Here is a 57,671-nt window from a genome sequence, read left to right as displayed (position 1 = left end):
TGTCAAGTGTATAGACGCCAATTAAAATCGGTATGATTAAACGGATGGATGTTGAAATGATCACAGCCATAAACGAAAGGGGCAGTAAATTTCTCGTATAGGGCTTTAAGTATTGCAGCAAGCGCCACATCTGATTCCAGTTAAACGATTTATCAATCACTTCATCCTGAGAGTAATGAAACCGCTCGAGGATTAGTTGTTTCTTTCGTTTTTCCTCCATGTTTTCACTTACCCTCCCGTCTTTTGCATAATGGCTGCCTGATCTTGATATTGAATGTTGTAGATGCGCCGGTACGATCCATCATGGGCAAGCAGCTGTTCGTGTGTACCACGTTCGATGATTCTTCCCTGATCCAGCACCAATATTTCATCGGCATGCTTTAGTGATGAAATACGATGGGCAATAATAAGCGTCGTTCTTCCCTTCATGACCTCGCGGAGGGCCTTTTGAATTTGAAATTCGGTTTCCATATCGACCGCACTTGTTGAATCATCTAAAATGAGAATCGCAGGATTCATACAGATGGCTCGTGCAATCGCAATCCGTTGTTTTTGCCCCCCGGAGAGCCCCATCCCCCGTTCTCCCAGCTTCGTGTCATATCCTTCAGGCAGCTCCATAATAAAATCATGGGCCTGCGCCCGTTTGGCCGCATCGATAATTTCCTCCATCTCCGCATCCGGCCTTCCGTAAGCGATATTTGCCTTGATGGTGGATGAAAACAGAAAGGTTTCCTGTAATACAACGCCAATTTGCGAACGCAGCATTTTCAACCCATATTCCTGAATAGGACGATCATCAATCCGAATTTCACCTGCAGTCGGTTCATAAAAGCGGGACAGAAGCTGAATGATGCTTGTTTTCCCGGAACCTGTTGCGCCAATAAGCCCAATTGTTGTCCCTGGAAGCGCGGAAAAAGTAATCTCCTTGAGCGCTTCTGACTCCTCCGTTCGATAGTGGAACGTGACCTGATTGAAGGCCACCTTGCCTTCCATTCTGCCGGTACTCCTGATGTCATCGCCGTCAAAAATCGTTTCATCCGCTTCTAATACTTCCAGAAGTCTCTCGCCGGAAGCTTTTGCCTGGGAGAACATATTGATGGTGAATCCCAGGTTCATAATCGGCCAAATAATATACCAAACAAGACTGTAAAAAGCGACAAGCTCCCCAGGCTTTAAGGCTCCATTGATCACCTGAAATCCGCCATATGCCAGTAGGGAGACAACGGAAATATTGCCGATCAGCTCCATCAGTGGGAAATATTTCGACCATACCCCCGACGTATATAGCTGTTTGGTCCTGTACTCTTGATTGGAGGAGTTAAAGCGCTTCATTTCCTCCTTTTCTTTGGACAGGGCTTTAACCGTATGGATCCCGTTAATATTCTCCTGCACCATTGTATTTAAGCGGCCGAACGATTCGCGAATCCCGCGGAATGCCGGATGGACGGCTCTGTCGAACTTATAAACCACCACACTTAAAAAAGGCAGCGACATCATCGTGACCAGAGTCAGGGAGACGGAATAATAGAACATCACACAAAGACTGGTGCCCACGACAATGACAAAGCGAAGGACCTCGCTAAAGCCGAAGGATACAAAAAAACGAAAACCTTCCACATCAGCGGTCAAACGGGACATTAGATCCCCCGTCTTTGCGTTATCGTAATAACTGAAGGATAGCCGTTGCAGCTTTTCATATAGGGCATTTCGGAGCAAATACACGGATTTAATGCCGAACATATCTGCCAAATAATGCTGGATGAAAGTAGAGAAGGCTTTTACCCCCATGATCACGATAAATCCCAAGGCAATCCACGGCACCCAGTCATATTTCCGCCCAAGCACGACATCATCAATGGTTACCTGCAAAATGACCGGATAGATGACGGTAATCGCAGCGACAAGCAGCATAAAGAGCAGCGACCAGATAAAATCCTTTTTAAAAGGAAGATAAAACGACTTTAACTTTTTAAAAACGAACATTTTTTCTTCCTTATGTAACCTGAAAATTTACATACCTTACATTTATATAGATTTAAGTTAGAAATATTTCGAAAATCGTTAAATTAGGTTGTTTAAATTTTTGATAAACTCCACCTCCTTTAGTGCCATAAACCGGCACCCATGTAAGCCTTTCCATTATTTTAGCAGTACGATCCCCTCCGTCCTATTGGCAAAAACATAGATTCATTGGTTAAAATAAAGTCTTTTGCCCACAAAAAAAAACGTACCACCCTTCGAGGTGGCACGTTTCTTCTATTAATATTATTTATTGCTTTCAGTCAATGCCTGATGGGCCAGCAAAAGCGCCCCTGTAATCCCTGCATCATTGCCTAAACCAGGGCTTACAATATATTCTGACAGCTCCGGCAATGAAACATAATTACGCAGAAATTCCTTCAAATGCTGATAGATAGAAGGGAATACCTGTTTCTGGTTCATGACGCCGCCGCCCAGGATAATCTTTTTCGGAGAAAGAATCAAAATATATTGCATCAGTGCCTGGGCGATATAGTAGCCTTCTAATTCCCATACTTCATTTCTGTCCACTAACTCAATTCCTTTTTGTCCCCAGCGCTCTTCAATGGCAGGGCCGGCCGCCAATCCTTCCAGACAATCACCATGGTACGGGCACCGCCCCTGATATGGATCCTCCGGATGACGCCTAACCAAAATATGCCCCATTTCCGGATGAGAATGCCCTTGAAGCATCTGCCCCTGAACGAGCGCTCCTGCTCCAATTCCTGTTCCAACCGTTATATACAAGCAGCTTTCCAGCCCTTTGGCTGCACCAAAAGTCGCCTCGCCTAACGCGGCGGCATTCACATCCGTATTAAATCCGATGGGAACCCCAAATTCATCCTCAAACCCTTGCACAAACGGATAATCCTTCCATCCTGGTTTTGGGGTAGACGTGATGTGCCCGTATATGGGACTTTCCCGGTTAACATCAATTGGACCGAACGATCCAATTCCAATCGCTTCGATCGGGTATTTTTTAAAAAATTCAATGACCTTCGGAATCGTTTCATCCGGGGTAGTGGTAGGGATTTGAATTCGGTCCACGATCGTTCCCTTTTCGTCTCCTACCGCGCAAACAATTTTTGTGCCGCCAGCTTCAATTCCACCAAGCATTCGCAACTCCTCCTAATCTATTATTCATTAAACCGGCCTGCACCCTTCAGGAAATGAAACAACGCCCCGATTAAGTTGGCATCATTACCAAATTGACACGCTTCCACTTTAATATCTAACGTGGAAATATCATCCCTTAACCTCTTCAATTCACGATTGATCCCGTCAATCACTTCCTGCCGCTTGCTGATGCCGCCGCCAATGAGGATTTTTTGCGGGTCCAAGGCATATTTTAAATTATAAATTCCGTTGGCGAGCCGTTTATATAATTCTGCAATACACTCTTTGGCAATCGTGTCACCTTCATCGGCAAGAAGAAATACTTGTTCACCGGTCAACGTTCCTTTTGCCAGTGATTTTCTCCTGGCAACCTCCTCCACTAACGCATGGGTCGAAGCAGTCTTGCTCCAGGTTTGATCAAGCGGATTTTTTGACTGTGGCCCCATGATCATGTAGCCGAACTCCCCGCCGTGAAGCGAAGCCCCGCGTAAGATCGATTGGTTAATGACGATACTGCCGCCAATTCCGGTACCTATGACAATACAAATATAGTATTCCGTTCCTTTTGCTGCGCCTAACCATCCTTCCGCCAAAGCGGCGCAATTGGCATCATTTTCTATTGATACCGGGAAACCCGTTCGCTCCCTTATGAGGTCAGTCATACAAACTCCATGTATATACGGAATCGCACTGGCACCGCCAATAAACCCCGTATTAACATCTACAGCACCGGGTGAACTTAAAGCAATGCCTTGCAATTCAAATGAATTCAAATATTCTTTTGTTACTTGGCTAAGTTTTTGCAAGAAACTTTCTAATCCTTCACAAGGAGTTGGAAACTTCCCACTTTCTAATTTCTTTCCTTCTTCATCCATAACAGCATATTTTATATAGGTGCCGCCCATATCGAATACCATGTACACTTTCATCCGACTCACCTTTATTAATCATTTTCGTCCTCTATCCATTGGATGGTTAAAACCCATTGTTTTCGGACAACTGTTTGTACCATTTCCCTGATTTTTTAACCGTTCGAGTTAAATGGTTCTTTAAATCTACTTCCACTAATCCATATCGATTTTTATATGCGTTCGTCCATGACCAGTTATCCATGAAAGTCCATAGGTGATATCCCAAGCAATTCGCTCCCTCTTCAAGCGCTTTATGCACCCATTTCAAGTGTTCCTGGATAAACTCAATCCGATAATCATCCTCAATAAACCCTCCCACATGACGGAACTTTTCTTCCCCTTCAACACCCATTCCATTTTCCGAAATAAAGAATGGCAGATTACTATAGTTGTCACGGAGGTCAATCATAATATCATAGATAACTTCCTCGCAGATTTCCCAACCGCGGTGCGGATTGATTTTCCGTCCTGGCATGATATACGGATCAAAGAGGTGTTCCGGCATAAACGGAGCATTCTCCGGCTCAGGCTCCTCTTTCGCTTTAACGCGGCGTGGCTGGTAGTAGTTCACGCCTAATAGATCAATCGGATTATTTCCAATCACTTCCAAATCACCGGCTTCCACGGTTGGAAGCAGGTCTCTTTCTTTTAAAATATCAACCAAGTCACTAGGATATTCCCCCTTTGTGACCGGATCAAGGAAGCTGCGGTTAAAGAATAAATCAGAAATATGGGCAGCCTTTACATCTTCGGCATCCTGACTTCGTGGATAAGATGGTGTGAGATTTAGGATAATGCCAATTTTCCCGTCAACCTTTAATTTTTTAAAGGCATCTACTGCCTTCGCATGGGCTACAATGGTATGGTGGGCAACCGTTGCCCCCCGTTTGAAGTCTGTCACATTAGGATAATGCCAATTATATAAATACCCGGCCTCAACCGGGACAATCGGTTCGTTAAAGGTAAACCAATATTTCACACGTCCGCCAAATAAGCGAAAGCAGGTCTCTGCATAATTCACATAGGCATCGATGACTTCCCGGCTTTCCCATCCGCCTTTTTCCTGCATGCACATCGGCATATCAAAATGGTATAAATTCATAAATGGTTCGATGTCATGAGCAATCAATTCATCGATGACCTGATTGTAAAAGTAAACGGCCCTCTCATTTACTTTACCGGTTCCATCCGGAATCAAACGTGACCATTGAATCGAGGTCCGAAAGGAGTTATGGCCCGTTTCTTTCATCAGCTGGATATCTTCTTTAAACCGATGATAGAAATCCGATGTATGTTCCGGGCCAACTTCATGATGAAAACAAGCAGGCTCTATGCTGTACCAATAATCCCAGATACTTTGCTTTCTTCCATCCATCAGCGCTGCGCCTTCCGTTTGCGGGCCTGATGCGGCACTTCCCCACCAAAAGTTTTTTGGGAAACGATAGGTAAGGTTATGTTCATGCAAACTAATATCCATTGTTCATCTCCATCTTTTTATTTAATTTTTCTCCATTCGCTTGGTGTGGTTCCGACACTTTTTTTGAACTGTTTATAGAAATAAGCCGTATCCGAATACCCGACCTTTTTGCCAATTTCACCTGCACGGTAATGGGTGGTTTTGAGGAGTTCCTTTGCCTTTTCCAATCGGTATCGGTTTAGGTATTCCGAAAAAACCGCCCCTACTTCTTTTTGAAATAATTGTCCCAAATATATGGCATTTACATGAAACTGCTGGCCCAAAGTTTTTAATGAAATCCCTTCATCATAGTGGGCATGGATATAATCAAGGACATTTTGGACAATCGGACTTCGATTATTGACTTGTTTGTGGATCGAAAAAATTAATTCCTGGCAATATTCCTTCAAAATGGCTTTCATCTCGTCAATATCAGAACTATACACTATTCTTTCGATTGCAGCTGTATGATAGGAGAGATCGTTCGGCTGCAACGAATAATGGATATACGAAAGTAAATCAAAGATATATTTTCTGGCAGCTGGTGGGGAGATAAAGCTGGAATTCTTGGTGAGATCCTGAAAAAATGAATCAATCCGTTGTAAAACTTCTCCCTCCGCTTTCAATAGCTGCTTTACAATCGTTTCTTTAAATTCTTGCTGTTTTTTTAATTCTTCATGCTTATCAATCGTCAAATGTTCGGAAAGAAGCACGTTTGGGCATGAATAAAGCTGTAATAAGCTATATTCCCTTGCTTTCATAAAACTCTCTTCTAATTCATCTACTGTTTTTACCGGCCTTCCCATCGCTAAATAGAACAAACCGGCCCCGCTTTTTTCATCTTTTAAATGCTCAACCAGGCCTTGGTTAAATCGATATAATTCCTCTTCCTTTTCGCTCCCCAAAATAATGACTAAGTCTTGATTTGGACTATATAAACAAACAGCTGAGCAATGGTCCTCAATAAAGCCTCTAATTCTCTTTAAAACCTCAACCCTGTAATAGTTTTCAAAGCTTAAAATAGAAACAGCATAATACGGCTGAGTAAACTGGATATCGTATAATGACAATCTTTCCAGACAGTCATTCTTCTCAATCTCCCCATTTAAAAACCGCCATAAGGTATTATCCAATAGGGTTGACGGTTCCTGTGCCTGATTACCTCCTGACACTACATTCATTTTCCGGCCTACATTTTGAATGGTCGTTAATAATTCTTCCTCATCCACAGGTTTGACTAAATAGTTTTCAATCCCTAATAACAGACCTTGCTTAATATACTCGAACTCTTGGTAACCAGTTAAAATAATACATTTCACCTTCGGCTGGATTTTTTTCGCTTCCTCAATTAAGTCTAAACCGGACATTTCTCCCATTAATATATCTGTAATAAGGAGGTCGACTGGATGTTCTTTAAGATAAGCAAGAGCCTCTTCCCCGCTCTCGGCACGCGACACAATTTCAAACCCATAGTCCTCCCAATCCAGGAGAGCTTGAAGACCTATCGTTATTAACGGTTCGTCATCGACAAGAAGCACCTTATACATAGCTGTTCCCTCTTACTGGAATAGAAAGTGTCACAATCGTTCCTTTATCTTTGATACTTTTCACAGAAATGCCGAATGTGTCATCATATTTCAGTTTTAAACGTTGATGGATATTTCTTAATCCAATTGAATCCATTTCATCTCCCTCTTCACAATTAAGATGCCGGACAATCATCGCAAGATCCTCCTCCGTTATCCCCTTACCATTATCCTCCACTGTGATTTCCAACGTTTCCTCAAGCTGAGTAGCACGAATGTGTAACTCATTGTCAGAACGGTCCTTTCTAAAACCATGAACAAAATAATTTTCAATGATTGGCTGCAAAATGAGCTTTTGCACGGGTGTTTGATCCACATCACTAGGTATATCAATATCGACCTGTAATTTGTTTGGGAATTTAAATTGCATTAATTTTAAATACTGATTTACATATTCAATTTCTGTATATAAAGGCACCGTGTCTTTTGACTCTAACGAGTAGCGGAATAGCTTTGATAAATGGAAAATCATCTTACTTGAAGTTTTTGAACCCTCTACGACCGCTACCATCCGTATTGCCTCTAACGTATTAAATAAAAAATGAGGATCGATTTGTGCCTGAAGCGCTTTCAATTCCGCTTGCTGCTGCTTTAAATTTAGTAGGTAAAATTGTTCAATATAATTATTCAATTCATCTAACATCGAATTGATATTGACGGCAATCCTTGATAATTCATCTTCATGTTTAGATTCTGGTATCCTGGCATCCAGATTTCCATTCTCAACCTGCCGAATAATCGAAACAATTTTATTAATACGCCTTGAATAATTTCGAGTAAAGGAATAGGAAATTAAAATTGAAATAATGATGAAGAATATAATAACTCCCCACATGGTTCCCCTGACAATCGTCAGCTTTTGCCACCCTCTATCTGGAATAACACTGACATACGTATAATCACCCTGGTTCGCAATGGTACTTATATAAAAATGGTCATTCTGCCACTTTATTTTTTTCTCATTTGTTTCAGGCTTTATCTGTTTGATCATATCTAAGGGAACATCACCCTTATTTACGGAATAGATGATTTTGCCCTCAGCATCCATGATAAAAAAGGAAGCAGGCACTCCATCGCGCTTTTTGACCATTTTGTCTAGACGATTAGTAGAATAAAATATAGTAATCTCACCTATTTTTTTCAATGTCACTGGATTGTTTACGACGATCTTTTTGGTAAAGGTATCTGTTAGTTGCCTGACTCTTGGAATACCATCCCCGCCAAACCTGGGAATCCCTTCTAAAAGAAGGGGGCCGCCCACATCCATGGAATGATCGATGATGCTTTTATTCCATCGTAAATATTGATAAATGAGCAGGTATTCTACAGAAGGGGTTTCCAACGAACGTAAACTGATCGCATTAATATCGCTATCTTGACCGAAATAGGCATTGAAATACGTATCAATATTATTCGGTACAAATGACTTTGCCTCCGAAAATTTATCGAGACGGTATTCCAAATATTTCGCATACCCGTTTTGAAGGGCAAAAGAAATATCGTCAATGACATCCCCTTTTACATAAAAATCCCTTTTAGATCGATTAATATCTGCATCTTTAGCGGAAAAGTAATCCTCTACCCGTTCCATCGTTCTGGTATTGACGTTCACTTCTTTTTGAATAATAACTTCGGAGTAATAGTTCGTAATCGTAACGATTAAAATAATGATGGTTACAATAATAGTGATAGATGATGCCAAGAATAGTTTATTAAATATTTTTTGAGTAAAACGTCCTTTTTTTCTTAATCCCATTTTGATGTCCTCAAATTACTTATTGTTTTTTCTAGTCTACCACTGGATACGAATCCGCAACAGCCTGCACAGTTTAAATAAAATCAAGCTGAGATTTTCCACCCAGCTTGACTTTTTTGTTATTATTTTTGCTTGCTCTTCCATTCGTCAAATTGCTTTTGAATTTCTTTTAAGACTTTGTCAATGCCAGCTTCTTTTAACTTCTTATTATATTTTGGCAAGTACTCTTCTGGGTCAACAGAACCTGTTGCCAATGCCGGATAGAATTCTTTTGAAATATTCGTAATCGATGCAAGCTCAGATCTTACTGGGTCGCTGTTAAAATGGAAACCAAGTGTTGGCGCTGTTTTTGCTGATTTGTTAAACTCTTCGAATTTATCCCACTTATCTTTAGGATCATTTTCATACAAATCCAAAATAAAGAAGTTTCCAAGTGAATAGGCTGGAACATTATAACGATCTACACGTGCTGGAAGGTCTTTAATCGATCCATCGTCATTTTTTTCGTAATGAACGCCTTCTATACCTTTGTCAACAAGGTTACGGAGGTATGGGTCAGTGTTAAGCAGTGTCAGGAATTCCATTGCTTTCTCAGGATTCTTGGAAGTTGCTGAGATGGCCTGAATGGAACCGGATACAGAATCATTAATCGTAATCGGATCTTCAGCCGGAACGGAAACAACATCATACTTAGCCGAGCGAGACCATAATAAATCAGCATATGGCTGAGAATCACCCATACGGACAAACCAGTTTTCTACATCCATTGGCCAGCTGTCTTTACTTGTCGCAGCATCTTCTTTAAGGAATCCAGCCTTATAATATTCATGCATGGTTTTATAGGTTTTCATGGTTAAATCAGTTTCAAATTGGTTAATCACATGGTCTCTATCGCCTTCCATAGCAAAGGCAAATGGCATTTCATTATTAAAGATATAATCGTATGGCAGATAGGCTTTAAATGTAGCCATTGGAGTTACGCCAGGTTCATTCTCTTTAATAGTTTTTAGCATCGGTTCAAGGTCTTCCAAGGTTTTTACTTTTGAAAGATCAAAGTGGTATTTGTCTACAAGGCGTTTATTAAAGGTATAAACCGATTGTCTTGCTGCCTCTTTATTAGTAGGGACGCCATAAATTTTTCCATTGACTTTAATTCCTTCTAACAGGGCAGGATTAAGAGTATCCTTAAGTTTTTTGCCCTCTTTTCCTAACATATCGTCAATGTCCTTAAATGCACCTTTTTGGGCATTTTGAACGTAAGAGGTACCATTCGTAAAGATGATATCAAAGGGTTCCCCTGAATTGATCATCACCTGTGATTTTTGATCCCAATCACCCCAGTCAATTTGCGTCATTTTTACTGTGGCATTGATTTTTTTCTTTGTGTACTTGTTGACTTCTGCAAAGACTTTTTCAGTATCTTTTTGCGGGGTTCCAATGGTGTACCATTTAATTTCATAAGGTTCGCCATTTTTTCCGCTTTTTTCGGATGTGGCACTGTCTTTGCTTGTGCATGCAGATAGAAGGGTTCCAGCTGCCAGTACGGATGCGAGAATAATGCCTAACTTCTTTTTCTTCATTCCTCTTCTCCTCTTTCTGTTGATTATTCTTTAACGCCGCCAATCGTCAGTCCGCTAATAAAGTACTTTTGAAAGAACGGATAGGAGACAGCAATTGGTAAGGTAGCGATTACAACCATAGCCATTTTGGCCGATTCTTGCGGAATCGTATCAAATAAACCTTTCTGCATGATCGCAACATCCATATTTTTTCTCATAAATTCAAGATTTGCCTCTATTTTCATGAGTAAAGCTTGAAGCGGCACCAGATTGGGGTTATCAATATAAAGCAAGGCTGTAAACCAGTCATTCCAATAACCCAGTGTACTAAACAAGGCAATCGTGGCAATCCCCGGTAAGGAAAGCGGGAAGATGATTTGGAAGAAGATCCTCCATTCACTTGCCCCATCGATTCTTGCCGATTCTAAAATAGATTCAGAAACGGACTTTATGAAGAAAGTTCTCATGATGATAATGTAAAACGCATTCATCGCAAGTGGCAGGATCAATGCCCAAATGGAATTTTTCAAATGCAAAAATTGGGTGACAACGATGTAAGTCGGCACTAGCCCGCCGCTGAAAAGCATGGTAAAGAATGCCAGGAACGTGAAAAATTTTCGATACTTAAATTGCGGTCTTGAAATCGCGTAGGCATAAAAGGTAATCATGAACACACTGATCATTGTACCGAAAATCGTAATAAAAATCGTGACACCATAAGAGCGGAAAAAGGACTCCTTCATACTCCATAGATAATGATAAGCATCCATGCTCCAATCCTTCGGGATCAGTTGAAAACCGTTCCTGACAATACTTTCCTCACTTGTAAACGAAATGATAATGACATAGATAAAAGGAAAGATACACGTAAACGCGAGAATTCCAAGCAGCACACTAATAATGGCATTTGCGGCCGGATGCATATGTTGAGGACCTCGATACTTTTTCCTGCTGATCTTAGCCTCAGCCTTTTTACTTTCTTCTACTGGTTTTGAAATAGCAAGCGATGAATGGGTTTGTTCTAGTTTTGGCATATCATTAGCCGCCGGGCGACTTTTCCTCCCTTCGTAAAGAAATGAACATTAAAACAAGGCACTTTCCTCATCCACTTTTCGGACAATGTAGTTGGTAATCATAACGAGGGTAAATCCAACAGCCGACTGATATAGACCTGCTGCCGTACTCATACCAATATCCCCCAGATTCATAAGACCGCGGTATACGAATGTATCAATAACATTTGTCACTCCATATAGAGCCCCCGAATCTCTTGGCACTTGATAAAACAATCCGAAATCCGAGTTGAATATCCGGCCAATATTCATAATGGTTAAGATAATCATTAATGGCTTAAGCATTGGCAAGGTAACATGTTTAATCTGCTTCCATTTTGAAGCGCCATCAATCATCGCTGCCTCATAATACGTCCGATCAATCCCAACGATGGATGCTAAATAAACGATACTGCCGTAACCTACACCTTTCCACATGCTCATAAACACGAGAATAAACGGCCAATATTTCGACTCGCTATACCACGAAACAGGGTCAACATGGAACCAGCCAAGAATATGATTTAACAAACCGTGTTCCGTACTTAAGAAAGTGAAGACAAAGTAACTGCCGATAACCCAAGAAATAAAATGCGGGAACAAGATAGAAGTTTGGTAAACCTTTGATAGCCTTTTATTGATTAACTCACTAAGCAAGACAGCTGTTGCAACCGCAGTTACAAGCCCTAATACAATAAAGACAAGATTGTAGAGTATGGTATTTCTGGTAATAATCCACGCATCATTCGTACTGAATAAATATTTGAAATTGTCCAAGCCAACCCATTCACTATTCATAACGCTGGCAAAAAACCCATCGGGATCAATCCGGAACTTTTTAAAGGCCAATACTTGTCCAAACATCGGCAAATATGAAAATAACAACAGCCAAATTGTTCCTGGTAACACCATAAGCAGCCAAACTCGATTTTTATAGAGATCGTTTAATATCCTTTTCATCTTTCTCCTCCCCCCGCTTGTTATGTAAGCACTTCCATATACTTATTCTATAGTGAAATGAGACCCATTTATAGTTGACTAATTTTGGATTAAGTGCAAAAATCTTAGAATTTTACAACATTTAGGCTAAAAAAGTCAACAACCGACTGGGGCAGCCCCAGTGGGTTCATTTTCGTCCTATAAAACTCGAAAAGTCTTAATCTCATACGGTTTGATTTCAACCTCAATCGGTGATGCAGACTCTTCTCCGATTGGTTCTTCCATCAAATTGGTCTCCACCCATGAGGTGATGCCTCTGGCAACATCCAGAGAAATCTTGCCTCTTCGTCCTTCATATTCGTGCAAGCGGATAATGATACCGTTACCATCATAAGCTGGCTTAATGGCATCAATCCAAACATGGTCCGAATCCATTTCCAGGAATGACTCTTCCTTTGCCCATTTCCCTTCGACAGCGGCAACAGGGTCGTTCAAATCCCACGCTTTCTCCACCGTCTTCGCTTTGCGCCATTCCCCCTTATGCGGATAAAGCGAATAAACAAACGAATGGGTTCCTTGATCTGCTTGTGGATCAGGATGAATCGCTGATTTTAATAAGGTGATCCGCATTGTATTTTCTTTAATGTCGTAGCCATATTTGGAATCGTTCAGTAAACTTACCCCATAGTCCGGTTCTGACAGGTCGGCCCACTGATGGCCGACCGTTTCAAATTTGGCCAAATCCCAACTTGTATTCCAATGGGTTGGGCGCTTCACATTTCCATATTGAATATCATAGACGGCCTCGGTTGCGCGGATATCCACAGGGAAGGCTGCCTTCAGTAATTTTCTCTTTTCATGCCAATCCACCGTTGTTTCAAAATCAATGCGGCGGTCATTGTGATAGAATACGACCCGCTGAGAAATTGCAGAATGGTGATACGTCCACTTGGCAAGAAGCGTAAACGTCAATTGACCATTTTCCACTACTTCAAATGTTACTAAATCACGGATTTCTTCCATTTTTTCTTGATAAAAGATATCTATATCCCAAGCATCATGGGCAAGCGGCTTATCTTCAAAAATTTGCAGGATATTCCCCTTTTGATTTTCAGCGAGAACTTGGCGATTGGCTTCCATATCAAACAGGGACGTCATTTGACCGAATTCATTCCATTCAACATGGTAATACGGTGTCTCTAATTTTCGATCCTGATAGATAAAATTCGATTTCGTTTCCTGAACGGTTACCACCGGCTCAAAATATAAAGTCTTAGCACCAAAGGATGGAAGGGTGTCGACCTCAATGAGCCAGCCGTTATCCCGTTTTTGATGGGTTAAGGTTTCCCCTTTACTGTTTTTCCAAACACCTCCGGCAAAGTCAGCAAATTGAGGTACCGCCACATTTTTCTTCCCCTGATGGTGGGTCGCGTTCACTAACACGACAGAGTGGTCATCCTGTTCGATTCCATGCTGGATGATACGGGTTTCAAGGTTTTCAACTAGGCGGTGCGCCTCCTGATATTCTTCCTTGGCATCTTCATACACTTCACGAATGGAGGAACCAGGAATAATATCATGGAATTGATTGCGCAAAATAATCTTCCAGCCATTTTTCAGCTCGTCATTTCCCACCCATTGGCCATTTTCAGAAAGCCACGAAGTCAGGAATTCGGCCCGTCTGTATAAAAGCTCCAATTTTCGATTCATCTGCTTCATAAATGCCTGGCTGGTATAGGTGCCTCTATGGTACTCCAGGTACAGCTCGCCATCCCATTTATGGATATAGCCATCCGCTTCCGAAACATTCCGGTGAAGCTTGTCAAAAAATTCCCCAGCCGTCGACGTTTTAACATTCGGCACCCCTGGCAGTGAATCAAATCTGCGGCGCATTTCAAGCATATGCCGGTTGACGCCGCCGCCGCCATCGCCATATCCATAGGAAAGAAGCAAATCTTTGGATAACTCCTTATCACGATAGCCTTTCCAAGCGCCATTCACCGTTTTCGCGGTAACAAAGCCATTATACGTATAGAACCAAGAGTCGGGGGAATTCCATGGCTCTGGCGTCGTAATAAAATGCGTTAAAATCTCCGATCCATCGATTCCTTTCCAGTAAAAGGTATCGTGCGGCATCCGGTTATACTGGTTCCAGCTGATTTTGGTCGTCATCATCGTTTTGATGCCTGATTTTGTTAAGATCTGCGGCAGCGCCCAGCTGTAGCCAAACACATCCGGAAGCCATAGATACTTACAATCGACGCCAAACTCTTCTTTAAAATAGTTTTTCCCGTGAAGGATTTGGCGGACAAGCGATTCGCCGCTGGGAATATTACAGTCAGCCTCAAGCCACATCGCGCCGCCGGCCTCCCACTTGCCTTCTGCCACTCTTTCCTTTATTTGAGCGTAAATCTCAGGATAATCCGTTTTGATATAGTCATAGAGCTGCGGTTGTGTTTGCAAGAATAAATATTCAGGGAATTGCTTCATTAAATGCAAGACCGTTGAAAAGGAACGAGCGGATTTCTCCCTTGTATTTTTTAACCGCCAAAGCCAAGCCACATCAATATGGGTATGGCCCACTGTGTGGATCGTGATGTCTGATGATTTGGTGAAGGACTGAATCGCTGCTGTAAGACTCTCCTCCGCCTCATAACAGGACTGATAAAATTCAGGACTGCCGGGCTCGGTCCAATTTATGAATTGTAGGGCATCAGAAATCAACTTTTTCAAAATAGTATAAGCGGAGTCCGACTCACTTGTTTCTTTTAACACCTCATTAGCGGCTAACAGCGTATAATAAAGGTTATCTACGCGGCGATCAAGCCAGCCGATCACGGCCATTTGCAGTTTAAATTCATTTTCTGTCGGGTTCCCTCCACCCTCAAGTCCCGACCAGAGCCTGAAATCCAAGCGCATCGGCCCCTTTGCCGTCTGATCATCGAAGAGAACTTCTTCATGGTTGGAATCGACACCTTGATAGGGTTTGCCATTGACAAAGAGGAGAGATTCAAAGCCTGAATTATTACCCCCGCCCGTTTTTCCAAACGAGAATAGACCGACAATCTGCCGATCGGCATATGGCAAATGAGTATCAATCTCTGCATGAAGCCATAAATAGCGATCGCGGCCTTTCCAGTAGTCGCCGATTTTCATCACATTTTGTTCATCATAGGCAGCCGGTGGATAGGCGCCGATTGCACCATCATCTTCTTGTACGTAAAATGGATTCATACCTACAAGGTCCCGGTACCGGTAACCCTCTAATTCCCTGATGCGCTCTTCAAATTTTCTTTCCGTTAAGAACATGTTTTCACCTCGTCATGATTAGTTATTACAATGAAAAGTTTCCTGCAGTGACGATCCGATGATAGACATTGCCGCCTACCAGCCCATTAGCCATTTCCCATGGCCCATCATGAGGCAATCGTTTTTCTTCCAATTCCTCAATCCGGGGAATCCTTCCCTCGAGCCACCCCTGAATCCGGTATTTGACGGAATCAATTCGGGTAATGACACCGCCATAACGAATATCGATCACTTCCCAGCCAAATGGCTTGTACGCTGCAAACCAGACGTCTCGGTGCTTTTGCCTTAAACGATCAACATTCGCCTGGATTCTATCTAAAGTAATAAGAATGGATTTCATTTGCTCATAATTAGTGTTCTGATACGCCTCTATAATCTTTATGCCGATTTCCGCTTTGTCAGCCAGCACCCGCGCCAGCTGTTCATATACATCAAACACGGCTTCCCATGCTGGATTCTCTTGTTTGGCTTTTTCAAGCACCGGGACCAGCTGCTGATAATGCTCCCCTAGAGAAAGACCGCGGACATTCTCGTCATATAAACCTATTAAACTATCTTGGTAGAGCAGCACTTTCGACGTCATCGAGGTATTCATGTTATCCTCCATGACACCCGGTGTTTCATCTAATAATTTCAAATTCATAAAATCAGCAAAATGCCCATCACCGCAAAATCCAAAGCGCTCTGATACCTTTTCAATTGACACTTCCTTCTGGTAGGTGTGCTCGGCAAATAATTGCAAAATCGGGTAAGCTGCCGCAAACGGCGTTTCGGCCCCGTTATCCCCCCACAATGTGACAAAGATTTCCCCGATCCCTTCCTTTTTGCAGGCAGCCAGTGCGGCTTCTGTTGTCGCAATCGCCTTGCCATAGTTCGGCGCTAGTCCATTCCAGGTCCAAGCCCCGCCGGCAAAAATCGGCGTGGTGCCGAGAAGCTTATGGTTTTGAAAATCTCGTTCATACACTTCTTGTTCTTTCCGGTAATAGTTCCAATAAACAAGCTCCACATCCGGAATTCCGTCAAGAATATTTTGACGGATGCTGCCGCTTTCATCCTTATAGGGGCTGTTTTCGGCAAACAATGGGAAATACATATCGCTCCAAATCATCGGTTTTAGACCCAGCTTATCGGTAATGGAGACCACCTTTTGCAGATGTCGATTCATGAGATCAATATGGTGTTCAAAACCATGCTTCTCTAAATATTTTCCTAAGCCAAGCTGAAACGTCTCATCCATGCCGATATGAATCCGTTTGGTCCGAAATGGCTCGGAGGCTGCTTTTAGACAGCTCTCTAAAAACTCATACGTTGTGGGCTCATCCACGAGTAAGATATCATCTGTGTCTTTGAATCCGGAGGCATAATTCCATTTAAGGGCTTCCCGTAAGTGGCCCAATGTTTGAATGCAAGGGATCATTTCAATTCCGAGCTTCCCTGCATATTCATCGCAGGCTTTTAACTCCTCAAACGTATATCTCCCCCGCATATATCCAAAATAAGGATATTCCTTCACCTCATACGTATCCTCCGTATAGAGCATCAGGGTGTCTAATCCCATCACCGCCATGTGCTGGAGAAGCTTCTCCACTTCAGCAACGGTGGGAACCGCATTTCTCGACGCATCCAGCATCACACCACTCATGTTAAACTGTGGATTCTCTGTTAAATCGAATTCGTTACTTTTTTGAAAATTCTCCAGCCACAATCCGAGCGCCCGGAAAAAATGAACCGGCTTTTCAAACGAAATTTCCCCTTGTCCGCCTTTATTCAAAACCCTTAACGGCCCTTTCTGATGTTTCACTTGAATCGGATAACCATCAGTAGAAAGTTGGACATTTAATCGTTTTGAAACAAACTCAAGACCAACTGCTACTGAAGATGTGTCTCCCTTTAAGAACAGTTCCACTTGTTTTCCCCCTGTATTTTCCATAATATTAATACTGCTGTGCTCTTTTCTCTAAAAAGACAAATCGGCTGAGACAAACCCTCATTATCCAAAAGGCAGGAGCCACCGCAGAAATAAACGGGATGAGGCCAGGAGCCTGATTGATCAGGTAGCCAATCACAAAAAAACCGGCGCCAATCCATATGGTTGAAGGTAGACCCGTTACGGTAATGAGAAAGGACTGTTTGATATATTCCTTACTGGAAAGCTCGTAATGGGCATAGATGGCAAAGAAATAGCCAACAGCTACTATTAAAACAATCACTAGGATGTAAAGGATAATCGAAATAAAACTAGCAAAAACACCTGACATAAAGCTCTCTATAATCCTGATATCGATAAACAGAAAAAGGCCAATGATGTAAAAAACAAGGCCTATTCCATTGCTTCGCTTCCATTCTTTGAAATACACATGCTTAAACGTCTTCCAAACAGGGACATCTGTATCTTTTCTCAGCCATTTACGGACTATAGTAAACAGGGCAACAGTTGCAGGGAAAAAGCCAAATACTCCCAGTCCCAAGGCGGTAAAGGCAATCCAGCATAAATTTGCTGAGATTGCCCTCCATATCCATTCACAAACGACAATGATCCATGGAACTTTTTTCATACGGCACCACCCTTTCCAATAACCTGCTCAAAAATAAACTTAAGCTTGATTGCTGTAATTTTTCATGAATTGATGATAAAGCGGACTTCCTTTTACGGCTCTACCGGTTAAACTCAGCACGAATTCACTGAACATCGTGTTGGCCCACGCGAACCAATCTCTTGTAAATTCCTCCGGACAGTCAGCGTTAAAGCCTTCGTGCATAAAATTCGTCCCGCCATCGGTGTTTTTAAAATAAGCCAAAATTTGCTGTTTTTCCGCTTCACTTACCGCGGTCATCCCCTGGATGGCAAGCGCAATATGCCAAATATAGTGATCTGGCGTATGTGGGCTGCCGATGCCATTGGCATATTTACCCTCGTAATAATAAGGATTATCCCTGCTCAAAAGGAACTTTCTTGTATTGAGATACGTCGCATCATCAAATGGCTGGTACCCTAAATACGGGGCTGCAAGCAAACTTGGAACATTGGCATCATCCATTAGATGGACGCGGCCTTCCCCATCGGTTTCATAGACATACATCTCTCCGTAGATCGGGTGGTCCAATTTCGCATATTGTTCAATCCCCTGCCTGATTTCCTCACGAAGCTTTAAGCACTCTTCTTTTAAGGAAGAATCCTTTAGCACCTCATCACACATTTCCGCCGCATACCCTAACACGACAACGGCAAACATATTCGCCGGGACCAAATATCCGTATGTGCAGGCATCATCACTTGGGCGGAAGGCACTCCAGGTCATTCCGGTCGGAACCACACGCCCTCCTTTTCCTTCGCGGATCAATGTATCGGACTGGCGCACATCGGCCCGCTCAAACCGGTAAGGAGACTTGTTTTCATGATCCTGCTCCGTCCTCCAAACATGGATAATCGTCTCCAGCACTTCTTGGAGTGTTTCTTTTATATAGGAAGTACGTCCGGTTGACTTCCAAAACAGATAGGCAAGCTGGATCGGATAGCATAAAGAGTCAATTTCGTATTTCCGTTCCCAAATATGGGGTGTCATGTTGGTAAGATCGGTCTGATGCCCCTTGCCATTTTCCGTTTCATTAAACGCATTGGCATAAGGATCATGTAAGATAAAGGAGAATTGCTGGCGAATGACCCCTTCGAGTAAATCAGCCAGCTCCGCGTCCTCCTCTGCAGCAAGCAAATAGGGGCGCACTTGTGCTGCTGAGTCTCTTAGCCACATCGCAGGAATGTCCCCGGTTACGACAAATGTTTTTCCGTCTTCTAGTTTTTTCAGCGTCGTGGTATACGTATTGACAAAGCATTGTTCAAACATACGGTGTAATTTTTCATCCCCAGGAAAACATTCCTTCACATGATGGATCAATTTTTGCATCGATTCTGGAATTACTGCTGTCATCTTTCCCTCTCCTATCGCTTTGGTTGAAAACCTAGTGTAATAATTTCATAGCCAGCCACTTCATACTGGTCGCTAGAATCATTGGTTTGTTCTTCAAGTATCGTACTCTTATAAGATCTAAAATCCGGCTGGATCGATGCCTTAAGACTTTTACTGGCTGGCGCCGGATTAAACCAGCGAATCATCACGTCATCACATTCTTCCGCCACTTTCATCGATGCCCACGCAAGGCCCTCGGACTCCCACTTCACAAACTGATGGTCAGCTGGCAATGTTCCCTCATGAGCGCTTGTCTGAATAACCTGAAGGGGAACTTTATATTGATAAGCCTCTACAAATGCTTTTGACGTAATCACATCTTTTTCATGCAGGAGCACTTGCCATTCGGCTGTTTGAATCCCTAGGCACTGAGCCTCCGGTGTCGGGAAGTAGCCCCAGTCGCCAAGCTCTGCAACCGAGCGAAGTACGGTGAGGGCAATCGTTCCGTCCGCCGGCAGGATTTCATATTCCTGAAGACCATCCGTGGCCACGGTTAAGCCTACTTCGTCATCCGCAAGACTGGCGAAGCACTGCTGATGGTGAGCGAAGCTTGGATTTTCCCATTCTTTTTCCGGTGTATTCGGGCGTGTCACAATCTCAAAAATACTGTCCGCCTGGTGCGTTTCCGTTTGCAATCCTGTTGGGAAAAGGACACGGAGGCGGTGATCGGCTGCTTGATTGTCAATGGTCAGCTTGAAGGCCGGCCCCTTCATTCCTTTTTCGAGAGTCGCAACCGTGCACAGCGTGATGGTCGTCGTTTCGTTCGATCTGCCTGCTTCTCTTTCCTTATGCCAAATCAAACGGTTCCGTTCGATGGCTAATCGGTCGTCCGCTGAAACCGGGATGGTTAAGGTATGCGTAAATTCAAGCTCTGTTCGAAGCGGTGATTTTTCAATGAAACGGAATACGGCAGGCACATCCTTAGTCGTAATCGGATCCTGTCCTTTTGCTTCCTTGAACATATATTCATTCCCGACATCCCCTGTATCCTCGTAAATACCGAGGCGATGAAAGGTCCTGCCGGTTGCTTTATTCGTTAGATCATAGGTGCCATCCTCATGGAACAGGAGGTGAACATATTCATTTTCCATCTCCCTGCCGCTATCCGCCGCGTGTTCTGGACGCTGCCCGGCCGGCTGCTCCTGCGGAATAAGATAGAAGGTCTTGTAGCCGAATGCCGGGATATTTTCTGCAAAGAAGGACAGCTTGGCTCGTTTGGCAAAAAACGGCTGACGGAATTTATCATCCGGTAAATCATAGCCAAACTCCACCACCGGGTTTTCCAGATGACATTCGATGGTCTTGCCGGCTTGATCGACCAGCTTGTAGGCCGGCAATTCTTTATCCTGTAAATACATTGGGATTTCTTCAAAATGCATTTGCGAAAAATACACCTTTTCCAGATCGACTGTTTTCGTGACGACTTCGTCTTTGTTCCATCCCGTTGTATTCAAGACAACAAGGGGAATTCCGCCCTCTGGTGCGCCAGTCGTATCAATTTTACCGGCAAGCTCCGCCGCCTGCTCCGATACAAACACCTCGCCCATTTGGGAAACCGTTTCAAAGCGGGTCTCCATTTCGCGGTGCACCTCATCCACACTGCAGCCGCAAATGCTGTCATGCGGGTGATTTTTCATCAATGACTTCCACATGAAGCGGAGATATTCCCTCGGGTAAGTCCCGCCTGCTAAAAAAGCCATGCTCGCGAGCGGCTCGGCGATTTTTTCCAAAAGGGTTTGACAGTGGTTGTTCCATTGCTTCAAATAAATCCGGCTCGATGCGGTATTGACAAGCGTCGACCAGCCATCGGTCCGCTGATTGCGCAATTCGCCCTCAATGACCTGCAGCTTCTCTGGAAGGGCTTCTTTTAACGCCTCTGTATATTCATCAAAACTGGAATGCTTAAAGGTGTAATCAGGATATAAACTAGCTGCCGTTTCAATCGCCTGCGGAATCGTTTTTTGCAGCGGCTGGTGGTCACATCCGTTCATAAACAATAACTGATTGGTGGACGCATATTTTTCGGCATCGCGGAGCTTCAGACCCCAGAATTTTTTTGCTTCCTCTTCGTCCACCGGGATTTCATTTCCGTTCGAGTACCAATTGGCAAAAAGAATTCCCAATACATGGGAGCCGTCTGGTGATTTCCAGATCATCTCGGAATAAGGAGATTCATAATCAGGAGAATCTGACACCGTGTTATTAAAGCCGGTCGGCTTTACACCTCTTCCGAAGGCCGCCGTATCAATCCCCGCTTGCTTTAATAGCTGGGGCGCCTGCCCATAAATGCCGAAAGTGTCAGGAAAATAGCCAATTTTTGATACATGCCCATAAGCTTTGGCATCATTTAAACCGATTTGCAGGTTTCGGACATTGGCTTCAGAGCTTGTTAAAAAAGCATCCTGCAGCACATACCACGGTCCGATATGCAGCTTTTTCTCTTCGATTAATTGTTTAACGATCTCCCGGTTTTCCGGATGAACGGCAAAATAATCTTCCAAAAGAACGGTCTGGCCATCAAGATGGAACGCTTGAAAGGCATTGCCTTCTTTTTTGAATTGGTCGATCAAATCATTCATAAGCTTTATGAAATAGTAACGGTGCTGTTCAAAAGGCAAGTACCATTCCCTGTCCCAATGGGAGTGAGAGATAATATGTGCAGTTTTATTCATTAATTCTTACCCGCTTTCCTTTATTTCAGTGATACGAAAACGCTATCATTTACTTTGACTTCATTTTAACAAGCCAAGATTTTCGAGCAATAGATTACTAGTAAGTCCTATGGATTTTACAGTGTATCTTAAAATAGTTCATAAAAAAGGGGGCAGCCGATCATTGCTTTCATGCAATGAGGTCTGCCCCCTTCACTTATTTAATTTCCATTATTAAAATCCTTTTTTAATTCCTCCATCCGATCCATTAACTGAACCAGACGGTCATAGTTTGTTACCTGTTTTCGTAAGGTTGGATGAAGCTTGTTGTAGGCAACTTTGCAGTCATTGACACGATTCCTATCATCTAACGCCAATTGATCCACGTCAGGAAGAGCGTTGATTTGACGAATGACTTGCGTTACCTTTTCGTTCAAGTAAGCGGCACTAAACCTTAGGCTTTCTCTTTCATCTTCCTGTTGGATAGTGTAATAGATTCTTCCAGACTCAGAACCGAAATCCAACTGTTCAAATGTGATCGTTCCGTCTTGGTCAGCCGTCTTTTCTGCCAGAATACTCTTTGCATCCAAGGACTTATATAGCCGAACCGTTTGACCTTTTTTCACTCTTTCAATGGTTACCTTATCTTGGGCCCCTGCATTATTTTCAGCCTTTACAAAATGCATCATCACATTTTCTGTTCTCGGCAGGGCAGAACTTTCAAACATCTGCCAATCATAGATACGGATCGCACCCCAAGGGGAAGTACCGCTATTATAAATCTGCAGTTTGAATTCCCTTGCCGTAACAGGCTGATCTAACACCACATCTGTCACAGCTTTCGTATTATCTGTAATCCGTTTGGCGCTAATCCATTCGCCATTTTTATTTTTATAAAGCAGCTCAAAATCCACGGTGTTCATGTTATTGGCTTCCCCGCCATATTCAGCATGTTCAACACGCCAGCGGCGGATGGTTTTCTCCTCACCAATATCAATCGTCATATAACCGGTTTTCATATTGGTTGCGCACCATTTACTATTTGCGAGTGCAGTTCCGTCCAGTGCTTTAGAGGCAGGTTCTGCTGCATTTTCAGCGGAGACAGAGGTTACCTTGGCCTTTAGCGCCACATTAGGAGAAGTGGGGTTTTGCTCAATCTCTGTTGCATCCGTACCCATTCCCCAATCAAAAGAGACGACGGCAGCTTGACCACGTATATAATCCTGATTGACCGGCACCACTTTCAGTTTCGTGATGTTATCAGCCGATGCATTTTCTATCGCTCTCGTAATATTTGGTGTATAGAAATAGTTATTCGGTGTTACTCCTAATAGGGTTTCGACGCCATCGGCATTCTCTTGGTAAACCTCATAATGCAAGATATTCTTCTGTTCAGACCAACTTAGACGAGCTTCCGCCTCAAAGGCTGTTTTCGGCATCTTTTCTAAAATTTTCACATCTGCAGGTTTCGTTAGAACCGCAGCCGCAGCATCATATACGGACAGCTGACCTAAATGAATAGAGTAGTCTTCTATTTTTTCAGAGTTGTTGACTTTCAGACTTAAAGCATAGGCTGTTTTCCCTGCATCCTTTCCAAGATCGACAACCGTTGTCTGCCAGCCATCACCCGACTTAGGCAGTGGATAATATTTCATGTTGTTTTGTGCATAGTCTTCACTATAGGCCACACCGAGCGACACATCCGCTCCCGATTGGTTTTGATAAACAACACGGACCTTTGTTGTGTCCGTAATCGGAAGTTTTGAACTGTACAGCATCGTGTCATTGACAGAACCCGCTTCGAGTGCACCGCTAAATTTCAGGGAATTGCCTCCGTTAAAGGCTTTATCAAAATCATAGGCTACCTTGATTCTGCTGCCTTGACTGCGGATCCACCAGCGCCAAGTCGGCATGATATCCTGGATAGAGCGGTTATTCCACTCAAGGTCATTGGCGATTTTCCCGTTCACAAAATATTGTTTTCCGTGGCCGCTGTTAAAGTTAGTGGTAAACGGCTTCGATTGAATAACAGATGCATCAGTGACAAAACGTGCCATCCCTTTCCAATCAGCCGAATCATCTGCACGGGTGGGATCACCCTGCGGACCTGTCCATAAATCCTTTTCTTTTTCATGGAAGTCAGCAGGATCAGCCGCTAATCCCATTGTCGAGTTTGGCGCATAAAGGGCAATCGACACTTTTGGCTGTTTCTTTTCATCGAGCAGTGCATTGGTATTAATTTTGGTATTATAAGAATTCTGTTGAATTTCAAAACCCGCATAGGCATCAAACGGGCTGCGGTTATGGCTTCTCATCGTTCCTACGGTGGTGTTAATCTTACTGGTTGTCCAGTTATAGTTTAAAAAGAACTCATCAACGGCATATACCCCATCTTCTGCCGGTTTCACATACATGTCATTTTTGCTGTTGATGGAATCCTGGTAGTTGATTGCTCCCGTATTGTCCTGAGCGTCATACCAGCTGATATTGAGGTCTGAATTTCGTTTAATATAGCGCATCATTTCATTCATGCGTTCGGCTGTTGCCTTACTGACACCATACGTCTCCTGATTGAAAAAATAGCCATCAAAACCATAGTATTGCGCCACTTCAATCATCTTGTCGGCAACTGGGAAACTACCGTCTTGTTTCTGTTGTGTAAACTTTTCTATTTCAGCGACTCCTTCAGCTGACCTGCCCCATGGGAAACCAAGCGTAGCATAAACAGGTACCCCATTACGGTGGGCAGCATCGACGATATCCGGTGTAGGAATCGCAAAAATTCCTTCATTGGTTCCTGACCAGTAAATATAGGAATCTAGTAATTGCCAGTTGTCGAAAGCATATACATTAAATTCATTGCCTCCGACAGAGCTGGCCTCATCATGATTCCAGTTCGTAATCGCAGCAGAGGTGATGCCAGCCTTTGGATTGGCCATCGGATTAACCTGGGAACCTTTAAAGCGATTTTTGTTTAACGGAATGCTGGCACGGTCTATTTCGGCATCCGGGTCCCTTTCAGGTGACCACTGCAGAAGTGTTTCCACCCTAAAAGCCGGGGCCAGAGGCTTTAGACTAAGCTTGTCCGCATAATTCTCATTGACGACGTCCGACCCGTCCCCATTAACGCTGGCTTTTGCCCCAGGTGCACCCAGTGAACCGAGTAACATGAAAGCAGCCGATACAGATAAAATGCGGCCGAACAACTTGCTTTTTTTTCTCCTCATATTGCTCCTCCTCTTACTAATTAAAATACTACCGATTGAGATATCCATGGACTTCAAATTCAAAAATCCTCGCAGCCGTATCTCCGCCTTGGGTTGGTTTGTCAATCCACAAACGAACATAGCGTGCGTTTGTTAAAGCTATGCTGTGTTCTGAAACAGCCGCTGTATTATCCGTAACCTTAACAGCCTCTGTCCAATTTTCTCCATCCGTGCTTATTTCAATCCTAAATGCCTGGGTGTTAAAGGCTTGCGGTTCCCCGCCCGCCTGTGCATGGCGAATGAAAAACTTTGAAATTGCAAATTGATCACCAAGATCCACCTGTAACCAATGAGGAGCAGTCCCCAATGCGCACCATTTACTGTTATCCGTTACCTTACCATCGAACGCAAACTTCGCCGCTTCAGTTGGTGAACATTGTCCGCTCGCGATGGTGGTCTTATTCAACGCCACATTTTTAATGTCCTTGGCTGCTTCAGAAATGGTAATCATCGCTTCTTTTGTCAGGACACTTTCACCCTCGCTGTTTTTCGCAATCAGGGTAACAGAGTAGACGCCATCTTTCTCATAGGTGACGACCGGATTTTCCTCATTACTTACAGCTGGAGTCCCACCTTCAAAATGCCATTCTACTTCTTCTGTTACTTCTGATGACTGATTAAGAAAATGAATTTCCTGCCCTGGAGCTGCTACCGTTTTATCGGCACGGAAATCTGCTTCCGGCTTTGGATATGGCGGCCAATCGAACGTAACTGCTGTTGGCTCGCTGCGTTTGAACTCTTTGTTCACCGCAACAATTTCCAAAGTGGTGCCGCTTTCTTTACCGCTTCGCTTCAGATTGGAAAGGTAATAAACCTGGTTAGGTGTAGCGCCAACGAACTCTTTTTGATTGTTCGGCAGCTTCCGGTAAATTTCATAGTGGCTCACATCGGCATCAGACGGCTCCCACGCAAGCGGGACATCCGCATAGATTCCTTTGTTAAACTCAATTTCATTTACCTTTGCATGGTTCGGAGAATCGATGACATTGTGTTTTTCCTGTTTGTTATAAACCTTGATTTCTCCAATATTGGTCGTAAAACCTTTCACTTCCTCATCACTTTCAACCAAAAGCGAGATGGCTGCGATGTTTTTATCACTGTATTTTTTTAGTTTAAATGTATCGGTAGTCCACTGGTTATGACTTTGTTTTTTCACATCAAAAAACACAAATTGGTCGGGTTTGTCAGTAAAGCTGACTCCCAATTTCATGTTTGGTTTTTTCAAATTTGTTTTGTAAGTCAGCGAGATTTCCGTATCCTTTTGGATCGGCAGATTGGTTTTATAAAGCTTAATATGTGTTGGGTTGTCAGCTTCAATCGTTCCTGATAGTTTTAACGAGCTTCCACCGTAATAGGCCTTATCCCAATCGAAATCTACGTCAACCGCTTGTCCGCCTTCTTTCAGCCAGCGCCAGGTCGGGAGGATATCCTGGAGACTGCGGTTATTCCAAGACTGACTGCTTACCGTCTTTCCATCTGTTGCGAAAAACTTGCCGCTTCCTGTATTAAAATGAGTGACAAAGGGAAGTTCCTCGATCGCAGTTTTAGCGGTAAAATAGTGGGCCATCCCTTTCCATGTACCGTTATTGCTGGTTACTGCAGGGTTTTCCGATTTCCCAACCCAGAATTCATTTTCCTTCTGATAAAACTCCTCCATTGTCTCAGCCTTTTTAAAGGCCCAGTCCGGACGATAAATTCCTAAAGAAGTTAATGGTGCTTTACCCTCAGGGAAAATCCCATCCCAAGCAACCTTTGTGCTTGTACCATTGGCTTCCACATCAATCCCGGTAAATAAATCATACGGGCTTCTGCCAAGTTCCTGAGCTTTATTAAAAGAAGACTGCTGGTCGCTCCACCAGAAGTTTAAAAACATACTGTTAGAAACACGTGACCCGCCATCCTGCAGGAAGCTGCTGTTTTGATCGGTCAAAGCATTTTGCCAGCGAACCTTCCCGTCTTTCGTCATCGAATCGTACCACATGATCTGCATGCCTTCTGGCTTATGCTGCTGAAGATAGATAAGGAATTCTTTCATTTTTTGAGCCGTTTTGGCATCACCGCCTTCGGTCTCTTGGTTAATAAACCAGCCGTCAAATCCGTAATAGCGTGCGGCTTCAAGCAGCTTGTCCGCAGCAGGGAAGGAGCCATCCTCCCGTTGGGTCAACATTTGGTTCAGCCACTCAACCTTTCCGCCATATACCGTTGGTGGAAAGAAAACGTTTCCCAAAATCGGTACGCCGTTTTTATGGGCAGCGTCAATGACGTCCGCACTTGGCGGCACGATAATCCCTTCACCGGCAGAACCTGCCCAATACACCATAAGGTCAACATACTGCCAATAACTGAATGTATTTGCCAAAAATTCATTCCCGCCTTGAGATGGTGCACCACTCGTTGTGGGGTTGAGTGCTGACAAAGCCACTACCTTTGCTTCTGACTGGGCATTGTCATTTACTTTGTATAGCACTTCCCGTTTGCCCAATGGAATTTGGCTGCGGTTAAACACAGCATCGGGATCGTTCTCTGGCGTCCAGTTCAATAATTGCTCGGGATACCAATAAGATGATTCTGGTTGTTTGGCATAACTTGTGTTTGGTGATAACGCCACAAAAAAGATGCCCAAAAAGAAAACCAGCCACAAATAGCCCTTTTTCACGTTTTTCATTGTTTCTCCTCTCCCTCTATCTATTTTTTATATTGAAGCTTATGTAAGCATGCTTCCTTTCATTAGGCCCTAAAATGATAGCGCTACCAAATATACATTCGATGGTTTTTTTCTGTCATTCATTCCCATAGGGCTCTTTTTCTCACATCTTATTCTGAGCGGTTTGCTCCGTCAATGAATTATAAAATGTGATATAGTTTTTCCATTATCTCTAAGGTTTTTCCATTAAAAATACCCATGATGTGAGTGATTGTTGAAAGATGTATGAAAATTAATCCCTATCCCAACATTGCGAGCTTTTCCTTTTAAAAGGACATATATCGACCATTTTTCTTATGTGATATACTAAATAATCGTTTGATTAAATAGAAAGAAAACATCGCTATGAAAGGATTTTAGTCAGCTTGGAACAAAAATATTTGTCGAGAAGATCTTTAGATATACTCAGAAAAAAGAACTTTATTCCCCAGAAAATGACTCCATTCTATCTAACTAACAGAATTCTACCTTCTTTCACTTTTTTCAACATTACACAAACGTTTAATTAAAATTGCCTTCACCCCCTTCCACTCCTGGTTTTATTCCATTGAATCTATAAAAAGAACGTCGAAGTGCGTCTTTTTTGTCATAAAATTAAAAATCACAAAATCAGATGAATAAAAACGCCGAATTAATAATATTGATCCACTAATTAATTATTTTAATGTTTTTGTTAATAAAATTAAGTTTCCTTATTCGCTATATAAATTTCTTGATATATAATCAAATAAAAGAGAGGAATTCATTATGGCCTATCAAGTAATTACAAATTGTCCCGTCTGCAGCAAAACATTGAAGATTACGAAGTTGCATTGCTCTCATTGTCACACGACGATTGAAAATGAATTTGAATTATCCAAGCTGGCGTCATTATCAAAGGATCAGCTTCATTTTGTGGAAGTATTTTTAACATGCAGAGGGAATATCAAAGAAGTTGAAAAGGAAATGGGGATTTCGTATCCAACGGTTCGAGGCAAGCTAACAGACATCATTTCATCCCTTGGATATGGGCAGAAGAAGAAAAATGAAGTAGACGAGAAAAAGGTTGTCGCCATGTTGGAAAATGGAGAGATCACTCCTGAAGAAGCCATTAAGCTCTTAAAAGACGAATAGGGAGGAATTTACCATGAGAGAGGAAATTGCCAAAGTATTAGCAATGGTCCAAGAAGGAAAAATTGATGCAGATAAGGGATCAGAACTTATCCAAGTATTAAAAGAGAAAGAAGAAGCAGGAAGTAAGCTAGTAGAAAAACCGACTAAATATTTAGATAAAACATTAAAAATTCGTGTAGTATCAGCTGAAAATAATAACGTCACGGTCAATTTGCCCATAAAACTTATCCAGGTAGTATTAAAGGCTGGACACAGCATCGCAGCGAGTATTCCTCAATCAGAAAAATATGTAAAGGATCTAGACATAAACCTGATTATTGAAGCAATGGAAAACGAATTGGATGGCCAAATTGTTGATGTTAAATCGGCAAACGGAGATACCGTTTCTGTCATCATTGAATAGTGAGTTGCTTATGCTGCATTTAAAAGTGAAAGCAAAAGACGTTCGGCTCACCATCCCCATTCCATATGCCATTTTAAACATGGGTATATCAATTTTGTCTTCAAAATTGCTTCATCACCATGCAAACAAATGGACAAAAGAGCACTTCGAAAGAAAAAAACTGAACTTTACCATTCCACTGATTGACAAAGAAACGCTAAAGCCAATCTTAAAGGAACTGAAAAATCATAAAGGGATCGTGCTGGTAGATGTCAAAGCTAAAGACGGTACTGAGGTGCAGGTTAGACTATGAAGAAAACCGCTAATACAACTTAAATCACTACCCAAGTGAAGATTAATCACTTGGGTCTTCCTAAAAAAAGAAACTCACTAAAGACTGTCCTCTCTCACCTTTATGAAGTCTACATTTTCTTTTTCTACTTCATTTAAAGAGCCATCAAAGGAAGGGTCTGGATGATACCATGACTTACTTGAAAAATATGCTTGCAAATCCTGTGATTTAAAGACATACCCATGACGTGCATAGATTTCATTTCTTGCTATACGCAGCTGCCCTTTTGTAAGATTAGCAATGTCTTCTTCACTCACCACCATCTTATCACTAGCAGCCAAAATATGATCTGAAGAGGGAAGATTTGAACTTTCATGACTTTTTTCTTTTGTTGAATGGTGATCATGACTAGATTGATCTTTATTTTCTACAGCTTTATCTTTTGATTGATCAATCGTTTTGGTGGCTGCTACATTCGATTTAAGTCCAGGCTGAAAAAAATCTTTAACCATTAAGGTAAAGCTTATGACGAGCAGCAAACCGATAATCGATCCGAGTCCTACTAACAATCTCGTTTTCAAACGATTTTTCTTTATTTCCATGCGCGTTTTTAAGGTTGAGGGCATGTTCTTATTATCTTGTGCAACCCTTGAACCACAGTTTGTACAGAAATCTACTAGATTCATATATTTTTCACCACAATTTGTGCAAAAATCCATTTAAACATTCCCCTTTCTATGAATATTCCTTAGTAAAGGACATCCAAAATTCTATACTTTTCAATCATAAATATTATAGAACAAAAAGAGGTTGGAATTATTTCAAACAGATTATTCTGATGTGACAGCACCATTTCAGGTCCTTTAATTCCCTAAAAATCTCCAGTTAATCTTCCTTTCTACAAGAGGGGGATTCAGTCCACCCAAAAAAAGCGAATTAGAACCCACATTTACATGTGTCTAATCCGCTTTTTTTCAGGACCTGACAGCCCTCGTTTTCAACCTTATTTTTAATTACACTCTGTTTATCTCTTCCGCCGGCTTTTTAAAAGGATTAAATATTGAATTTGACTTCTGCTTCCTTCCTGGCTCTGTTACATTCATTCTTGATTCTAGTTTGCCGGAGAGGAAAGAGAAGATAAACACAAGAACAAAATAATACAATCCTACAATCACATACGAATTCAATTGTTGAAAGCTGGATGCCGCGACGCTAAGGCCCGCCCCCCACAAATCACCCATGCCCACGTAGGCAACAAGAGAAGAGTCCTTTAAACCAATGATGAACTGGTTACTGAGTGAAGGGATGGCTGATTTAAACGCTTGGGGCAGAATGATTCTTCTCATTGCCAACGGATAGGACATTCCAAGTGATCTTGCAGCTTCCATTTGCCCGCGGTCAATAGATTGAATGGCCCCGCGGAAGATTTCGGCAATATAAGCCCCACAATGAATAGCCAAGCCAATCGCTCCGGCCCAGAACTGCGACAGAGTCACAATCGATGTGATGCCAAAATAAAGAACCGCAATCTGAACAATAAGTGGAGTTCCACGGATCAAGGTGATATAGACATGAGCAATAAAGTTCAAAAATTTGTTATTAGAGAGACGAAAAAAGGCAAAAATTAAGCCAATAAGACAGCCAATCAGAAGAGATGTAATGGTAACCTTAAGCGTAAGCAACGTTGCTTCAAAAAAAAGTTTATAATTGGAAAGAAGAATTTCTAGCAAATGGATTCACCCCACGTATGATCTGTTATCAGGTGCCCCTCGAGGGCACCCTTTTTCACCCACTCTAGTTGTTTGTTCCTAAAATGTTGCGGCCAAAATATTTATTAGAAATTTTGTCATAAGTGCCGTCCTTTATGATTTCATCCAAAGCTTTGTTCATCTTGTCCATTAATTCCTTATCCTCTTTCCTGACGGCAATCGCTTGATCATCATGTGTCATAGGCTTTCCAACATCCTTGATTTTAACGGTACCGGCCTTGATAATCGGCAGTCCGACCATTCGATCGGTTATTGCAGCGTCAATTCTTTTGGTAGGAAGATCCATAAGAGCCACTAAATCTGTATCATATTCAACAATGTTTTCTTTTGATGTGTATTTTAACGCCAGATCCTTATAAGGCGTTCCCTTGGCGACCCCGATACGCTTCCCTTTCAAATCCTCCGGCGATTTGATATCCGTATTATTTTCCGATACAAAAACCTGTGAGCCTGATCTGTAATAAGGATTTGAAAAGTCAACCACCTTTTTTCGCTCATCCGTAATCGTCATGCTGCCCAGGATGGCATCGTATTTTTTGGCTTGTAGGCCTTGGATGATCGTTTCCCAAGGATTCGTTACCGGAACGGCCTTCATTCCCATTTTTTTAGCAAGTGCCTTGCCGATCTCAACATCAAATCCCTTCAGTTCGTTGCTTTCTTTATAATTAAACGGTTTGAACAGCCCACTCATGGCATAGTGAAACTCTTTTTTCCCTGCAGAAGTCGACTGGGAAACTTGTTCTTTCGCTCCACACCCTGCCATGATCAAAACTCCAGCCATACAGGCCGCTACAAGACTGATAATTGACTTTTTCATTATTTCTTCCCCCTTATCATTGGCTATAGAATACTGTTAAGAAATTGCTTTGCTTTTACATGCTGCGGATTTTCAAAAAATGTCTTAGGTGCCCCCTGTTCAAGAATCTGTCCATCTCCCATAAAGACAACACGATCTGCTACTTCCCGGGCAAATCCCATCTCGTGGGTAACTATTACCATAGTCATCCCTTCATTGGCCAGTTCTTTCATGACCTGCAAAACTTCCCCTACCAATTCTGGATCAAGCGCGGAGGTTGGCTCATCAAAAAGCATCACATTGGGTTTCATGGCAAGCGCACGGGCGATGGCAAGCCGCTGCTTCTGTCCCCCGGACAATAAATTCGGATATGTATTGGCCTTATCGCTTAATCCCACCTTCTCCAGAAGACTATAGGCCGCCTTCTTCGCATCCTCCTTTCTTTCCCTTTTTACATGCATCGGGGCTTCGATGATATTCTCCAGCACTGTTTTATGTGGAAAGAGATTGAAATGTTGAAAGACCATCCCAACTTCTGCACGTACTCGATTTAAATCCGTTTTCCCCGGATCGATCTGTTCGTTGTTTATCCATACCTCTCCTTTATCATAAACTTCAAGGAAGTTAATACAGCGCAGCAATGTACTCTTTCCTGAACCGCTGGCTCCCACCAATACCACCACTTCCTTCGGCTGAACAGACAAATCGATTCCCTTCAGCACCTCCAATGAATCAAATGACTTGTATAATTGCTTTATCTGAATCAACAAGACCCCCCCTTTTCTATAATTAAAAACGGATTCAAACTGATGAAACATCATAAATGATAGAATTTTACTCTATTATAATAATAAATTCCGAAAATTACAAATTGTGTATAAATTGGGAACGGATACAAAAAAAACGATTAATATTAAATGTTTGTTATTTTCTGGTGTTCTCTTTTTCAATTCTCCCTTCTACTAAAATAATATTCTATTAATTAAAATGAGTCTTCGCGCCTTCTGCTTCAATCAACAGAGTGGCAAAATAACAATAACCTTTAACACAGCCAATTTTTTTCAAGGGTGCTTGCCTCTTTCTACGTAACGCAAGAAATAAAAAAGAAGCCCCCCAAAAGTTTACTCAACTTATGAGAAGCTTCCGTTAAAATCCTCGGAAATTCAAAATGTTAGAAATTTACTCTCTTATTCAATAACCCATATATATCAAGGCTTTGAGAGCGTTATTACACCATTCCGCCCATACATCAAAAATATTGAAATAATAGGGGCCTTCAAGTTACTACTTTGAAAATTTTAAAACAAAGGAAAAGAATGCTATGAGATGAATAATAAATACTTAATCTCTGCGGAAATCCGCCTCTTTTAATGGAACCATTTTTGTTTTGTTAACAATTTTATAGCCTAAATAACTCATTAGGAATAGAGGTAGTCCAATATAAGAAACCAATATACCATACCAGTCAACCTTAGAGCCGATAAATGCCCCATAATTTGTTCCAAGCATTGCGACTAAACATAATACTGTCGCCAAAATTGGACCTAATGGGAACCACTTTGCTTTATAGGGCAGATCTTTGAAATCTTTTCCTTGTGCAACATAAGCTTTACGGAATCGATAATGTGTAACCGAAATACTTAACCAAGAGATATAACCAGCTAAGCCCGCAGCGTTTAATAACCAAGAATAAACAGTTCCATCACCAAAAAAGGAGGTAAGGAAGCACAGCATCCCAACAAAGGTTGACATGTATAATGCGTAAATCGGAACACCACCTTTATTTACCTTTTTCAAGAATGACGGAGCTTTTCCTTCTTCCGCTAATACCCAAAGGACGCGCGAAGCGGCGTATAAAGTGGAATTTCCTGCTGACAGAACTGAAGTAAGGATTACTGCATTCATGGCAGCAGCCGCAAAGGCAAGTCCTGCATTTTCAAATACTAAAGTAAACGGACTCACTGCAATATTCGCTAAATCTGCGCTTAATAATTTTGGGTCGTTATAGCTAATTATACATCCAATAATAAAAATCGCTAAAACATAAAACAATAAAATTCTCCAGAAGATCTGTTTCACTGCCTTAGGTAAATTTTTCTCAGGATTTTCACTTTCACCGGCTGTAATTCCGACAAGCTCCGTGCCTTGAAAAGCAAATCCTACTACCATAAATACACTAAATATGGATAACAAGCCGCCTTTAAATGGTGCTTCTCCTTTTGTGAAATTTTCAAAACCGCCAGCATGACCCTTCAATATTCCAAAGATCATTAATAATCCAACAACAATAAAGATTAAAATGGTTGCAACTTTAATCAATGAAAACCAAAATTCTGATTCACCGTAACCCTTAACGGATAAAACGTTTAGGCCAAAAATAAGTATAAGGAAACTTGCGCTCCAAATAATACCTGGGGCATCGGGAAACCAATATTTCATGATCATTGCTGATGCTGATAATTCCAAAGCAAAAATAATCGCATTATTGTACCAATAGTTCCAACCAACAGCAAAACCCAGTGCAGGGTCGACAAACCTTGAGGTATACGTACTAAAAGAACCTGAAATCGGAATAAAAGATGCCATTTCTCCTAAGCTGCCCATGATAAAATATACCATTATTCCTGCAATTATATAGGCAGCTAAAGCTCCACCAGGACCAGCATCATGAATCGTGGTTCCACTGGCTAAAAATAACCCTGTTCCAATTGTTCCTCCGATAGCAATCATGGAAAGATGCCGTGTTTTAAGCTTTCTTTCTAAATGTTCGCCATACTCGTGTTCTTGTACTGTTTCTTGGGATTTAAGTGCAGTATTTTGCATATAACACCTCTTATTATAGTTATAGTAACTCCTTACTCTAGCATTTGTTGATTGCGTTGATAATTCTTTTTTTTAATCGATCAATTCATTAAGAGCATAGAGAAAATTACTAGAAGATTAGCAAGAATCTAAAAGGTGTCTTAAAATATGAATTTCATTTTCAATTACGTTTGTTAGTAGGTCTTCTTCTTATTTGTTTACTTTGTCCACTTGCTGAAGTAATTTTGAGAGATTCATTGTTTTCAGACCTTCAGCAGATTTTTCAATATCTTTTGAGAATATCCGGTCCTTTTTAATCGAAGGAACCATTTCTCTTCCCTTCTCATAAAGCCGTTTTGTTTGGCTTGCCATTTTTTCAACTCCACGGTATTCAACCGCCTGCATCGCACAAATGAACTCAATTGCGAGGACTCTTCTAGTATTCTGAATAATTTGATGAGCATGCCTTGAACCGATCGTTCCCATGCTTACATGATCCTCTTGATTCGCCGAAGAAGGAATCGAATCTACACTTGCTGGATGTGCCAGCGTTTTGTTTTCTGATACAAGAGATGCGGCAACATATTGCATGATCATAGCACCAGATTGTAGTCCCGGTTCAGGGCTTAAAAATGGCGGTAAATCATTTAACTGTGGGTTGATTAATCGTTCAATTCGTCGTTCTGATATATTTGCCAATTCCGCAACAGCAATTTTCATAAAATCCATTGCAAACGCAATTGGCTGTCCATGGAAGTTACCACCGGAAATGACCTTTTCACCATCATCAAAAATTAGTGGATTATCTGTTGCTGCATTCATCTCAATTTCTAATTTTTCTTTTACATAATCAAGTGCTTGCCACGTGGCACCATGAACTTGCGGGATACAGCGGAGGGAATAAGCATCCTGTACTCTCAATTCCCCCTGTGTCGTCGTCAATAAACTATCGCTTAGGTAACCTCGGATTCGTGCAGCGGTATCAATTTGCTGTTGATAACCCCTTGCGATATGAACCTCTGCAGCAAAGGCATCAATAATCCCATGTAATCCTTCAATGGTCATAGAGGAAATTAATTCACTTTGGTATGCGAGTTGTTCTGCTTCTAGATAACCGACAACTCCCATTGCTGTCATTGCTTGGGTTCCATTGATAAGAGCAAGGCCTTCTTTTGCCTCAAGTGTTACTGGGAAGATTCCTTCTTGCTGTAAGGCTTCAAGTGAATCCATTCGATTTCCTTTATAAAATACTTCTCCTTCCCCGATTAGCACTAAAGCCAGGTGTGAAAGCGGTGCCAAATCTCCGCTTGCTCCAAGGGAACCTTGCTGCGGAATCACAGGGATAATATCCTTGTTTACTAAATCTAATAACCTTTCAATAACAAGCGGCCTAATTCCAGAATAGCCCTTTAAAAGTGCGTTAGCGCGAAGAAGAACCATTGCTTTTGCAACAACCTCTGGGAACGGCTCACCTACGCCGCAAGCATGTGAACGAATTAAATTAAGCTGAAGATCTTGAACATGATCTTTATTAATAAGGACATCACTAAATTTTCCAAACCCTGTTGTAATCCCATAGACTACTTTTGATTCTGAAACTATTCTTTCTACTGCTTCCCGACTCTTTCTAGCAGCCTCCATACTCATTTCTGAAGCGCTTACCTTCTGATTTCCGAATAAAATTTCCTTCATTTGTTTTAATGTTAAACTTTGACCTGTTAATGTTATCATTAACGTTCCTCCTCTAGCACTTTAGTATAATAAAGAAAGAGGCTGGATTCCGATTCCTATTAGAATTGGAGTCCAGCCTCTTTTATAACCATTTTTGAATATTGAACTATTTTTTTTCGCAGCCTCATGGATAATCATCCCTTTATTCATATTCTAAAATCCTATTGCTATGATAATTATTCTATGTGACGTAACCTTATCTGTCAATCAATTTTTCAGAATTTTAACACAATAATACTTTAGCACAATAGCAAATGAAAGACTGTCACCCTAAATTAAATGCCGACTTCCATTTTCGTGAATTTCATCAACTAGTCGCGAGTAATAATCTTCTTTGATAAAAATATTACCCTAGTTCATTCAGCCATACACATACATGATCGTTTTCATTTCAGCTAACTGATATTAAAACTATTTTTTTTTTAAATTTTCATTTTTTTGTGAGTTTTTGTAGGTTTTAGTAGTTCTTATTATAAATTAAACTTATCCTTTTTTAGAACAAACACGAAAGCGCTTACTAAGATTTATCCCGAATTAACGGGCAGTAAGATCCCACTGATGGAAGTTTCACTTTTATTTTTGCCAATCACACGATATATGGAGGAATTTCTAATGAAGAAACTAACTACAAAGAAAAAAGTTGCTCTCACCTCACTAGCATTAATGTCAACCGGGATTATCACCATCTCTTCAAGTTACACTGGTGCATCGCATCCTGTTGAAGCTAAACAGATTACAACATCTCATACAACCAATCCTGTTGAGAAAAAATTACCTAACATTAAAATTCTGGCAACGGGTGGCACCATCGCAGGAACTGGTTCTAATTCTACCCAAACAACCGGCTATCAGGCTGGCGTCCTAACCCCAAATCAACTAATAGAAGCAGTTCCTACGATAAAAGATATTGCTAACATTTCCACTGAGCAGATATCACGCATTGATTCTGGTACGTCTAACACTAATGCCATAATGGTCAAACTGGCGAAGGAAGTCCAAAAGGAATTGGATGATCCAAAGTGTGACGGTGTTGTCATCACCCACGGTACCGATACAATGGAGGAAACGGCTTACTTTCTCAACCTGACTGTTCATTCTGACAAACCGATCGTCGTGGTTGGTTCAATGCGCCCCTCTACGTCAATCTCTGCTGACGGTCCGTTGAACCTGTACAACGCTGTAGCACTTGCTGGTTCCAAAGAAGCTCGCGGCAAGGGAGTCCTGATCACCCTGAATGACAAGATTGGAAGTGCTCGCGACACATTTAAAACTAATACCACCGACGTTGATGCTTTCAATAATCCGGAGCTCGGCTCCCTCGGCATTATACAAGGCGGTAATCCCTATTTCTATAACCTGCCAATTAAAAAGCACACCACTGATTCCGAGTTTGACATTCGCAAGATCACTGAAGACAATCTGCATCGTGTTGATATTGTTTATTCACATGCCAATGATGACCGTGTAATAGTTGACGCTACGGTTGCTGCCGGTGCGAAGGGAATTATCCACGCTGGTACAGGTAACGGTTCTATCCATGAAAAAACGCTTCCGGGTCTGCAGGATGCTGTGAAGAATGGTGTTGTCGTTGTTCGTGACACCCGTGTACCAGTAGGCATGGTTACTCACGAACAAACTGACGTAGACAACCACTTCGTCAATTCTGGCAACATTAACCCTCAAAAAGCTCGTATCCTGTTGATGTTGGCACTCACCAAAACCGAAGACTCTAACAAGATCCAAGAGTATTTCAACGAATACTAAGGCTTGATTCACCATAGCTAAGTTACTGTCTACCTGTAGGGGATAATACAACTCTTTCAGTCTTTTTCTTTGAAAAAAATAACAACTCATGAGACTTAATTCTATTGTGTCCCATTAGAAAAAATGGTTTGAATCATAGAACCACAACGACTAACACTTCTCCCTTGCAACCTTTACCGTCAGGGGGATGGTTGTTAAAGTTTATTTTATATGTGAACCACCCTTTTGCTTGCGACGGCGTAGGGTGGTTTTCCTGTTTTCTAGAACATTTTTCCGAAGGAAATACGCGCTAACTTCACGTATCATACCCTTCAGAACTTCTCGTAGAAATTCAAGAAATGTATCCAAGATTATTACCTCCTTTCCTAAAAACGGAAAGAAGATCAACACCCAACAATGACTCCACAGGTACGGTTCTCATAGTATTTAATGAGGTTCGTTCCTACCGCAAGAACCGTCCCCGTGGTCTCCGGGATTTCTACGGGATATTCCTAAAGTCCAGCTTGTAAACCTTTTTAGGACGGCCTCTAAGTTTTTCCTGTTTTCTGTATGAAATACGAGCAGCACCCTTTACTTCCAGTTGGTTTAATATCCTATTGGCTTGGCGCAATGTAATTCCCAGATGGTAGGCCAAATCTTCTGCGGTTAGTTCATCTGTCTGCAGCTTGGAAGTCACAGCCATTAATTTTTGAATACGTAGAATGGATACATCCAATGTTTCACTTAGTTTTTCGATATAGGGATCGACAGAATTCTCAAAGTGGAGACAAGTATCATCTCCTAATGGGCCAATCACTTCTTCATTTGCTGTAATCGCATAAGAACACGGAAAATCATTCGATTCAGCTTGAGGCAGTGCCTGCTGGGTACTAGGAACACCTGCACACACTTGGCAGGTTGTCACAATCGGAAAGACATCCATTGCTCATAAAGGAATGCTTTTGGCAGGAAAGGTTTTAGCGGGAACAGCATTTGAAATCATGAAAAACCAGGAACTGCTCATGAAAGCTAAAGAAGAACTCAAAGATCGTTTAGGGGAAAATGTTTATCAACGTCCAATTCCCCAAGAGGTGGAACCACCTTGTAATCGAGGATAATATGAAACAGCGCGAGGCACCATTGTCTTAAACATAGATCCTATGGTGCTTTGCGCTTTTCTCTATTCATCAAATCCCAGCAAAATCTCTCTAAAATCACATATAAAAAATGGCCCGATATTTGTCCTTTCAGAAAGAAGATCAACAACCAACCACCCCAACAATATTATAGAAATTTCATGTTATCACTTTATTTCCATCTAAAAACCTATCAATCCTCGACCACTTTAGGGGTGTACAGGCACGGAGATTTATAATATTGGTAGGGCTATGTGAGCAGTGCCAATGTACCGGAACTCATCATATTTGTATTGATATTTTTCTAATAATATCCTATTATGGAAATTAGATTTCAATATAGGGAGTATGAAAAATATGAAAAAGTTGTTTACTATTTTACTATCTTTGGGATTAGTTGTGGGGTTATCCTTCAGTTTGACTGATTCTGCGGAAGCACAGGTAAAGATTAAAACTTACCAAAACTGTACTGCTTTGAATAAGGATTTCAAAGGTGGAGTGGCAAGAGCATCTAATGTTAAAAACAAAGGTGGGAAAACTAGGTACAAGCCATACGTTTCAAAAGCGCTGTATGACGCTAATAAGAAAAGTGACCGGGATAAAGATTTTATTGCATGTGAGCGATAATAGGTATACATATCAAAAGGAGGGCTGATCAGTCCTCCTTTATTTTTGGTTGTTAAATGATATTAAAATTGGAGATAGTAAGCGTCCAAACCACTTTTGACACTAATCGACAGCCGTTCGACTAAATTCCATATAGGCTATACTAATCAAACGTTTAGTTAAAACAGTTACAAGTACTGAATTATAAGAACCTTCCCTTCCAAGCACGAATGAAAATTGTCGATAACCGGAAGAAAATTCCGCAGGAAATACCAACTTTCCACAAAATCAGATAGGTTTCTATTAAACTTACATAATTCTATTAATTGCCCTCCATTTCCCTACTACACAAACGTTTAATTAATCTTGACTTCAGCACGCTCCACTCCAGGTGCGAGAAACACAAATCATTTGAAACTCCTCAGAAACTTTAAAATTCCCTTCTCCCTACCCTGTCCTTTTTGCCGACTTTTTTCTATATAGAAGGTGAGAGAAAAATGGCACAAGCATTATTAGAAGTAACGAAGAAACCACCTAGCCTTATTAATTTTTTAGGAGGTAAATCAAATGACTAATGAACGTTATCAGCGTGGATGGGAAAGACTTATGGAAATAGATGGAGAAGGAGGAGAGCGTGTTATAAAATCATTAAAAGACGTTGCTCCTGACCTTGGTAAATATGTGGTTGAATTTGCTTTTGGAGACATTTATTTTCGAGAAGGACTTGACTTAAAACAACGGCAGCTTGTAACAATAGCTTCTCTAACTACCCAGGGTGGCTGCGAGCCACAACTTAATGTTCATATCAATGCAGCACTTAATGTAGGACTTACGCCAAATGAAGTAATCGAAGCGATAACTCAGGCGTTCCGTACACAGGTTTTCCTAGAGTGCTTAATGCCATTTTTGTCGCCAAGGGAATTTTTGAGGAAAGGGATATGAAAGTTACGAATTAAAAATCAGTTAGGGTAATGATGTTACCCTAACTTTTACTTAGGTTTCCTCGGAGACATATTTTTAATTTTAACCTTTACCCGTTAACCATATATATTCTTCACTTATTCAAGAATTTTGTTAGGACTCTTTCTTATTCAAGAAGAGCGCCCTTTAGTGGAATAAGTAACAGCTGCTGTGACTAGATAGTCGGATCATTCAACTGTACATTGAATAAATACAACTTTAAGCTACATAAAATTACTATTATTTTTTTATTTAAATTAAAGCTGTTATTGTATTTTATTATTAAAGATTACTTTCTCCACATCATGCCTGACAGTTTTGTGACCACTCTTAATACCTTTTCCAATTGCTAAAAGCATAACGTCCAAATACCTCTCAGAAATATGCAATGCCGACTTAAGCTGTTGGGAATCATATCCTGACATTGTAATTGTTTCAAGACCAGCTTCATTAGCCAGTAGAATTAATGACATGGAGGCCAGGCTTGCATCTCTTGTTAATTCGATGCTTAAATCTTCTTTTGATTTATTTGCATAATAATTTATAGCAGCACCTGCCAAATAATCTCTTAGTTTTGCATCAAAAAAACCTGCCTGAAATCCTTCCTCATGAATCTTTATGATATTTTCTTTCTCAAAAGCATGGTAATCCCCAAGTATCACAATTAATGTGGATGCTTCTGTCACTTGTTGTTGATTAAAGGCTATCGGTAACAACAAATCTCGCAGATGAGCATCGTCTATGACTAAGTATCGCGTTGCTTGTATATTATTTCCGTTAGGCGACTTACTAGCACTTTCAATCAAGGATGTTACCGTTTCTGAACTGACTTTAAAGTTTGAATCATAATGCCTAACGGAACGTCTTTTTTCCAAAATATCCTTTACACTCATGGTATCCACTCCAAATTTTTTTTTTGCTACAACACCGATTATAATAGACACTAAACTAAGAGAAAATAACGCACATTAATGTGGCATAGCCACTTTTTAGTGCCTATTTAGGCTTAATCATTATATACGAGGGGGAATAAAGGGTGGGGAGTCAAAATACTGGAATTAATATTTTCATGAATACAGTAGGAGGAAAGTGGAAATGTCTAATCCTCTATTTCTTGAGCCAAAAATCAATGCGAACAAAAGAATTTTATGAAAGAATCCCAGCAATTACACAAAAAGTTTTGACTGATCAATTAAAGCAGTTAGAAAAAGATGGGATAGTCCGAAGAGAAGTATTTAAGGAATTACCTCCAAAAGTAGAGTACAGCTTAACAGAGTTAGGTGAATCATTTGTACCAGTTTTAAACACAATGTGTGAGTGGGGGAATAATTATGCGGTTGTAAGAGAGATAGATCGAGATGAGGAAATTTGTTGTCATTATAGTTAAATTCAATTTTTATAAATTGTAAGATTTATTCAAGTAGATTAATCTTTAACTAAACTCAAATCCTCATTTTAAAATAACTATTCATTTTCATTTTTAATACCTTGTTCAACAATCTGGCCCGTTTGTTGAAAAATAAAAGGAACTCCTTAATTGATAAAAGCCTTTGCTTTCGTTGAGCAAAGGCTTTTTTTGACGAGTTTCTTCTATTTTCTTTTCTGAATTTGTAATTAACTCGACCAGATGGGGAAATTCGATTTAAACGAACCTTATTTTTATGGTCTTCCTACACATGCTGAGTCACGACCTTCATTTTATTTTTTGATCGTGTACATTTAGATTGTAGAGGCATTCACTACACTTCTTAGGATTTGACTTGTACTACCTATAGCCCTATCTTGTAAAGGTATGAATTTTTGGGGATGGGGGTCAAATTTGCAAGAATTTCTAATTGTAATAAGACATTTAAACATTCCAATGCGCCTGGTAAAAAACACCGAGGTTCTTTATAGAATTTATTCCAAAAAGGTAATATAAAATCTGATGGGTATTTATATGACAACAATATAAAACATGATCTTTTTGCTATAGAATCCATTTTTAGCGAGAATGGTTCAATATCACGTACATCTTGTACAACCCTACAAGCAATCCCACATTACATTTAGGCAGTTGGGTTTCTGGAAAAGATCCTCTAAAAACTTTAACGTTATTAATATTATTTTCTATCATTGATTTTTTTAATTCTAAGTACATAGATTCCGATGGCGCAAGGGCAAATACTTTTGAAACCTCCTTCGCTAATAGGGGTAGTACCAGCGAAGCTGTCACCACCCGCAATAAGGAAATGTCAAACTTACAATAAGTTATTTAAGATTAATAGTTCTAACATGCTTACCCTCATCCTGTTTTGGATGGGGGTAAAATAAAGTTGTTAAATATTTTTGGATGCTTTAGTAATAAAGTCGTTTAAAAATCTAAGTTTTATTCAACAATCGCGCCCTTTAATTGAATAAACACACATTTTTATATTTGCTAGTATTGTTGAATAAACCTTACCTTTTTTGCTGATTAAACCTGAATTAAAGTTCTTGGTAAGTCATTAACTTCAAATGCAGCATGTATTCCGGACTCGATTGCACCTTGGATCCAAACATGAGTAGTTGAGGCATGTTCGCCAGCAAAATGAACTCTTCCTTCGGGAGTAGAAATATAAGGAGATAATTCTTTTACCTGTTCGGGTTTAAACATCGTAAATGCCCCAGCAGAATACGGATATCGAACCCAACTGTGGCTCACTCCTGCTTGAAACTCACTAAACACCTGTTTACCATAAATGGCAGCCAAGTTTTTTAATACATATTCCAAGCGATCATCATTTTCCAAACTGTCCCAAGGTACAGCATCATCCTCCCATGTATAACTCCCTAAAATAACACCCGATCCTTGTGTACCGAGGTCATAACTCGGGTATTGAATATATTTAATAGGGAGATCCGTAACGGTTTGCCCACCATACAAACCTTGCCTTTCCCAGAACCTGTTTTTAAACTGGATGCCGGTCTTCGTAGAGCCCGCATAATTAAGTTCCCGAATTGCCTTCCATTTGTTTTCAGAAAAAGAATTTCGCGGTTCGATTTCCACAAATTGTAACACTGAAAAAGGAATGGTCACAATCGCAAGATCACCGGTGATTTGAAATGGCTCTAAGATTTTATGGACAGAATGAATGGTTACTTGGTTGTCATGCTGCACAATTTTCCTCACTTTTTGTCCGTAAAATATATCATCTTTCAATTGAGTCGTAAATGCTTTAGGAAGTTGATCGTTACCGCCCGTGATTTCATAAAAGGTGATATCAGGGGTAAATAGGATTAACAGTTCACGTAACAGTTCCAAGAAAGAAAGCTCCATAAGTCCTTCCAGTGTAAGAATTACTTTAATCATTTCGATGGCACCCGGAGATAATGTGACTCCAAACGGGTTATATCTCAAATAAGTGTCCATTGAGTATTTATCCAATTCTTTTATGACCCAAGGCCAATTTCTCTTTGGGTTTTGTTCAATAAAATCTGTCACCGGTTTTATTGCTAATTGAAGCAACTCCTTAGCGGTTTTACCTTTTTCTTGTGGGTACACGGGAAAGCGCAAAATATCAGGGTTCTGTTCATACACCTTAAAATGAGTTTTGATTCCTTTAATATAGATAATGTCATTAGGAGTCGAATTGATAAACCTATTAACCGGAAGTTTAAATTTTTTTATATATTCCAATGCCAACAAATGAGTATGAGGAATTCGCATTGCCCCAGCCTCAAGATATTGCCCATCCCTGAAATCGCCTCTTAACGTATAGATCCTCCCTCCCACCCTATCAGTAGCTTCAAGGATTGTAACATTGTGTCCAGCTTGCTTAAGTAAAGAGGCCGAGACCAGTCCTGCCATACCTGCGCCAATAATAATGATCTTCTTAGGTGTTGTGGTTTTTTCAAGTCCATTTCTGATGATTGAAATCATTTGATCGGAGGATAGCTTAGGAAATACGTAATTTAACATATTTTTCTCCTCTACACTTCTAATTAGACCGTAATATGGCTTACTGCCATCCTATTCAACTAGAAAGTAGAATTATGCATGGAAGGACAAAAATCTATTAAACTTGGACATACTGACATTACCACTCAGAAAGGTGGAATTGATAGCCGTTGAATCTGGAATACGAGCAGCTAATAAGTCTAGAGGAGAATGAAGTTAGATTCCGCATAGGGAGAAATCAAATCAATCCGTTGAGGTTCAGAATTTTGGGGTTAGGGAGGATAATATGCATCACTGAAGTTGATCTTAAAAATCTGCCTATCAGTTCAATAAGAATATTTAATTAAAACAACTACAATCTCTTTTACCACAATATAGCCCAATACATAAAGAACGAGCACAATTCTTGCTACAGAATTGCGCCCCGTTTGTTGAAGAACAATAATATTTAAAGAACTTCTTTTTTGTAATTCATGGGTGCATTTTCTATATTGGGCTTCTTCTCAAATTGAATTCCTTTTAAAAGCAAGCATGCGCCAACTAATACTACACTTGCTGCTCCTATCAAAGAAGCATTATAATCACGGGTGAATGATGATAAAATCCCCGCAATTGTTGGTCCAATCATTTGGCCAACAGCATAGATAGCTGTAAGATGGCCAATGATTTGACTACTATTGGATGGAATCATTTGGCATGCCAATGTTGTGGTAAGTGTAGTAATACCCATAAACGTGGCTCCAAATAATAATGCACTTATTACAATTCCGGTTTGGGACATCCAGAGGACAGGCATCGCAATACCGACGGACTGTATAGTAATTGCAAACACTAAAGACTTAACGTATCCCCATTTTTTAGCCAGGGATGACCAGATGATACATGATGGAACAGCAGCCAACCCTACCACCATCCAAACTAAGGTAGCATCGCTACTAAAGCTTGAGGTCTTTTCAGCAATGGATACGATAAACGTACCCGTGACGATGTAACCTAATCCTTCCAAGCCGTAGGCTGCGATCAGCCAAGGGAGCCATTTGACTGGAGGTACCTGTGTGGAAATTTCTTGTTTAATCTTTCGCCCACGAATGAGGGGGGCATCTTTGAGCCAGATCCATACTAAGAAAGCAAAAATTACACTTACGACAGCCAATCCTATCCAAGCGCCTTCCCACTTAAATGATTGGTTTAAACCCGGAATAATCATGCCGGTCAAAAAGATTCCAAGCCCTACCCCTCCGTAGAAAAAGCCTGACCAATTTGTCTTGTCTCTGGCAGCGAGTTTATCTAACACGATGCTTGAGGCTAAAACAAACACGAAGGCACTGGCGATTCCAGAAAGAAAACGAAGTACATACCAAATTAAATAAGAATGAGATAGACCCATACAGGCAGTGGTTAAGATACTGATGGTCAGACTTAATCTCAAGGAAAGCGTTCTGTGCTGCCTCAAAGGGATGACCCCTGCTAAAATTGCTCCGGCCCAATACCGGAGTCATTTACTAGCTGCATAAAAAGGTCTTTTTTTAAACTGTCCACTTTATGGGTCACAGTTCATTCTACAAAGGTGCTTTTTTTTGAATGATTCGATACTCCTTATAAAAATAGTTATAAATACTTTTGTATTATTAAAATAATTCCTCTTTATCACAAGCTAATACTAACTGGAACAGCTAATTCACATCATATTTCTATATGATAGATAGGTGAATTCGACCAATTTCAATTTAGGCTATACTATTCAAACGATTGGTTAAAACATGCGCGGCTATTTATTTATAAGCTTTTCCCATGCATGCATGGCAAGAAAATTGTCAATACGCGTATATAAATTCCGCAGGAAATAACCCACCTTTCTACAAAAAAGATGGGTTTCTCTTAAACTTCCATATTTCTATTAAAACTCTGCCTTTTCGAAACTACCCAAACGTTTGATTAAAAGCAGCCTCATCTCCCTCCATTCCTGACTTTCTCTCTGCAAATGCCCGAAAAAAACGTCGAGGGATGTCTTCAAAAATAACTCAATTAAAAAGGAACCAAAGTTAGCGACTAAATGAGGTTTTTTGCCAAAATTAACATTCTAGTATCCGGGTTTTAATTTTCAATGTAAAAATCCCCTTCACAATAACTGAAGAGGATTTCCTTTTAAAATATTATTTAACTTTAACTGTCGCGGCTTTACTAACATTCTTTGCCTTATCAGTTGCTGTAACGCTTAAAACTGTTTTCGTCTTTTGAGCTTTGATTTTCACTTTGAAATTCCCTTTGGAGTCTGCTTTGACTGTACCAATGACTTTTTTACCGACTTTAATCGTTATGGTAGAGTAAGCTTCCGCAGTTCCAGTCACTTCTTTTGTTGTGCTTTTCACAGCAGTTTTGATTTTTGGAGCCAATGGGGCGGTTTTGTCAATGACAATCACACTCTTAGCTACACTTACATTCCCTGCTGCATCTTTCGCTGTCACAATTACCTTTGTACCTGCTTTTTGGACAGAAATCGTTACCTTATAGTTACCCTTAGCATCCGCTTTGATGATGTACTTTTTCGTTCCAGTTGTAACAGTAACAATCGCTCCTGCTTCTGCTTTACCAGTTACCACTTTTGCTAGGTCTGAAACAGTGGAAACGATTGGAGCAACCGGTGATGTTTTATCAATAACTGTGATACTTTTTACGACGCTCACATTACCCGCTGCATCCTTGGCAGTTACAATTAACTTTGTGCCTGCTTTTTGTGCCGGAATAATCACTTTGAAGTTCCCATCTGTATGAGCTTTAACTGTATAAATCTTTGTGCCGATTAAGATCGATACAGTCGCTACTGCCTCAGTCTTGCCGGTCACTTCTTTTGACTTGTCTGAAACCGTATTTACTGTTAGGACTGTTGGTGCTGTTTTGTCGATAACCTTTATGGTGGTTCCTTCACTTTGATTTCCAGCAGTATCTGTTGCAGTGATTACTAATACCGTTCCAGCTTTTTGAACTCGAATCGCGACTTTATATTTGCCATCTTGTCCTGCTGTCTCTGTACCGATTACTGAACCATTTACCTTCACTTCGATCTTGGATCCCGCTTCTACTACACCTGATAGAGTTGTATCTCTATCGCTTACTGTACTTACTACTGGTTTCGCAGGGGCGGTTGCATCTTTCACCAATACTGCAGTTTCTTCACTTACATTACCAGCTTTATCAGTAGAAATAATAACTAGTTCAATGCCTGCTTGTTGTACTGGAATTGTCACTTCATAGTGGCCATCATCTCCAGCAGTTCCAGTACTAATCACCAAACCATTTGCTTTAACTTCTACTTTAGCTCCAGCTTCCGCTTGTCCTGTAACTGTAGTATCTTTATCAGTTACTTCATTTACAGCAGGCTTGTCTGGAGCGGTTACGTCTCTTACCATTACTTTGGTGGTTTCACTTACATTTCCAGCTTTATCCATTGAAACAATGACTAGTTCAGTCCCTGCTTTTTGCGAGGAAATAGTCACTTCAAAGTTACCATCTCCTTCAGCAATTTCAGTCCCAATCACTGAACCACTTGCACTCACTTCTACTTTCGATCCAGCTTCCGCTTGTCCTGTAACTGTAGTATCTTTATCAGTTACTTCATTTACGGCAGGCTTGTCTGGAGCGGTTACGTCTCTTACCATTACTTTGGTTGTTTCACTTACATTTCCAGCCTTATCTGTAGCTGCAACGGCTATTTCTGTGCCTGCTTTTTGTGATGGAATAGTAACTTTATATTGGCCATCCTCACCAGCCGTCCCGCTACCGACTACCGAACCATTTACTGTAATTTCAGCTTTAGAACCGGCTTCTGCCTCACCTGTTACAGTTGTATCCTTGTCAGTTACCTCATTTACTACTGGCATTTCTGGTGCGGTTATGTCTTTTACTAGTACTGTGTTAATTTCACTTACATTTCCAGCCTTATCAGTTGAAATAACTGCTAGTTCAGTACCTGCCTTTTGTACTGGAATGGTCACTCTATATTGACCATCTTCACCAACTGTTTGTGCACCAATTATGGAACTATTTACCTTCACTTCTACTTTAGAACCCGCTTCTGCTTTGCCTGTCACAGAAGTATCTTTATCTGTGACTTCATTCACTACAGGTTTCGAAGGAGCCGTTGCATCTTTCACCACTACTACGGTGATTTTACTTACATTTCCTGCAGTGTCAGTTGTAGTGATGGCCAATTCCGTTCCTGCTACTTGAGCGGGAATGACCACTGTGAATTTTCCATCTGTACCGGCTTTTTCTGATCCAATGATGGATCCATTTACTTTTACTTCTACTATTGACCCCGCTTCCGCTTTACCTGTCACAGTAGTATCCTTGTCTGTTATCTCGTTTACAATCGGTGTGGATGCGTAGTGCTTGGATAAGACAGTTCCTGGGTAGTAAAAGGACAATATGTCCTTGTATAAAATTCCTGCAAGGCCTCGATAATATGCACCATATTGGCTTAAGCCAACTCCATGGCCATACCCTGATCCTGAAAACGAATAAGCATCCGTGGTCTCATCGATAGTAAACAAATTACTTTTCATTTTTGAGCTGATGATTGGACGGAGAATATTTGCAAGGTTTTTTCCAGTACTTACGGTTTGAAGTTCAAGCTCCCCATTTGTATTAATTTCATCCTTTATAAAAAAATCGAGCGATATTTCACCGTATGAAAATCGACCACTTTCGGTAGGTTCGAAAAAGGTGACTTTAGGTACTGAAACAATTTTAATTTGTTTATTGCTATACCCCGGGAGATGATTCATCATCCACCCTTTAATATTTTTGGAAAAGTCAGCATCTAATTCATTAGTTGAATCCCACCAGCTATCAGGATTTTTTAGATCCAATGAAGTGTAATTGATTTGCTGTTTATGTAATGTAGCATTCCAGGTGATGGTCGTATCATACTCATCGGTTTGAACCTTAAAATACGATAAAGGACTGCTGTTGATACTGATCTCGCTATTAAACTTGTTTTCCGTTTTTCCACCGTTTGAAGATGAGAAGACAGCATCAATGATTTTGCCATCGTAGGTCAATAGTTCACCAGCTGTCGTTTCAACCGCAATCGATGAATTAGGTGATTCGCTTGTAACGCCTCCATATACCTGTTTGGAAGTCGTATCATCGATCGTTGTGTTCAAACGCTTATAGGCATAGGTTCGTGCCGCAACAGCTTGAGCCTTTAGAGCTTCCATCGGCCAATCTTCATATACTTCAAATGGAACCACTCCCTTAACATAATCTTCGAGATTAATGGTGTTAATAGGTCTAACATATTGATTTTCTTCTACCGTAAAACGAAAACTTCCGGCATATTCACGATTGTTAATGATGGCATGGTCTTTTCCTTTAACCGGCGTAATCGATACATCCGTCCCCGAGGCCAATCTCGTATTTCCATCATATAAGCCAAGAGTGCCATTCTCTACCTTTACCTTATAGCTTTTATTAGGAATTAGTGGATTCGAAGAATTTCCATTTAAATAGTAGCTTCCCACTATTTTTAATGAAATACTTGACTGATTACCTAAAAAATTGACTAACTTTACCTGAATCTGTGGCTCTGTAGCAAACGCTTCTGCACCTTTATAACTAGGAACAATCCCAAGAAAGACAATAGTTGCAATCAAAATGCTGAATAATTTTCTCATATAAATCCCTTTCTAATAGTGTCTTAGATTAATAATATATCTTTTACTAGCATATATCCTCTTTTTCCTAAAAAAGTTCAGTATAAATTATATATCAGTACAAAAAAGACGACTCGAATTCATTTTTTGAATGTTAGAGCTGTCTTTTTAAAAAATGTTTTACTATTTAAATAGAGATTTGTCCTTGTAATCTGTTCTGCATAGTGCTGTTTTAGGACTGCTCTTCTTAACCAAGAAGGGATAAATAAAAAGGAAATCACCTCCACTATTTGTGAAGGTGATTTCCTTTTTATTGTTTTATTTCACTTTAACTATCGCTGCCTTACTAACATTCTTTGCCTTATCAGTTGCTGTCACGCTTAAAACCGTGTTTTTCTTTTGAGCTTTGATTTTCACTTTGAAGTTCCCTTTGGAATCTGTTTTAGCTGTACCAATAACTATTTTACCTACTTTAATCGTAATGGTAGAGTATACTTCGGCAGTTCCAGTCACTTCTTTTGTTGTGCTTTTCACTGCAGTTTTGATTTTCGGTGCTAATGGAGCGGTTTTGTCTATGACAATCACACTCTTAGCAACACTTACATTTCCTGCAGCATCTTTTGCTGTCACAATTACCTTTGTATCTACTTTTTGGACAGGAATTGTTACCTTATAGTTACCCTTTGAATCCGCTTTGGCGATGTACTTTTTCGTTCCAATTGTAACAGTAACAATCGCTCCTGCTTCTGCTTTACCAGTTACCACTTTTGCTTGGTCCGAGACAGTGGAAACGGTTGGAGCAACCGGTGGCGTTTTATCAATAACTGTGATACTTTTTGCAGTACTCACATTACCCGCAGCATCCTTGGCAGTTACAATTAACTTTGTACCTGCCTTTTGTGCTGGAATGATCACTTTGAAGTTCCCATTTGTATCAGCTTTAGCTGTATAAATCTTTGTGCCAATTAAGATCGATACAGTCGCTCCCACCTCAGTCTTTCCGGCTACTTCCTTTGACTTGTCTGAAACCGTATTTACTGTTAAAACTGTTGGAGCGGTTTTGTCTATAACCTTTATTGTGGCTCCTTCACTTTGATTTCCAGCAGCATCTGTTGCAGTGATTACTAATACGGTTCCAGCTTTTTGAACTCGAATCGTGACTTTATATTTGCCATCTTGTCCTGCTGTCCCTGTACCGATTACTGAACCATTTACCTTCACTTCGATTTTGGATCCTGCTTCCGCTACACCTGTTATAGTTGTATCTCTATCGCTAACTTGACTTACTACTGGTTTCGCAGGGGTGGTTGCATCTTTCACAACTATTGCAGTTTCTTCACTTACATTACCAGCTTTATCAATAGCAATTACGACTAATTTAGTACCCGCTTTTTGCGCAGGAATAGTCACCTTATATTGGCCATCTTCTCCGGACGTTCCTGTACCAATCACCGAACCATTTACTTTCACTTCTACTTTTGATCCAGCTTCCGCTTGGCCTGTAACTGTAGCATCCTTGTCGGTTACTTCATTTACTACAGCCTTTTCTGGCGCTGTTACGTCTCTTACCACTACTGTGGTTGTTTCACTTACATTGCCAGCTTTATCCGTTGCAACAATGACTAATTCAGTCCCTGCCTTTTGCGCGGAAATGGTCACTTTATATTGACCATCTTCTCCGGCTGTACCCGTACCAATCACCGAATCATTTACTTTCACTTCTACTTTTGATCCAGCCTCTGCTTGACCGGTGACTGAAGTATCTTTGTCGGTTACTTCATTTACTACAGCCTTTTCTGGCGCTGTTACGTCTCTTACCACTACTGTGGTTGTTTCACCTACATTGCCAGCTTTATCCGTTGCAACAATGACTAATTCGGTTCCCGCCTTTTGAGCGGTAATGGTCACTTTATATTGACCATCTTCTCCGGCAGTTCCAGTACCAATCACTGTGCCATTTACTTTCACTTCTACTTTTGATCCAGCTTCCGCTTGTCCTATAACTGAAGTATCCTTATCAGTTACTTCATTTACTGCAGGCTTGTCTGGAGCTGTTACGTCTCTTACCACTACTGTGGTTGTTTCACTTACATTGCCAGCCTTATCCGTTGCAACAATGACTAATTCAGTCCCTGCCTTTTGCGCGGAAATGGTCACTTTATATTGACCATCTTCTCCGGCTGTACCCGTACCAATCACCGAATCATTTACTTTCACTTCTACTTTTGATCCAGCCTCTGCTTGACCGGTGACTGAAGTATCTTTGTCGGTTACTTCATTTACTACAGCCTTTTCTGGCGCTGTTACGTCTCTTACCACTACTGTGGTTGTTTCACCTACATTGCCAGCTTTATCCGTTGCAACAATGACTAATTCAGTCCCTGCTTTTTGCGCGGAAATGGTCACTTTATATTGACCATCTTCTCCGGCTGTACCCGTACCAATCACCGATTCATTTACTTTCACTTCTACTTTTGATCCAGCCTCCGCTTGGCCTGTAACTGTAGCATCCTTGTCGGTTACTTCATTAACTTCAGGCTTTTCTGGGGATGTTACGTCTCTTACCACTATTGTGGTTGTCTCACTTACATTCCCAGCCTTATCCGTAGCAACAATGACTAATTCAGTCCCTGCTTTTTGCGCGGAAATGGTCACTTTATATTGACCATCTTTTCCGGCTGTACCCGTACCAATCACCGATTCATTTACTTTCACTTCTACTTTTGATCCAGCCTCCGCTTGACCGGTGACTGAAGTATCTTTGTCGGTTACTTCATTTACTACAGCCTTTTCTGGCGCTGTTACGTCTCTTACCACTACTGTGGTTGTTTCACTTACATTGCCAGCTTTATCCGTTGCAACAATGACTAATTCAGTCCCTGCTTTTTGCGCGGAAATGGTCACTTTATATTGACCATCTTCTCCGGCTGTACCCGTACCAATCACCGATTCATTTACTTTCACTTCTACTTTTGATCCAGCCTCCGCTTGGCCTGTAACTGTAGCATCCTTGTCGGTTACTTCATTAACTTCAGGCTTTTCTGGGGATGTTACGTCTCTTACCACTATTGTGGTTGTCTCACTTACATTCCCAGCCTTATCCGTAGCAACAATGACTAATTCAGTCCCTGCTTTTTGCGCGGAAATGGTCACTTTATATTGACCATCTTTTCCGGCTGTACCCGTACCAATCACCGATTCATTTACTTTCACTTCTACTTTTGATCCAGCCTCCGCTTGACCGGTGACTGAAGTATCTTTGTCGGTTACTTCATTTACTACAGCCTTTTCTGGCGCTGTTACGTCTCTTACCACTACTGTGGTTGTTTCACTTACATTGCCAGCTTTATCCGTTGCAACAATGACTAATTCAGTCCCTGCTTTTTGCGCGGAAATGGTCACTTTATATTGACCATCTTCTCCGGCTGTACCCGTACCAATCACCGATTCATTTACTTTCACTTCTACTTTTGATCCAGCCTCCGCTTGGCCTGTAACTGTAGCATCCTTGTCGGTTACTTCATTAACTTCAGGCTTTTCTGGGGATGTTACGTCTCTTACCACTATTGTGGTTGTCTCACTTACATTCCCAGCCTTATCCGTAGCAACAATGACTAATTCAGTCCCTGCTTTTTGCGCGGAAATGGTCACTTTATATTGACCATCTTTTCCGGCTGTACCCGTACCAATCACCGATTCATTTACTTTCACTTCTACTTTTGATCCAGCCTCCGCTTGACCGGTGACTGAAGTATCTTTGTCGGTTACTTCATTTACTACAGCCTTTTCTGGCGCTGTTACGTCTCTTACCACTACTGTGGTTGTTTCACTTACATTGCCAGCTTTATCCGTTGCAACAATGACTAATTCAGTCCCTGCTTTTTGCGCGGAAATGGTCACTTTATATTGACCATCTTCTCCGGCAGTTCCTGTACCAATCACGGAGCCATTTACTTTCACTTCTACTTTTGATCCAGCTTCTGCTTGTCCTGTAACTGTCGTATCCTTATCAGTTACTTCATTTACTACAGGCTTTTCTGGGGCTGTTACGTCTTTTACTACTATTGTAGTTGTTTCACTTACATTCCCAACCTTATCCGTAGCAATAATGACTAATTCGGTCCCTGCCTTTTGCGCGGAAATGGTCACTTTATATTGACCATCTTCTCCGGTAATTCCAGTACCAATCACCGAACCATTTACCTTCACTTCTACTTTTGATCCAGCTTCCGCTTGTCCAATAACAGAAGTATCTTTGTCGGTTACTTCATTTACTACAGGCTTTTCCGGGGCGGTTACATCTCTTACCACTACTGTGGTTGTTTCACTTACATTGCCAGCCTTATCCGTTGCAATAATGACTAATTCTGTGCCTGCCTTTTGTACGGGAATGTTCACTTTATATTGACCATCTTCTCCAGCAGTTCCAGTACCAATCACAGATTCATTAACTTTCACTTCAACTTTGGAACCAGCTTCTGCTTTACCTGTTACAGTAGTTTCTTTGTCGGTTACCTCGTTTACTACTGGTTTTTCTGGTACAGTTACGTCTTTTACTACGACTGCGGTTGACTCACTTACGTTTCCTGCATTATCTGTAGCGATAATTATCAGTTCTGTTCCGGCTACTTGAACTGGAACAGTCAAAATAAACCTGCCGTCTTCTCCCACTGTTCCCGACTCTACTACCAAACCTTTTACTCTCAATTCAACTTTCGATCCTGGTTCTGCTTCCCCTGTAACTTTAGTATCTTTATCTGTTACTTCATTGACCGCAGGTTTTGCCGGGGCTGTTGCGTCTTGAAATACTATTTTAGCTGCTTCACTTTTATTTCCTGCTTGATCGGTTGCGGTAATAACTAATTCTGTCCCTGCTTTTTGGGCTGGGATGGTCAAAGCAAACTTGCCGTCTTCTCCCACTGTTCCCGACTCAACTACTGAACCACTTATTTTAACTTCAATTTTAGATTCTGGCTCTGCTTCTCCAGTAACCGAAGTATTTTTATCGGTTACTTCATTGACGACAGGTTTTGCCGGGGCTGTTGCGTCTATTACTACAACCTTAGCTGCATCACTTATATTTCCATCTTCATCTGTGGCTATAATGACTAATTCAGTCCCTGCTTTCTGAACAGGAATGGTCACTGTAAATTTCCCATCTTCTCCCGTTACGCCTGTACTTACTACAGCTTCATTTATCTTCACATCTACTTTTGACCCAGTCTCTGCAGATCCAGTAACTGAAGTATCTTGATCCGTTACTACATTTACCACAGGTTTTGCCGGTGCTGTAGTATCTTTAACCACTACTTTAACTGTGTCGCTTACATTTCCAGCTTGATCGATTGAGATAATCACTAATTCTGTACCAGCTTTCTGGGTTGGAATGGTCACTGTAAACTTGCCATCTTCTCCCGCTGTTCCTGTTCCTACTACAGAATCATTTACCTTCACTTCCACTTTTGACCCAGCCTCTGCTTTTCCACTAACGGCAGGATCTTTATCCGTTACAGCATTTACTTCAGGTTTTGCCGGAGCGGTTGCGTCTTTAACGACAATATTAATTGCTTCACTTACATTGCCTGCTTTATCTGTTGCAGTAATCGATAGCTCAGTCCCGACTGGCTGAACAGGTATAACAATGGCAAATTCTCCATTTAGGTTCGTTGTCCCAGTACCAATCGATACTCCATTTTTGGTCACTTTTACAACTGATCCAGCCTCCGCCTTACCAGTCACACGATTCGACTGATCTGTTACAGTCGAAACTTCAGGCTTCGCAGGGGCAGTTCCATCCAGAACGGTTACAACTGTTGGCTCAGATGTATTTCCGCTCTCATCTGCAACGTAAATACTCAACTTAGTGCCAGCAGATTGATAATAAACAGGAACACTAAAGGCTCCATAAACATTTGTAGTAGCTTCCCCTACGTAATATCCATTTTTATAGACATACACCGTTGATCTAGGTTCTGCGTAACCCGTAGCATAATAGTCGTAATCATACACAGCATAAATATCTGCCTTTGTAGGAGGTGTCACATCTCTAACAACGACACTCGTAGCTGAACTTGTATTTCCATTTAAATCAGTAGCTGTAACCAGAATTTCCGTTTTAGCCGCTTGTTTAGGAATACTCATTTGATAATATCCATTCCAATCGGCAGATGCCGAACCGATGACCACTCCATTTACGGAAGCTGAAACGGTAGATCCTGCTTCGGCACTACCAGAGACCACCGTCGAATTTTCATCAACACTATCTACACTTGGAGGATTCGGCGGATAAATATCCTTTTCTTTCACATTGAAATTTGCACCTGATAGATCTTCACCCCACGAATAGGCAAAGTTACTCCATACATAAGTTGAATTCCCATAAATATCATTTACCCAGACAAACTGCGTGTTCCAATTCCCGATTGCGTTAGTCGTTGCATATCCAGGAATTTCCGCTTCATATAAGTTATCATGCGAAT

Annotated in this window: 35 protein-coding genes and 2 pseudogenes (2 of these 37 only partly in view); 8 read left to right on the top strand and 29 right to left on the bottom strand. The window is 41.1% G+C overall.

The window, feature by feature from the left end:
* The 17 genes from QF028_RS29935 to QF028_RS29855 form a co-directional block, all read right to left on the bottom strand.
* Positions 1-220, bottom strand: partial view of an ABC transporter ATP-binding protein gene (locus QF028_RS29935; protein ID WP_429471187.1) — the 5' portion only. The gene continues 1,601 nt to the left of window position 1, outside the view; 220 of the gene's 1,821 nt are visible here — the first part of the coding sequence; its start codon is at positions 218-220; its stop codon lies beyond the left edge, outside the window.
* An 8-nt stretch (positions 221-228) separates the two neighbouring features.
* Positions 229-1,983 carry an ABC transporter ATP-binding protein gene (locus QF028_RS29930; RefSeq protein ID WP_429471185.1) on the bottom strand — a complete coding sequence of 585 codons (1,755 nt, stop codon included), beginning with the start codon at positions 1,981-1,983 and terminating at the stop codon, positions 229-231.
* Positions 1,984-2,265: 282 nt separating this feature from the next.
* Positions 2,266-3,135 (bottom strand): ROK family protein, encoded by an 870-nt coding sequence (locus tag QF028_RS29925; protein ID WP_429471183.1) that lies wholly within the window; start codon positions 3,133-3,135, stop codon positions 2,266-2,268.
* A gap of 20 nt (positions 3,136-3,155) precedes the next feature.
* Positions 3,156-4,064: an ROK family protein gene (locus tag QF028_RS29920; RefSeq protein WP_429471181.1), complete on the bottom strand. Its 909-nt coding sequence runs from the start codon at positions 4,062-4,064 to the stop codon at positions 3,156-3,158.
* A 46-nt stretch (positions 4,065-4,110) separates the two neighbouring features.
* Complete coding sequence (locus tag QF028_RS29915; protein ID WP_429471179.1) at positions 4,111-5,523, bottom strand: glycoside hydrolase family 1 protein; 1,413 nt, start codon at positions 5,521-5,523, stop codon at positions 4,111-4,113.
* A 17-nt stretch (positions 5,524-5,540) separates the two neighbouring features.
* Entirely contained in the window at positions 5,541-7,049 is a 1,509-nt protein-coding gene (locus tag QF028_RS29910; RefSeq protein WP_429471177.1) for a response regulator, read from the bottom strand.
* Entirely contained in the window at positions 7,042-8,844 is a 1,803-nt protein-coding gene (locus QF028_RS29905; RefSeq protein ID WP_429471176.1) for a sensor histidine kinase, read from the bottom strand. The genes QF028_RS29910 and QF028_RS29905 overlap by 8 nt, the downstream gene beginning before the upstream one ends.
* 122 nt (positions 8,845-8,966) lie before the next feature.
* Positions 8,967-10,424, bottom strand: coding sequence for an ABC transporter substrate-binding protein (locus tag QF028_RS29900; RefSeq protein ID WP_429471174.1), 1,458 nt, complete (start codon positions 10,422-10,424; stop codon positions 8,967-8,969).
* A gap of 23 nt (positions 10,425-10,447) precedes the next feature.
* Complete coding sequence (locus QF028_RS29895; RefSeq protein ID WP_429472607.1) at positions 10,448-11,326, bottom strand: carbohydrate ABC transporter permease; 879 nt, start codon at positions 11,324-11,326, stop codon at positions 10,448-10,450.
* 159 nt (positions 11,327-11,485) lie between these two features.
* Positions 11,486-12,415: an ABC transporter permease gene (locus QF028_RS29890; RefSeq protein ID WP_429471172.1), complete on the bottom strand. Its 930-nt coding sequence runs from the start codon at positions 12,413-12,415 to the stop codon at positions 11,486-11,488.
* Positions 12,416-12,592: 177 nt separating this feature from the next.
* Positions 12,593-15,703, bottom strand: a complete 3,111-nt coding sequence (locus tag QF028_RS29885; RefSeq protein WP_429471170.1) for an alpha-mannosidase — start codon at positions 15,701-15,703, stop codon at positions 12,593-12,595.
* A 25-nt stretch (positions 15,704-15,728) separates the two neighbouring features.
* Positions 15,729-17,609, bottom strand: coding sequence for a beta-N-acetylhexosaminidase (locus QF028_RS29880; RefSeq protein ID WP_429471169.1), 1,881 nt, complete (start codon positions 17,607-17,609; stop codon positions 15,729-15,731).
* 28 nt (positions 17,610-17,637) lie between these two features.
* Positions 17,638-18,258, bottom strand: coding sequence for a YesL family protein (locus QF028_RS29875; protein WP_429471167.1), 621 nt, complete (start codon positions 18,256-18,258; stop codon positions 17,638-17,640).
* A 39-nt stretch (positions 18,259-18,297) separates the two neighbouring features.
* Positions 18,298-19,629, bottom strand: coding sequence for a glycoside hydrolase family 125 protein (locus QF028_RS29870; RefSeq protein WP_429471165.1), 1,332 nt, complete (start codon positions 19,627-19,629; stop codon positions 18,298-18,300).
* Between the two features lie 11 nt (positions 19,630-19,640).
* Positions 19,641-22,340: an alpha-mannosidase gene (locus QF028_RS29865; protein ID WP_429471163.1), complete on the bottom strand. Its 2,700-nt coding sequence runs from the start codon at positions 22,338-22,340 to the stop codon at positions 19,641-19,643.
* A gap of 200 nt (positions 22,341-22,540) precedes the next feature.
* Positions 22,541-25,546 (bottom strand): endo-beta-N-acetylglucosaminidase, encoded by a 3,006-nt coding sequence (locus tag QF028_RS29860; protein WP_429471161.1) that lies wholly within the window; start codon positions 25,544-25,546, stop codon positions 22,541-22,543.
* A gap of 28 nt (positions 25,547-25,574) precedes the next feature.
* Positions 25,575-28,250 (bottom strand): endo-beta-N-acetylglucosaminidase, encoded by a 2,676-nt coding sequence (locus QF028_RS29855; RefSeq protein WP_429471159.1) that lies wholly within the window; start codon positions 28,248-28,250, stop codon positions 25,575-25,577.
* Positions 28,251-29,036: 786 nt separating this feature from the next.
* Here QF028_RS29855 and QF028_RS29850 point away from each other — a divergent pair.
* The 3 genes from QF028_RS29850 to QF028_RS29840 are packed head-to-tail and all read left to right on the top strand — an operon-like array spanning position 29,037 to position 30,097.
* Positions 29,037-29,402, top strand: a complete 366-nt coding sequence (locus QF028_RS29850) for a DUF2089 domain-containing protein (RefSeq protein WP_168241107.1) — start codon at positions 29,037-29,039, stop codon at positions 29,400-29,402.
* A 13-nt stretch (positions 29,403-29,415) separates the two neighbouring features.
* The gene (locus QF028_RS29845; RefSeq protein ID WP_429471157.1) at positions 29,416-29,805 is read left to right on the top strand and encodes an SHOCT-like domain-containing protein; all 390 of its coding nucleotides are present in this window, start codon (positions 29,416-29,418) and stop codon (positions 29,803-29,805) included.
* 10 nt (positions 29,806-29,815) lie between these two features.
* Positions 29,816-30,097: a hypothetical protein gene (locus tag QF028_RS29840; protein WP_429471155.1), complete on the top strand. Its 282-nt coding sequence runs from the start codon at positions 29,816-29,818 to the stop codon at positions 30,095-30,097.
* A gap of 77 nt (positions 30,098-30,174) precedes the next feature.
* Here QF028_RS29840 and QF028_RS29835 read toward each other — a convergent pair whose 3' ends face one another.
* From QF028_RS29835 to hutH, 6 genes are all read right to left on the bottom strand, one after another.
* The gene (locus QF028_RS29835; protein ID WP_429471153.1) at positions 30,175-30,795 is read right to left on the bottom strand and encodes a YARHG domain-containing protein; all 621 of its coding nucleotides are present in this window, start codon (positions 30,793-30,795) and stop codon (positions 30,175-30,177) included.
* 294 nt (positions 30,796-31,089) lie between these two features.
* A complete protein-coding gene (locus tag QF028_RS29830; RefSeq protein ID WP_410887071.1) occupies positions 31,090-31,806 on the bottom strand; it encodes an amino acid ABC transporter permease in 717 nt (238 codons plus the stop codon).
* Positions 31,807-31,870: 64 nt separating this feature from the next.
* The gene (locus QF028_RS29825) at positions 31,871-32,662 is read right to left on the bottom strand and encodes an ABC transporter substrate-binding protein (protein ID WP_429471150.1); all 792 of its coding nucleotides are present in this window, start codon (positions 32,660-32,662) and stop codon (positions 31,871-31,873) included.
* A 23-nt stretch (positions 32,663-32,685) separates the two neighbouring features.
* On the bottom strand, positions 32,686-33,408 hold the full coding sequence (locus QF028_RS29820) for an amino acid ABC transporter ATP-binding protein (RefSeq protein ID WP_429471148.1): 723 nt from the start codon (positions 33,406-33,408) through the stop codon (positions 32,686-32,688).
* Positions 33,409-33,982: 574 nt separating this feature from the next.
* Complete coding sequence (locus tag QF028_RS29815; RefSeq protein ID WP_429471146.1) at positions 33,983-35,464, bottom strand: amino acid permease; 1,482 nt, start codon at positions 35,462-35,464, stop codon at positions 33,983-33,985.
* A gap of 189 nt (positions 35,465-35,653) precedes the next feature.
* Positions 35,654-37,174, bottom strand: a complete 1,521-nt coding sequence (hutH, locus tag QF028_RS29810) for a histidine ammonia-lyase (protein ID WP_429471144.1) — start codon at positions 37,172-37,174, stop codon at positions 35,654-35,656.
* 612 nt (positions 37,175-37,786) lie between these two features.
* Here hutH and QF028_RS29805 point away from each other — a divergent pair.
* Positions 37,787-38,938 (top strand): asparaginase, encoded by a 1,152-nt coding sequence (locus QF028_RS29805; RefSeq protein WP_429471142.1) that lies wholly within the window; start codon positions 37,787-37,789, stop codon positions 38,936-38,938.
* Between the two features lie 478 nt (positions 38,939-39,416).
* On the opposite strand, the gene QF028_RS29800 is transcribed toward QF028_RS29805, so the two are convergent.
* The gene (locus QF028_RS29800) at positions 39,417-39,842 is read right to left on the bottom strand and encodes a hypothetical protein (protein ID WP_429471141.1); all 426 of its coding nucleotides are present in this window, start codon (positions 39,840-39,842) and stop codon (positions 39,417-39,419) included.
* A 37-nt stretch (positions 39,843-39,879) separates the two neighbouring features.
* Here QF028_RS29800 and QF028_RS29795 point away from each other — a divergent pair, with 37 nt between their 5' ends.
* The 3 genes and pseudogenes from QF028_RS29795 to QF028_RS29785 all read left to right on the top strand — a co-directional run bounded on the left by QF028_RS29795 (position 39,880) and on the right by QF028_RS29785 (position 41,615).
* Positions 39,880-40,035 carry a hypothetical protein gene (locus QF028_RS29795; protein ID WP_429471139.1) on the top strand — a complete coding sequence of 52 codons (156 nt, stop codon included), beginning with the start codon at positions 39,880-39,882 and terminating at the stop codon, positions 40,033-40,035.
* A gap of 375 nt (positions 40,036-40,410) precedes the next feature.
* Positions 40,411-40,680 (top strand): excalibur calcium-binding domain-containing protein, encoded by a 270-nt coding sequence (locus QF028_RS29790; RefSeq protein WP_429471137.1) that lies wholly within the window; start codon positions 40,411-40,413, stop codon positions 40,678-40,680.
* A gap of 546 nt (positions 40,681-41,226) precedes the next feature.
* Positions 41,227-41,615 (top strand): annotated as a pseudogene (locus QF028_RS29785) (carboxymuconolactone decarboxylase family protein).
* 270 nt (positions 41,616-41,885) lie between these two features.
* On the opposite strand, the gene QF028_RS29780 reads toward QF028_RS29785, so the two are convergent.
* A complete protein-coding gene (locus tag QF028_RS29780) occupies positions 41,886-42,512 on the bottom strand; it encodes a nitroreductase family protein (RefSeq protein ID WP_410887091.1) in 627 nt (208 codons plus the stop codon).
* 143 nt (positions 42,513-42,655) lie between these two features.
* On the opposite strand from QF028_RS29780, the gene QF028_RS29775 reads away from it, so the two are divergent.
* The gene (locus QF028_RS29775) at positions 42,656-43,006 is read left to right on the top strand and encodes a winged helix-turn-helix transcriptional regulator (protein ID WP_308160803.1); all 351 of its coding nucleotides are present in this window, start codon (positions 42,656-42,658) and stop codon (positions 43,004-43,006) included.
* Between the two features lie 1,068 nt (positions 43,007-44,074).
* On the opposite strand, the gene QF028_RS29770 is transcribed toward QF028_RS29775, so the two are convergent.
* From QF028_RS29770 to QF028_RS29755, 4 genes and pseudogenes are all read right to left on the bottom strand, one after another.
* A complete protein-coding gene (locus QF028_RS29770) occupies positions 44,075-45,559 on the bottom strand; it encodes a flavin monoamine oxidase family protein (protein WP_429471134.1) in 1,485 nt (494 codons plus the stop codon).
* Positions 45,560-45,986: 427 nt separating this feature from the next.
* Positions 45,987-47,015, bottom strand: a pseudogene (locus QF028_RS29765) (YbfB/YjiJ family MFS transporter); the annotation flags it as partial.
* 676 nt (positions 47,016-47,691) lie between these two features.
* Positions 47,692-51,213: an Ig-like domain-containing protein gene (locus tag QF028_RS29760; protein ID WP_429471132.1), complete on the bottom strand. Its 3,522-nt coding sequence runs from the start codon at positions 51,211-51,213 to the stop codon at positions 47,692-47,694.
* A gap of 297 nt (positions 51,214-51,510) precedes the next feature.
* Positions 51,511-57,671, bottom strand: the 3' portion of a protein-coding gene (locus QF028_RS29755; RefSeq protein WP_429471130.1) for an Ig-like domain-containing protein. The gene runs 1,651 nt beyond the window's last position; 6,161 of the gene's 7,812 nt are visible here — the last part of the coding sequence; its start codon lies off the right edge, out of view; the stop codon is at positions 51,511-51,513.

Source organism: Neobacillus sp. B4I6, from assembly GCF_050434045.1.
Lineage (GTDB): Bacteria > Bacillota > Bacilli > Bacillales > Cytobacillaceae > Neobacillus.
Note: the sequence above shows the minus strand (reverse complement) of the source record. Positions and strands in the feature narration are given on the sequence as shown.

What these genes read in the sequence shown, in the direction of transcription:
- QF028_RS29930 (WP_429471185.1), bottom strand. Translation starts at nt 1,983, where the DNA reads ATGTTCGTTTTTAAAAAGTTAAAGTCGTTTTATCTTCCTTTTAAAAAG.
- QF028_RS29925 (WP_429471183.1), bottom strand. Translation starts at nt 3,135, where the DNA reads ATGCTTGGTGGAATTGAAGCTGGCGGCACAAAAATTGTTTGCGCGGTA.
- QF028_RS29920 (WP_429471181.1), bottom strand. Translation starts at nt 4,064, where the DNA reads ATGAAAGTGTACATGGTATTCGATATGGGCGGCACCTATATAAAATAT.
- QF028_RS29915 (WP_429471179.1), bottom strand. Translation starts at nt 5,523, where the DNA reads ATGGATATTAGTTTGCATGAACATAACCTTACCTATCGTTTCCCAAAA.
- QF028_RS29910 (WP_429471177.1), bottom strand. Translation starts at nt 7,049, where the DNA reads ATGTATAAGGTGCTTCTTGTCGATGACGAACCGTTAATAACGATAGGT.
- QF028_RS29905 (WP_429471176.1), bottom strand. Translation starts at nt 8,844, where the DNA reads ATGGGATTAAGAAAAAAAGGACGTTTTACTCAAAAAATATTTAATAAA.
- QF028_RS29900 (WP_429471174.1), bottom strand. Translation starts at nt 10,424, where the DNA reads ATGAAGAAAAAGAAGTTAGGCATTATTCTCGCATCCGTACTGGCAGCT.
- QF028_RS29895 (WP_429472607.1), bottom strand. Translation starts at nt 11,326, where the DNA reads ATGCATCCGGCCGCAAATGCCATTATTAGTGTGCTGCTTGGAATTCTC.
- QF028_RS29890 (WP_429471172.1), bottom strand. Translation starts at nt 12,415, where the DNA reads ATGAAAAGGATATTAAACGATCTCTATAAAAATCGAGTTTGGCTGCTT.
- QF028_RS29885 (WP_429471170.1), bottom strand. Translation starts at nt 15,703, where the DNA reads ATGTTCTTAACGGAAAGAAAATTTGAAGAGCGCATCAGGGAATTAGAG.
- QF028_RS29875 (WP_429471167.1), bottom strand. Translation starts at nt 18,258, where the DNA reads ATGAAAAAAGTTCCATGGATCATTGTCGTTTGTGAATGGATATGGAGG.
- QF028_RS29870 (WP_429471165.1), bottom strand. Translation starts at nt 19,629, where the DNA reads ATGACAGCAGTAATTCCAGAATCGATGCAAAAATTGATCCATCATGTG.
- QF028_RS29865 (WP_429471163.1), bottom strand. Translation starts at nt 22,340, where the DNA reads ATGAATAAAACTGCACATATTATCTCTCACTCCCATTGGGACAGGGAA.
- QF028_RS29860 (WP_429471161.1), bottom strand. Translation starts at nt 25,546, where the DNA reads ATGAGGAGAAAAAAAAGCAAGTTGTTCGGCCGCATTTTATCTGTATCG.
- QF028_RS29855 (WP_429471159.1), bottom strand. Translation starts at nt 28,250, where the DNA reads ATGAAAAACGTGAAAAAGGGCTATTTGTGGCTGGTTTTCTTTTTGGGC.
- QF028_RS29850 (WP_168241107.1), top strand. Translation starts at nt 29,037, where the DNA reads ATGGCCTATCAAGTAATTACAAATTGTCCCGTCTGCAGCAAAACATTG.
- QF028_RS29845 (WP_429471157.1), top strand. Translation starts at nt 29,416, where the DNA reads ATGAGAGAGGAAATTGCCAAAGTATTAGCAATGGTCCAAGAAGGAAAA.
- QF028_RS29840 (WP_429471155.1), top strand. Translation starts at nt 29,816, where the DNA reads ATGCTGCATTTAAAAGTGAAAGCAAAAGACGTTCGGCTCACCATCCCC.
- QF028_RS29835 (WP_429471153.1), bottom strand. Translation starts at nt 30,795, where the DNA reads ATGGATTTTTGCACAAATTGTGGTGAAAAATATATGAATCTAGTAGAT.
- QF028_RS29825 (WP_429471150.1), bottom strand. Translation starts at nt 32,662, where the DNA reads ATGAAAAAGTCAATTATCAGTCTTGTAGCGGCCTGTATGGCTGGAGTT.
- QF028_RS29815 (WP_429471146.1), bottom strand. Translation starts at nt 35,464, where the DNA reads ATGCAAAATACTGCACTTAAATCCCAAGAAACAGTACAAGAACACGAG.
- hutH (WP_429471144.1), bottom strand. Translation starts at nt 37,174, where the DNA reads ATGATAACATTAACAGGTCAAAGTTTAACATTAAAACAAATGAAGGAA.
- QF028_RS29805 (WP_429471142.1), top strand. Translation starts at nt 37,787, where the DNA reads ATGAAGAAACTAACTACAAAGAAAAAAGTTGCTCTCACCTCACTAGCA.
- QF028_RS29790 (WP_429471137.1), top strand. Translation starts at nt 40,411, where the DNA reads ATGAAAAAGTTGTTTACTATTTTACTATCTTTGGGATTAGTTGTGGGG.
- QF028_RS29780 (WP_410887091.1), bottom strand. Translation starts at nt 42,512, where the DNA reads ATGAGTGTAAAGGATATTTTGGAAAAAAGACGTTCCGTTAGGCATTAT.
- QF028_RS29770 (WP_429471134.1), bottom strand. Translation starts at nt 45,559, where the DNA reads ATGTTAAATTACGTATTTCCTAAGCTATCCTCCGATCAAATGATTTCA.
- QF028_RS29760 (WP_429471132.1), bottom strand. Translation starts at nt 51,213, where the DNA reads ATGAGAAAATTATTCAGCATTTTGATTGCAACTATTGTCTTTCTTGGG.